This is a genomic window from Streptomyces sp. NPDC127108 (assembly GCF_042677545.1).
In the GTDB taxonomy this organism is placed as follows: domain Bacteria; phylum Actinomycetota; class Actinomycetes; order Streptomycetales; family Streptomycetaceae; genus Streptomyces.
On sequence record NZ_JBHXTE010000029.1, the window covers coordinates 1 to 57,671 of the forward strand.

41 protein-coding genes and 1 riboswitch (1 of these 42 running past the window's edge) are annotated in these 57,671 nt (G+C 73.6%); of the genes, 18 read left to right on the plus strand and 23 right to left on the minus strand.

Translation table 11 applies throughout. The features are described 5' to 3' along the window. Positions 1–52 precede the first annotated feature (52 nt). Positions 53–3,271: an amidohydrolase family protein gene (locus ACFVHO_RS24305; protein WP_385718274.1), complete on the minus strand. Its 3,219-nt coding sequence runs from the start codon at positions 3,269–3,271 to the stop codon at positions 53–55. A gap of 264 nt (positions 3,272–3,535) precedes the next feature. Between ACFVHO_RS24305 and ACFVHO_RS24310 the strand changes: the two genes are divergently transcribed. The 4 genes from ACFVHO_RS24310 (at position 3,536) to ACFVHO_RS24325 (ending at position 9,045) form a co-directional block, all read left to right on the plus strand. Further along, complete coding sequence (locus ACFVHO_RS24310; protein ID WP_385718277.1) at positions 3,536–4,423, plus strand: aminoglycoside phosphotransferase family protein; 888 nt, start codon at positions 3,536–3,538, stop codon at positions 4,421–4,423. Positions 4,424–4,792: 369 nt separating this feature from the next. After that, the gene (locus ACFVHO_RS24315; protein WP_385718280.1) at positions 4,793–5,026 is read left to right on the plus strand and encodes a hypothetical protein; all 234 of its coding nucleotides are present in this window, start codon (positions 4,793–4,795) and stop codon (positions 5,024–5,026) included. Between the two features lie 240 nt (positions 5,027–5,266). Then, on the plus strand, positions 5,267–8,110 hold the full coding sequence (locus ACFVHO_RS24320) for an AAA family ATPase (RefSeq protein WP_385718283.1): 2,844 nt from the start codon (positions 5,267–5,269) through the stop codon (positions 8,108–8,110). 110 nt (positions 8,111–8,220) lie between these two features. Next, positions 8,221–9,045 carry a BTAD domain-containing putative transcriptional regulator gene (locus ACFVHO_RS24325; RefSeq protein ID WP_385718286.1) on the plus strand — a complete coding sequence of 275 codons (825 nt, stop codon included), beginning with the start codon at positions 8,221–8,223 and terminating at the stop codon, positions 9,043–9,045. 587 nt (positions 9,046–9,632) lie between these two features. Here the strand turns inward: ACFVHO_RS24325 and ACFVHO_RS24330 are convergent. The 8 genes from ACFVHO_RS24330 to ACFVHO_RS24365 all read right to left on the minus strand — a co-directional run bounded on the left by ACFVHO_RS24330 (position 9,633) and on the right by ACFVHO_RS24365 (position 19,382). Further along, on the minus strand, positions 9,633–10,994 hold the full coding sequence (locus ACFVHO_RS24330) for a hypothetical protein (protein WP_385718289.1): 1,362 nt from the start codon (positions 10,992–10,994) through the stop codon (positions 9,633–9,635). Next, positions 10,981–12,039: a caspase domain-containing protein gene (locus ACFVHO_RS24335; protein ID WP_385718291.1), complete on the minus strand. Its 1,059-nt coding sequence runs from the start codon at positions 12,037–12,039 to the stop codon at positions 10,981–10,983. Before ACFVHO_RS24335 ends, ACFVHO_RS24330 begins: the two co-directional genes overlap by 14 nt. A 42-nt stretch (positions 12,040–12,081) precedes the next feature. Then, a complete protein-coding gene (locus ACFVHO_RS24340) occupies positions 12,082–13,593 on the minus strand; it encodes a hypothetical protein (RefSeq protein ID WP_385718294.1) in 1,512 nt (503 codons plus the stop codon). A 130-nt stretch (positions 13,594–13,723) separates the two neighbouring features. Beyond that, positions 13,724–14,887, minus strand: a complete 1,164-nt coding sequence (locus ACFVHO_RS24345) for a serine hydrolase domain-containing protein (protein WP_385718296.1) — start codon at positions 14,885–14,887, stop codon at positions 13,724–13,726. A 145-nt stretch (positions 14,888–15,032) separates the two neighbouring features. Next, on the minus strand, positions 15,033–15,593 hold the full coding sequence (locus tag ACFVHO_RS24350) for a hypothetical protein (RefSeq protein WP_385718299.1): 561 nt from the start codon (positions 15,591–15,593) through the stop codon (positions 15,033–15,035). 58 nt (positions 15,594–15,651) lie between these two features. After that, positions 15,652–16,470, minus strand: coding sequence for a transporter substrate-binding domain-containing protein (locus tag ACFVHO_RS24355; protein ID WP_385718302.1), 819 nt, complete (start codon positions 16,468–16,470; stop codon positions 15,652–15,654). Between the two features lie 21 nt (positions 16,471–16,491). Beyond that, positions 16,492–18,114, minus strand: coding sequence for a M81 family metallopeptidase (locus ACFVHO_RS24360; RefSeq protein ID WP_385718305.1), 1,623 nt, complete (start codon positions 18,112–18,114; stop codon positions 16,492–16,494). Beyond that, positions 18,111–19,382, minus strand: coding sequence for an ROK family protein (locus ACFVHO_RS24365; protein WP_385718307.1), 1,272 nt, complete (start codon positions 19,380–19,382; stop codon positions 18,111–18,113). The genes ACFVHO_RS24360 and ACFVHO_RS24365 overlap by 4 nt, the downstream gene beginning before the upstream one ends. A 225-nt stretch (positions 19,383–19,607) precedes the next feature. On the opposite strand from ACFVHO_RS24365, the gene ACFVHO_RS24370 reads away from it, so the two are divergent. The 9 genes from ACFVHO_RS24370 (at position 19,608) to ACFVHO_RS24410 (ending at position 30,615) form a co-directional block, all read left to right on the plus strand. After that, positions 19,608–21,443 (plus strand): peptide ABC transporter substrate-binding protein, encoded by a 1,836-nt coding sequence (locus tag ACFVHO_RS24370; RefSeq protein ID WP_385718310.1) that lies wholly within the window; start codon positions 19,608–19,610, stop codon positions 21,441–21,443. After that, positions 21,440–22,390, plus strand: coding sequence for an ABC transporter permease (locus ACFVHO_RS24375; protein WP_385718313.1), 951 nt, complete (start codon positions 21,440–21,442; stop codon positions 22,388–22,390). Before ACFVHO_RS24370 ends, ACFVHO_RS24375 begins: the two co-directional genes overlap by 4 nt. Beyond that, positions 22,387–23,292 (plus strand): ABC transporter permease, encoded by a 906-nt coding sequence (locus ACFVHO_RS24380; protein WP_385718316.1) that lies wholly within the window; start codon positions 22,387–22,389, stop codon positions 23,290–23,292. Before ACFVHO_RS24375 ends, ACFVHO_RS24380 begins: the two co-directional genes overlap by 4 nt. A 14-nt stretch (positions 23,293–23,306) precedes the next feature. After that, entirely contained in the window at positions 23,307–25,418 is a 2,112-nt protein-coding gene (locus ACFVHO_RS24385; RefSeq protein WP_385718319.1) for a dipeptide ABC transporter ATP-binding protein, read from the plus strand. Continuing rightward, a complete protein-coding gene (mmuM, locus tag ACFVHO_RS24390; protein WP_385718322.1) occupies positions 25,415–26,356 on the plus strand; it encodes a homocysteine S-methyltransferase in 942 nt (313 codons plus the stop codon). Before ACFVHO_RS24385 ends, mmuM begins: the two co-directional genes overlap by 4 nt. A 161-nt stretch (positions 26,357–26,517) precedes the next feature. Continuing rightward, the gene (locus ACFVHO_RS24395; RefSeq protein WP_385718325.1) at positions 26,518–27,603 is read left to right on the plus strand and encodes a WD40/YVTN/BNR-like repeat-containing protein; all 1,086 of its coding nucleotides are present in this window, start codon (positions 26,518–26,520) and stop codon (positions 27,601–27,603) included. Positions 27,604–27,731: 128 nt separating this feature from the next. Continuing rightward, positions 27,732–28,409: a uracil-DNA glycosylase gene (locus tag ACFVHO_RS24400; protein WP_385718328.1), complete on the plus strand. Its 678-nt coding sequence runs from the start codon at positions 27,732–27,734 to the stop codon at positions 28,407–28,409. After that, positions 28,406–29,380: an N-acetylglucosamine kinase gene (locus tag ACFVHO_RS24405; protein WP_385718330.1), complete on the plus strand. Its 975-nt coding sequence runs from the start codon at positions 28,406–28,408 to the stop codon at positions 29,378–29,380. Before ACFVHO_RS24400 ends, ACFVHO_RS24405 begins: the two co-directional genes overlap by 4 nt. 290 nt (positions 29,381–29,670) lie before the next feature. Further along, the gene (locus tag ACFVHO_RS24410; protein ID WP_078618778.1) at positions 29,671–30,615 is read left to right on the plus strand and encodes a sirohydrochlorin chelatase; all 945 of its coding nucleotides are present in this window, start codon (positions 29,671–29,673) and stop codon (positions 30,613–30,615) included. A 117-nt stretch (positions 30,616–30,732) separates the two neighbouring features. On the opposite strand, the gene ACFVHO_RS24415 is transcribed toward ACFVHO_RS24410, so the two are convergent. The 3 genes from ACFVHO_RS24415 to ACFVHO_RS24425 all read right to left on the minus strand — a co-directional run bounded on the left by ACFVHO_RS24415 (position 30,733) and on the right by ACFVHO_RS24425 (position 34,461). Next, on the minus strand, positions 30,733–31,773 hold the full coding sequence (locus tag ACFVHO_RS24415; protein WP_385718335.1) for a lactonase family protein: 1,041 nt from the start codon (positions 31,771–31,773) through the stop codon (positions 30,733–30,735). Positions 31,774–31,964: 191 nt separating this feature from the next. Continuing rightward, on the minus strand, positions 31,965–33,473 hold the full coding sequence (locus ACFVHO_RS24420) for an FUSC family protein (RefSeq protein WP_385718535.1): 1,509 nt from the start codon (positions 33,471–33,473) through the stop codon (positions 31,965–31,967). A gap of 292 nt (positions 33,474–33,765) precedes the next feature. Then, complete coding sequence (locus ACFVHO_RS24425) at positions 33,766–34,461, minus strand: L,D-transpeptidase family protein (RefSeq protein ID WP_385718338.1); 696 nt, start codon at positions 34,459–34,461, stop codon at positions 33,766–33,768. Between the two features lie 251 nt (positions 34,462–34,712). Between ACFVHO_RS24425 and ACFVHO_RS24430 the strand changes: the two genes are divergently transcribed. The 3 genes from ACFVHO_RS24430 (at position 34,713) to ACFVHO_RS24440 (ending at position 36,255) form a co-directional block, all read left to right on the plus strand. Then, entirely contained in the window at positions 34,713–35,192 is a 480-nt protein-coding gene (locus tag ACFVHO_RS24430) for an Lrp/AsnC family transcriptional regulator (protein ID WP_385718341.1), read from the plus strand. Positions 35,193–35,231: 39 nt separating this feature from the next. After that, positions 35,232–35,927, plus strand: coding sequence for an HAD family hydrolase (locus ACFVHO_RS24435; RefSeq protein ID WP_385718344.1), 696 nt, complete (start codon positions 35,232–35,234; stop codon positions 35,925–35,927). 79 nt (positions 35,928–36,006) lie between these two features. After that, positions 36,007–36,255, plus strand: a complete 249-nt coding sequence (locus tag ACFVHO_RS24440) for a hypothetical protein (RefSeq protein ID WP_385718347.1) — start codon at positions 36,007–36,009, stop codon at positions 36,253–36,255. A gap of 36 nt (positions 36,256–36,291) precedes the next feature. On the opposite strand, the gene ACFVHO_RS24445 is transcribed toward ACFVHO_RS24440, so the two are convergent. Together ACFVHO_RS24445 and ACFVHO_RS24450 are read right to left on the minus strand one after the other, a co-directional pair. Beyond that, positions 36,292–36,513 (minus strand): hypothetical protein, encoded by a 222-nt coding sequence (locus ACFVHO_RS24445; RefSeq protein ID WP_385718350.1) that lies wholly within the window; start codon positions 36,511–36,513, stop codon positions 36,292–36,294. Between the two features lie 186 nt (positions 36,514–36,699). Continuing rightward, positions 36,700–39,465 carry a discoidin domain-containing protein gene (locus ACFVHO_RS24450; RefSeq protein WP_385718353.1) on the minus strand — a complete coding sequence of 922 codons (2,766 nt, stop codon included), beginning with the start codon at positions 39,463–39,465 and terminating at the stop codon, positions 36,700–36,702. A 260-nt stretch (positions 39,466–39,725) separates the two neighbouring features. Between ACFVHO_RS24450 and ACFVHO_RS24455 the strand changes: the two genes are divergently transcribed. Then, positions 39,726–42,662, plus strand: coding sequence for an ABC transporter substrate-binding protein (locus tag ACFVHO_RS24455; RefSeq protein WP_385718355.1), 2,937 nt, complete (start codon positions 39,726–39,728; stop codon positions 42,660–42,662). A gap of 17 nt (positions 42,663–42,679) precedes the next feature. Here ACFVHO_RS24455 and ACFVHO_RS24460 read toward each other — a convergent pair whose 3' ends face one another. From ACFVHO_RS24460 to ACFVHO_RS24480, 5 genes are read right to left on the minus strand one after another with little or no spacing between them, the layout of a single operon-like run. Further along, on the minus strand, positions 42,680–43,513 hold the full coding sequence (locus ACFVHO_RS24460; RefSeq protein WP_385718358.1) for an enoyl-CoA hydratase: 834 nt from the start codon (positions 43,511–43,513) through the stop codon (positions 42,680–42,682). Beyond that, a complete protein-coding gene (mmsB, locus tag ACFVHO_RS24465) occupies positions 43,510–44,439 on the minus strand; it encodes a 3-hydroxyisobutyrate dehydrogenase (RefSeq protein ID WP_385718362.1) in 930 nt (309 codons plus the stop codon). The genes ACFVHO_RS24460 and mmsB overlap by 4 nt, the downstream gene beginning before the upstream one ends. Beyond that, positions 44,436–45,536, minus strand: coding sequence for an enoyl-CoA hydratase/isomerase family protein (locus ACFVHO_RS24470; protein ID WP_385718365.1), 1,101 nt, complete (start codon positions 45,534–45,536; stop codon positions 44,436–44,438). Before ACFVHO_RS24470 ends, mmsB begins: the two co-directional genes overlap by 4 nt. Next, the gene (locus ACFVHO_RS24475; RefSeq protein WP_385718367.1) at positions 45,533–46,681 is read right to left on the minus strand and encodes an acyl-CoA dehydrogenase family protein; all 1,149 of its coding nucleotides are present in this window, start codon (positions 46,679–46,681) and stop codon (positions 45,533–45,535) included. Before ACFVHO_RS24475 ends, ACFVHO_RS24470 begins: the two co-directional genes overlap by 4 nt. A gap of 5 nt (positions 46,682–46,686) precedes the next feature. Continuing rightward, a complete protein-coding gene (locus tag ACFVHO_RS24480) occupies positions 46,687–48,186 on the minus strand; it encodes a CoA-acylating methylmalonate-semialdehyde dehydrogenase (RefSeq protein ID WP_385718538.1) in 1,500 nt (499 codons plus the stop codon). A gap of 211 nt (positions 48,187–48,397) precedes the next feature. Further along, positions 48,398–48,577: riboswitch (cobalamin riboswitch) on the minus strand. A gap of 171 nt (positions 48,578–48,748) precedes the next feature. Here ACFVHO_RS24480 and ACFVHO_RS24485 point away from each other — a divergent pair. Beyond that, the gene (locus ACFVHO_RS24485; protein WP_385718369.1) at positions 48,749–50,347 is read left to right on the plus strand and encodes a protein kinase; all 1,599 of its coding nucleotides are present in this window, start codon (positions 48,749–48,751) and stop codon (positions 50,345–50,347) included. Between the two features lie 57 nt (positions 50,348–50,404). Here the strand turns inward: ACFVHO_RS24485 and ACFVHO_RS24490 are convergent, their stop codons facing one another. The 4 genes from ACFVHO_RS24490 to ACFVHO_RS24505 form a co-directional block, all read right to left on the minus strand. Further along, positions 50,405–53,719, minus strand: coding sequence for a CHAT domain-containing protein (locus tag ACFVHO_RS24490; RefSeq protein ID WP_385718371.1), 3,315 nt, complete (start codon positions 53,717–53,719; stop codon positions 50,405–50,407). Positions 53,720–53,780: 61 nt separating this feature from the next. After that, a complete protein-coding gene (locus tag ACFVHO_RS24495) occupies positions 53,781–54,269 on the minus strand; it encodes a hypothetical protein (RefSeq protein ID WP_385718374.1) in 489 nt (162 codons plus the stop codon). 186 nt (positions 54,270–54,455) lie between these two features. After that, positions 54,456–57,116 carry an alanine--tRNA ligase gene (gene alaS, locus ACFVHO_RS24500; protein ID WP_385718377.1) on the minus strand — a complete coding sequence of 887 codons (2,661 nt, stop codon included), beginning with the start codon at positions 57,114–57,116 and terminating at the stop codon, positions 54,456–54,458. 102 nt (positions 57,117–57,218) lie between these two features. Then, positions 57,219–57,671 carry the 3' portion of a GNAT family N-acetyltransferase gene (locus ACFVHO_RS24505; RefSeq protein WP_385718379.1) on the minus strand. It continues 123 nt past the right edge of the window, so the window shows 453 of its 576 coding nt (coding positions 124–576); its start codon lies off the right edge, out of view — the gene reads right to left on this strand; the stop codon is at positions 57,219–57,221.

Here is a 57,671-nt window from a genome sequence, read left to right on the forward strand (position 1 = left end):
GGTCCCACCCCGCACCGGGCGCCGTCGGCGTCCCCGGTTCACGGCCCCGGACTCACATCCCGGGATCGCAGCAGCCGTCCCGCCGCATGAGGCGTCCCACCTGCAGCCAGTCGGGGCCTTCGTGGGCGTGCCGGGTCGCCTTCGGGAAGGCGGACACGAGGTCGTCGGTCTCGTACGGAGTGCCGCCGCGCAGCACCGCCACGGTCCGCACCAGCGACGCGAAGTCCGTGAACGGGTCGCCGTCCACGACCGTCAGGTCGGCGACCTTCCCCGCCTCGACGGTGCCGAGGTCGTCCGCGACGCCGAACAGCCGCGCGGGAAGGACCGTCACGGTGCGCAGCGCCTCGACCGGGGAGAGGCCGCCACGGTGCAGGGCGCGCAGGCCCAGGTGCAGCGACAGGCCGATCGGGACGAGGGGCTGGTCGGTGCCGAGGGCGACGAGGCCACCTGCGGCGAGGATGCGCCGGTAGATGTCCGTCTCCCTGCGCAGGGTGGCCAGTTGGGCGGCCGTCGGCGGGGTGCCCGCACCCTTCACGACCGCCGCCGCGTCCCACGGCGCCATCACCGCGGTGACCCGGGGGTCGTCGGCGAGACCGGGGTCCGCGCCGAGGAGCGGCGCCGAGGTGAACGGCGTCGCGATCATCGCGAACCGCGCTCCCCGCGCGCTGTAGATCTCCGTGACGTCGTCATAGGAGTACCCGGAAGCCGTGGTGGCGTGCCCGAACTCGGCGCGCTGGGTCGCCTGCAGATGGGTCGTCAGGTCCTGCCCGGACTGGATGCCGGGTGACAGGAAGTGGCTGCCCGAACGCACGCCCAGGCGCTCGTGCGCGAAGTGGGCGGCCTCCTCCATCACCCAACTGGGCGCGCGTACATAGGTCTTGACGAAGTCCCAGTCGAGCTGCGCGGCCCGCTCCAGGGAGCGGCGCAGGCCCGCGCGGGTGCGGTGGGCGCGGCCCATGCTGTACGCGACGCGCCCGCCGTCGAGGAGTTCACCGGTGGTCAGCAGGCGGGGCCCGGCGAGCTGTCCGGTGGCGACCGCCTCGCGGATGCGCGCCTGTTCGTAGGCGAAGCCGCCGAGCGAGACGGCCGTGGTGATCCCGTACGTGAGCTGGCCGGCGGTCTGGCGGCCGCCGTAGGTGCTCTGCCACGGATGGGTGTGGGTGTCCCACAGGCCCGGCAGGACGGTGCGGTCCGAGGCGTCGACGCGGCGGAGGGCGCCCGTGCGGGAGGCGCGGTGCGGTTCGACGGCGGTGACGCGCCCGCCGCGTACGACGATGTCGACGTCCTCGCGGACCGTGTCGCCGGTGCCGTCCCACAGCCGTCCGGCGTGCACGACGGTGTCGGCGGGTGCGGGCCTGCGCTGGTCGAGCGGGACGCGCACGGTGCGGGTGTGGCCGCCGTCGACACCGATGAGGCGCAGCTTGGCGCCCGACAGGTAGAGGAGCGTCTTGGAGTCGCCCGACCAGGTGGGGTGGTCGGCGGGTTCGGTGGTGAGGGTGCGCAGCTCGCCGCGCGGGCTGCCGTCGGGGGCGACGGGCAGCAGGCACAGCGCGGACTCGACGATCACCGCCATCCAGCGGCCGTCGGGCGACCAGACGGGCCCGGAGTCGTACCGGTCGGCGACGGAGGTGTGGGGCGCGACGGGGTGCAGGCGGGCGGTTCCCGTGGTGGCGTCGACGACCCGGATGAGGTTGTAGCCCTCGCGGAAGCGGAGGTTGAGTCGGTTGCGGTCGCACAGGGCGAGCAGGCGGCCGTCCGGCGACCAGCTCGGCCGCCCGGGGATTCCGCCGCCCCCGAGGGGGTCGGCGACGACGCGTTCGGTGCCCGTGTCCAGGTCCCGTACGACGAGCCTGCCCGTCGTGTCGAGGCAGGCGAGCCGCTTGCCGTCGGGCGAGAGCGCGGGGTGCACGCGGCCGCCCGTCGCCAGTGCGGTCTCCTTGCCGGTGGCCAGGTCCCGCCGGTAGACGCCGAGGAGCCCGTCGCGGTCGTCGGCGTACACCAGGGAGCGTCCGTCCCGCGCCCACGTCGGGCCGAGGAGATAGCGCGTGGGCTCCGCCCTCCGCAGCCGCTTCGGCGCCCGGCCGCCCTTCGCGTCCGCGAGCCACAGCGAATTGAGGGCCGCGAAGGCGACCTTGCGGCCGTCCGGCGAGAGCGCGGGCAGATGGACGCCCCGCACGGGCCGCACCCGCTCGTCCGCGAGCCCGAGGTCGTACTCCTTGACCCGGTAGCGCGGCCGGTCCACACGCAGCACGCCGTCGAACGGAATCGCCTCCGCCGTGCCCGGTGCTTCCGGGCGTACGAGGGTGAAGCGCCCTTCGACGGTCAGGAGCAGCCGGCCGTCCTTCGTCCAGCGCGGCGGTACGGGCGCGATGTCGCCGGTGACGTCCACGCGCTTGCCGTCGACGACGAGCGCGCAGGACGCGGCGGGCGACGCGGTGGTGCGCAGATAGGCGAGGCGACGGCCGTCCGTGCTCAGGGCGGGCGTCATGACCTGGGCGTTCTCGGTCTCGGTGTGCTCCACGACGACGGGGCCCTCCCCGTCGGCAGGGACGGTGGCGACGGTCCGTGCCTCCAGGGTCAGGCCGGTGGCCGAAGTGACCCCCTTCGCCCGGACGAACAGGATCCGCTTCCCGTCCGGCGACCAGGCCGGGTCGAAGTCCTCCCAGGGACCGTCCTGCAGCGGGCCGCCCTGCCCCGGCACCCCGGTGACGCGGGACAGCTCGCCGCTGCGCAGATCGAGGACGTGGATGCGGTACGGGCTGCCCGCGACCGGGTCGCCGCCGCGTTCGGACGCGAAGGCGAGCCGCGTACCGTCGGGCGACCAGGCGGGGCCGCGGTCGTCCCAGGGGCCCTCGGTGCGCTGCCGGACCTCCGAGCCGTCGGGACGCATGGTCCAGATGTGGAAGCCGCCGCCCTGGAAGGCGCAGAACGCGATGAGTTCGCCGTCCGGCGCGTACACCGGCCGGTTGGGTTCCAGGCCGGGCGGGGTGAGCTGTTCCGCCTTGCCGCCGCCGCGCGGCTGGGACCACAGGACGTGCTGCACCTCGGCGACCAGCCGGTCCCCGGTGGGCGAGAGCGTCGCCGAGCCGTTGGTGGCCCGTCTGAACGACAGGGGCACACCGGCGGATTCGCGCGCCGCGGCGGGCCCGGCGCCCGCCACCCCGACGGCACCGGCGGCCCCGGCCACGCCTGCGGCGACCAGCAGTTGACGGCGTGACAGTTGAGAGGAACGAGGAGGAGGGAGGGGGGTGTGGTTCCTGTCGCGATCCATGCGAGGAACACTCGCGCACCGCGCTGCGCTGAGCAACACCGCCTGCGCGGGGGGTCACGGGTGTCACTGGGGTGGCGGGCATGGGGCGTCCCGGCGGTGCCCCCGCACGGGCGCCCCGGTATCCCCGACTCCCCGGTGTCCCGGTGTCCCGGTGTCCCCGGCTCTCCGGCTCTCCGGCTCTCCGGCTCTCCGGCTCTCCGGCTCTCCGGCTCTCCGGCGAATATGCGCTGGAGGCCCTGTCCGGCGGGTGCCACGATCGACGCCATGTGCACCTCCCCCGACCCACTGTCGCCCACGGCCTCACCCTCGCCGTCCGTGGTGCGCGCCCTCATCGGCCAGTTGCTGCCAAAGGAACCCGACCTGCGGGTGGAACCCGTCGACGAGGGCGGCGAGCACTCCACCTGGTGGGTCGGCGAGCGGTACGTCCTGCGGCTCACGCTGGACGAGGACGCGGCCGTGCGGCAGCGGCGGGAGGTCGCGCTCCGGGCGGCGATCCAGGCGTACGTGCCGGTCGCCGTGCCGGTGAGCGTCGCGGCCGGCGACTGGGCGCCGGGGCTCGCCTGCACCGTCGACTCCCGGCTGCCGGGGGACTCGGCGGAGCGGCGGCCCGTGGGGCGGGAAGGCGAGCACGACCTGGCCGGGATGCTGCGGGGCCTGCGCGCCCTGCCCCCGGGCAGGGCGTCGGCACTGGGACTCCCCCGGCAGGAGCCGCGAGCGCTGGACGCGCTGCGGCGCTCCGCCGAGGAGGCGCTGGCCCGCCTTGCCGCGTACGGCGAGGCGCCCGCCGCACACGTGCCGCCGCACGGGCCCGCCGCCACGGCGCGCCCCGCGCCCGCCGTCGTACTCCACAACGACCTCAAGGGCGAGCATCTGCTGGTGAGTTCCACGGGCCGGGTCAGCGGCGTGCTCGACTGGGCGGACGCCGTCGTGGGCGATCCGGCCGAGGACGTGGCCGGGCTCGCCCTGTCCATCGGCACCCCGGCGACCGAGCGGGTGGCCGTCGCGGCCGGTCTGGCGCCGGAGGTGTTCCGGCGCGGGGTGCTCCTGGCGCGCTGCGACACCGCGATCCGGCTCGCCCACCGCCTCGACGGCCGTGACGACAGCCCGCTGCCTCTGCTGCGCGCGCAGGTGGAGCGGGCCTGGGCGGGCTGAGGGCGGGGATTCGTGGCCCGGGTCGGGCGGGGCTTTCGTGCTTTGGGCCCGGGTCGGGCGGGGCGTTCGCGCTTTGGGTCCGGGTCGGGCGGGGCTTCCGCGTCTCGGGTCCCGGGCGGACGGGGCCGGCGCGCTCGCCGCCGCCGGAGCGACCCATGTCGTCGTCAGCTCCCGCCCCACCCGCACCCTGCGCAGCACCCGCACCGGAAGCCTTCTGCAACCCCCTGCACCCAGGGGCACAACTCCCATTCCACCCTAGGGATTTCCCTAGGTGCCGCACCGACGCGGCGCCCATCGCGCCGCTTCTACTCTGGACGGCGTCGCCATGCGTCACGGCTCACGCCCTGGGCCGGTCCCTGGGGAGGCGTTGTGCGCTATGTCATCGAGGTGTACCGCGAGCACGACGGTGTGTGCGGAAGCGTCGCCGTCGAGAGCTGCGGCAGTCCGCGGCCCTTCCACGGCTGGCTCGAACTCCTCTCGCTGCTCGAACCGCCGCTGCCGGAGGGTGCGGGGCTGGACGCCCCGCCGTATCAGGAGGCGCCGGATGCCGGGCGGACCGCTCCGCGCCAGGAGCCGCCGGGTGGCGGCCTGACCGCTCTGTAGCGGACAGGCAGCCCGGACAGACGTCTCTGTAGCGGACAAGCCCGGACGGACGTCCCGGACGGACGTCCCGAACAGGCGGCCCGCACGGCCGAGCCTGGCCGGTCCTCGACCACGTAAGTCGGAATTCGCCTTGTGCGGAGCGCCGGTCGCCCACCATCGTGGTGTTCTGGCCATGCGCCCGGCACGGGTCACCGTTTCTCTCTGGTCACCCGCGGCCGGTGCCGATGCGCGGGGGCGGTGATGACGACCGAGGGCACAGCGCACGACCTCTTCCACGCCCCGCCGCCCGGCGACGCGTTCTGTGGTCGCACCCGTGAACTGGCCGCGCTCCAGCAGGACTTCGCCGACGTCTGCGCGGGCTCGCCGCGGCTGGTGCTGCTCGAAGGGCCCGGCGGCATCGGCAAGACGGCCCTGGTGCGCCGGTTCCTCGACTCGGTGCACGGCACCTGCGTGCTGCACGCGAGCGGCGAGGAGAACGAGAGCGCGCTGCCGTGCGGGGTGCTCGCCCAGCTCGTCGGGCAGAGCCCGCTGCCGGTGCCGGAGACCCTGGCCGGACTCGTCCGCGTACCGCAGTCGCTGCACGCCAACCTGCCGCCGCTCGCGGCCGGGTTCGGGCTCCTTGACCTGCTGAGCGAGGTGCAGGGCAAGGGCCCTGTCATCCTGGTCGTGGACGACGCGCACTGGGCGGACCCGGAGTCCCTGAACGCGCTGACGTTCGCGCTGCGGCGGCTGCGCCACGACCGGGTCCTCGCGATCGTCGCGCTGCGCGACCCGCAGGTTCCCGAACTGCCCGACGGACTGCGCCGCCTCCTCACCGACGCCCCCACGCGCCGCCTCGTCCTCGACGGCCTCAGCCCCGGCGAGCTGGCGGCGCTCAGCGTGCGCCTGGGCTCCGCGCGCCTTCCGCACTCGGCGTCCCAGCGGCTGCACTCCCACACCCACGGCAATCCGCTGCACGCCCGCGCGCTGCTCGGCCAGGTGCCGCCCGACGTCCTGCTCGACGTGGCGACGCCGCTGCCCGCGCCCCGGTCGTACGCCATGCTGGTGCTCGCCAACCTCGCCGACTGCGGGGCGGCCACCCAGCGCCTGGTGCAGGCGGTGAGCGTGCTCGGGCTCTCCTGCCGACTGCGCACCGCCGCCCGGCTCGCGCGGGTCGCCCAGCCGCTGCCCGCGCTCGAACGAGCCGTGAAGTCAGGGCTTTTGCGCGAGACGCCCGCCGGAGTGGCCCCTGAGGTCGCCTTCCCGCACCCGCTGGTGCACGCGGCGGTCTACCAGGACATCGGGCCCGCCCAGCGCGCCGCCCTGCACACGCGGGCCGCGGAGCTGGTCGACGACGAGTACACCAAGCTGCGTCACCGGGTCCTCGCCGCCACCGGACCCGACGAGCAGCTCGCCGACGCCCTCGCGACCTGCGCGCGCCGCGAGGCCGCAACCGGCCAGTGGTCCGTCGCGGGCACGCACTTGCGGCACGCCTCGCGCGTCGCGACGAGCCCCCGGGAGCGGGACCGGCTCGCCGTCGAGGCCGTCGAGGCACTCCTGCTCGACGGCCGGGTGCAGGAGGCAGCCGAGCTGGCCAACGGCGTGCCCGACGGGGCCGATCCGGCGCTGCGCGGCTACGTACGCGGCTATGTGGCGCGCGTACAGGGGCGCACGGAGGCGGCCAGGACGCTGCTCGCGGACGCCTGGGAGCAGTGCGACCGCGATCGGGACCCCTGCCTCGCGGCCCGCGCGGCCGAGCAGTTGAGCTACGCGGCCGTGATGTGCGGCCGCGCCGCGGTGGCCGCGCAGTGGGCCGAGCGCGCGCAGCGCCTCTCCACCGCGCAGGGGCCGAGCCGCATGCTGCGCTTCAACCACCTCATCGCCCTCGGCCTCAGCGGTCGCGCCAAGGAAGGCATCGCGCTCGCCGCGGATCTGCCCGACCCCATGATCGTGCCGCTGAAGAGCATCGACCTGCTGCTCGCACGGGGGCAGTTGCGGCTCTGGTCGGACGATCTGCCGGGAGCGCGCCAGGACCTGCTCGGGGCCGTCGCCAACTGCCGTACGACAACGGTGCCGTTGCGGCTGCTCTCGGCGTCCGCGCTCGCCCAGACCCTGCACCGGCTCGGCGCGTGGGACGAGGCGCTGATCCACGCCGAGTCGTCCGCGTCGATCGCCGACGACACCGACCAGTCGTGGCTGAAGCCCGTCACGCACGGCGTCTCCGCGCAGATCCTGGCCGCGCGCGGCGCCTGGGAGCGCGCGTCGGACCATCTGCGGACCGCCCTCGACGTGCCGGGCGGCGCCGAGACACCCGTCGCGTGGGCGTACGCGGTGTGCGCGCGAGGGCACTTCGCGGACGCGCGCGGCGAGCCGCGGGAGGTCGTGGACGCGCTGCGTCCGCTGCTGCGGTTCGCCGAACAGGACGGCGTCAACGAGCCGGGCGTCGTCGACTGGCAGCCGCTGCTCGGCGACGCGCTGGTGCAGGTCGGTGAGCTGGCCGAGGCGGAGGCGGTGCTCGGGCCGTTCGAGGAGCGGGCGCGGGCCCGCGGCCGGCACGCGTCGCTCGCCGCGGCCGCGCGGGCCCGGGGCAATCTGGCCGCCGCGCGCCGCGACCCCAAGCGCGCGCAGGCGGCGTTCGCGCGGGCGCAGGACCACGCCGCGCAGGTCCCGGCGCCGTTCGGACGGGCACGGGTGGAGCTGGACCACGGCTCGTTCCTGCGCAGGATCGGCCGCCGGTCCCTGGCCATCGCGCAGTTGCAGGCCGCGTACACGACGATGACGGCGCTGGGCGCGGCTCCCTACCGGGCGCTGTGCCTGCGGGAGTTGAACGCCTGCGGACGGGCGGTGCCCGACCTCCCGGCGGACGGCCGGGAGCGGGACGCCGCCGCCGACGCCCTGGACGGGACGCTCACCCCGCAGGAGCTGGCCGTGGCCCGCCTCGCCGCCCAGGGCCTCACGAACCGTCAGATCGCCACGGCGCTCGCCCTGAGCGTCAAGACCATCGAATACCACCTGGGCCACACCTACGCGAAGCTCGGGATCACCTCGCGGATCGGCCTGGTCCAGCGGCTCGGGCCGCAGTCCTCGTCGCCGTCGGCGGGCTGAGGTGAACCGGGGTAATCCCCGGCACGGTCCCGGAGGCGCGCGCGGCGCCCCGCTCGTACGGTCGAGCCGGTAGGGCTAGGGCGAACGCGGGAGCCACTGGAGGTGGCCCGATGGTTTCCATCAGGTACGGGGCGGCCGGTGAGGAGCGGCCGACACTGCGGCTGCGGCTGCTCGGGGGATTCCTCCTCACCCGGGAGGCACCGGAACCCGCTTGCGGGAACCCGGACTGCACCGACGTGTGTCCGGACGACCCGGGCTGTCTCGACGCGCGTGCCGGTGAGCCGCTCGACGTGCCCGCGAGCGGCCGTCAGGTGCTCGCGCGGCTCGCGCTGTGCGGGGCGGCGACGCGCTCGGCGCTCGCGGGCACGCTGTGGCCCGACGTCACCGAGGCGCGGGCCCGCGCCAGCCTGCGCACCGCCGTATGGCGGCTCAACGGCGCGAGTTCGGCACTCACCGACGCCCACGACGGCGCCCTCTCGCTCAGCCGCCGGGTGCGCGTCGACATCCAGGACCTCACCGAGGTAGCGCACCAGGTCCTGTCCGGGGACGCCCTGTCGGCGGCGCGGGAACGCATGCGGACGGCCTACCAAGTACTGCTCCTGGGCCGCGAGTTGCTGCCCGGCTGGCAGCAGGACTGGGTGGCCTTCGAACGCGAGCGGCTGCACCAGCTGCGGCTGCACGCCCTGGAGGCGCTGTCGGCGCGGCTCGTGGCCCGGCGCCTGTACGCTCCCGCGCTGGAGGCCGCCCTGGAGAGCACCCGCGTCGACCCGCTGCGCGAGAGCGCCCACCGCGCGGTCGTGTCCGTGCACCTCGCCGAGCACAACCTCACGGAGGCGGTGCGGCAGTACGAGACGTTCCGCGAACTCCTCCTGAGGGAACTCGGCGTGGAGCCTTCCGGCCAGTTCTCGTCGATGCTGCGGCACGCGCTGGTCTGAGGCTGGGACACGCTCCGCTGTGGCGTTACGGTGGTACGCCCTCCTGGGGGCGGCCCCGCGGCACGCTCCGGAAACGCGAGGGCGCGACGGCGGTGCGGGGCGCCGGACAGGGCACCCACGGATGACGTGACGCCGCGGTGACGCCCCTACCGGCACGATGGGGCGTGCCCCGTCCAGGATGCGGGGAGAAGGGGGATCTCCCCTGGTTGAGCGACGCGCCGGCCGTCACGGCCACCACCTGGGTGGTCGCTCATGCCCTGGACGGGGTGCCCAAGTCCCGCGGTAGGCCACGACACGGCCGACCGTGGGCACCAGCCTCTCCCCGCGCGCACTCGCGGCCCACCGGCCGTCGCGCTCACCCCCACAGCTGCCTGCGGGTACCTGCCTTCGGGCGACCACGCACCTGCCTTCGCCCACACAGACGACCACCGACGAAGCCCCCACCCTTGCCAGAGGGGGAATCCCTCACCCACGCCAGAGGGGCCGGGCTCCCCCGAGCCGCCCGGCCCCTCCACTCCCCCCGGCCCCGGAGCCGGACCCCGCTGCCCGACCCGGCCCGGCCCCGCCCCCGGACCCCGCCCCCCGGCTCAGCCCTCCCCCGCCTCCCGCAACCGCTCGATCGCCCGCTCCACCGGCCGGTGCGGCAGGCCCGTCCTGCGGCACAGCTCGCCCTGCGGGACGTCCCGCAGGACCTCCTCGACGGGCTTGTCGGCGAGGGCCGCGATCTCGCGTACGTAGGCCTCGACGCGGCTCACCGGGTCGTCCGCCGGGGGCCCGGCCGCGGGCGCCGTGAGGCCGCCGCGTGCCCCCGACGCGGGCCGCCGGTCCTCCTCCAGCCACGTCGTCCAGACTCCGCGCCCGACGAGGTGCTCGGCGACGCTCTCCGCTACCGAACCGTCCTTGATGACGCCGGGGTCGGCGCCGTCGGCCCGGATGAGCAGTTGGCAGGAGGCGGCCAGCATCGGCGGCGACGACACCTGCGGGGCCGCCCCGTCGAACAGGGTGCTGAGCGCGGCGAGGTCGGGGTGCCCGGGGACGTGCGGGGCGAGGCGCCGGACGACCTCGTCCAGGCGGCGCAGGTCGGGCGCACGGTCGAGGAGCATGGCGTGCGCGCCGACGATGCCGAGGAACGGGTCGAGGCGCCCCGAATCGAGCATCGGGAACAGCTGCCGGTCCGACGTCAGGTCGATGCCCTGGCGCAGCCCGGAGAGGGCGGCCTCGCGGGCGAGGTTCAGGGCCTCGTCGGCCGGGCGCCAGCCGGTGCCGAGCGGGGCCATCTCGACCGTGGCGTGCTGCGGCTGCGGCCCGTACGGACCGTTGCCGACGAAGACGAGCGTGGTCCAGCCCTCCGACACCCACAGGGCCTGGGCCAGCGGCAGCCCCTCGCCGGAGGGTTCGCGCAGCCGCAGCCGGTAGCCCCCGGGCGTGAGGCGGCCGCTCCAGGCGGCCCAGCCCTGCTGCGGGTCGGCCCGCCAGCCCGTCTCGCCGCCGTCCACGGCCGCGCCGGTCCCGTCGGTGATCTGGAGGGCGCAGGGGTCGAAGCGCCAGCCGGGGCGCAGGTTGCGCAGCAGCACCATCAGGCTGGGCCGGCCGCGCCGGTGCGTGGATTCCGTGCTCCAGCGCAGGGTGGCCTCGCGGTGGGCGGCCTGCGTGGTGACGGTGCGTTCGACGGGGGCCGGTGCGGGGATGCGGGGCAGTGGCAGGCGGGCGGTGAAGGCGGTCGTGCCGACCTCGACGAGCTGGCTGGCCACGGCGCCCGCGAAGCGCTGTTCGATGCGGTAGATGCCGGGGGCGACGGTCGTCTCGATGGTGCCCATGCCGTGGGTGACCTCGGTCATCGCCTCGTCGGTCACGGTGACGAGGACCGACGGGGTGTCGGGGATGACGACGAACGGGACCTCCGGGCCCCGCTCGGCCCCTGCCGTACCCGGCTTGTCAGAACTGGACAACGCTGCCACCCCCGGTCACTACCTCGAAGAACCCGCCGTCCGTGAACTCCGGCGCGGTCAGGCTGTCCGCGACGACTTTGTAGAGCCCCGGCACCAGCGACGCGACGTGGTCCGCCCCGTCGATGTCCAGCCTGCGCGGCTCGTCGAAGCCCCGGCCGCGCAGCTCGACCCCGCCCTTGAAGCCCGGCGGGAAGCGCAGGGTCACGGGGTACGAGCCGACGCCGCCGAGCCCCCTGGCGAAGACGATCGGCGTGCTGGTCTCCCGCAGGAACCGGGCCTCCTGCGGGACGAGTTCCCCGGCCGTCCGGTCGAGGACGTGCCGGCGTACGTAGCGCGCGAGACTGTCCGACGTCACCTCGCCCTCGGCGGTGACGGTACCGCCGCCCGCCCCGCGCAGCCCTTCGAGGAGGGCGGTGGTGAAGTGCCCGCGCGACTGGTCGGGGTGGGGCGAGAGCTGTTCGTAGGCGGGGTCGCCGAGGGCCGAGCCGTAGCCGACGAAGCACTCGACCTTGTCGGGGGCCTCGGTGGTGTCGGTGAAGGGCGGCCCGAACGCGGTGACGCCGCCGAAGCGGGTGCGGCAGCAGTCGGCGAAGAAGACGATCTCGTGGAACGGCGACGCCGATTCGTACCACGACAGGTACGGGCGTACGGCGATGTGGTTGCCGAGGAGGTCGATCGCGGCGTTGGCCATGAGCAGCGCGGCGTCGCCGCCGAACGGCGCGATGCCGTGCCCGGCGAGGAACACGTACAGCCGGGTGTCGGCCCAGTCCCCGCCGCCCTCGACGGCGGCGCGCACCGCGCAGTGGGTCCGGTACAGGGCGCGGTTGACGTTCTCGCGGGTCGGGACGGCGCTCATCACGTCGGCCTCGCGCTCGTCGCGTTCGGTGGCCGTGACGAGCGTGACGTTCCGCTCGGGTACGTCGCCTCCGGCCGAGTCCACGAGCCAGTCGTGGAACCGTGCCGCGTCGCCGCGCGCGCCGCTGAGGTCGCTGATCGCCGGATAGCGGTTGATGCCGACGACCACGGCGTAGTGCAGGTCGTTCATCGGGCTTCCCCCTTTGTGAACCCGTGCGGACGCGTCCGCCCGTCAGTCGGCGAGCATCCGCGCGAGGCTCGCAAGGACCTCGGGGTCGTTGTCGAACGCGCCGTGCGTACGGGCTCCGGATTGCAGCCCGGGCTCTCCCGCCCCCGCCGCCACCGGCGACCACACGGTGCGCCGCGGGTCCGCCGCGAGGAACGCCCGCAGGTCCTCGGAGTCCTGCCCGCCGAAGGCGCCGTCGGCGGTGAACCAGCGCTGCATGCCGGCAATCGGCGCGACGGCCGACTGCCGGGCGGGGCCACGCTCCAGGACGCCGGAGATGAAGTAGAGCAACGACCTCGGATAGAGCAGCGGCACCAGGTGGTCGGCGCGCTCGGCCGGGTCGGTCATGGTGAACATCCGCAGCCGGTCGAAGAGTTCGCGGCGCAGCCGTACGACCGGCGCGAGCTGGGTGACGGTGCAGGCGGGGGCGAGGAGCACGACGTCGCGGACGCGGAAGTCGGCGGGCAGCGGGTCGTCGGCCGCGGCGCGCCTGCGGGCGAGGTCGGTGAGCAGGTTGCCGATGAACACGGCGCCCGCGCTGTGCCCGACGACGGTGACCTTGGGGCGGCTGCCGGAGGCGAGGAGCTGGCTGAAGCGGTCCAGGAAGTAGCGGCCCGCGCGGGTCTCGTCGGACTGCGCGAACGTGTCGGCCGTCTGCCGCTTCATGGCGTCCCAGACGGCGGCGCCCACGTTGGCGACGTAGAACTCCCGCAGGATCTCCTCGACGACGGTCGGGTACATGCCGTGGTCGGTGCGCAGCCGGAACCGGCCCACGACGGCGGCGATGACGCGCACCGTCTTGCGCACGAGGAGCGCGGAGGTCACCAGGGCGCGCCGGTTGCCGCCCTCGGCGGTGTCCGCGGCGAGTTCGGCGACCGTGTCCGGTGACATGAGTGTGGCGACCGCCGCGCGCCCCCCGTTGATGTCGCGCGCGGCGGTCGTCGTGGGTGCCGACCGCAGGACCGAGCCCACGATTTCCCGGTTGCGGTCGGCTAGTTCGGTGTCCGCCGACAGTTCGGCGGTGATGAGGACGCGTTCGGCCTCGCCGAGCGGTGGTACGGCGGCGGGCGGGGTCAGGCGCGCGTACGGTTCCTGGCCGGTGCGCAGCAGGGCGAGTTCGGCGGCCACGGCCCGGGCGGGCGGCGCGCCCAGCACACCCGCGGCGCGTCGGCCGGGACGCTGGAAGACGACTCCGGCGGCGTAGCGGGTCACCCGGTTCAGGAGCGTCTGAAAGACGCCCTCGCCGAGGATCTGCGGCAGGTTGCCCTGCAGGGTCTCCAGGAGGCCGCTGCTCCACACGAAGAACACGGGCTCGGCGCCCGCCGCCTCGTACACCGGCGAGAGCCGCTCGGCGGTGGCGAACCCCAGCGTGTCGTCGACGAGCCCGCCGTGGAAGTGCAGGACCACGCGCGGCCGGTCCTTGAGGCTCGCCACCAGCGCGTCGATGTCGTCGGTGGTCGTGGTGGCGAGCCGTCCGCTCGTCCCGCTGTGTACGCAGCGCCTGCGGGAAGGGTGCATGTCCGGACCTCCGGCCGATTGCCGCACGCCAGGAGCCCCCCGTCGCGGAAGTCCCCCGACTCCTGCCGCTCCTGGCACGGCCACCGTAGAACCGCCGTGCGCGCCGCGTCCTCGGGGGCGGGCCCAGGGATTACCCCAAGGCGGTCGCGGGGCGCTCCCCCAGGCACTCCCGTACGGCCGCGACGAGGCGGTTGGCGCGCGCGTCGCCGTGCCCGATCATCTTGTTGGCCACGTACGCGAAACCCACCCCGAACTCGTCGTCGCCGAAGGCGAACTGGCCGCCGGAGCCGTCGTTGGCGAAGCTGCGCGGCCCCAGGGTGGGGCGGAAGGCCGGGGCGTCGAGGAGGAAGCCCGAGCCCCAGCGGACCCCCATGTCGAAGCCGAGCCAGGAGGTGCCGCCGGACTGCTCGCGCACCGCGTCGGTGACGGTCTCGCGGCTCAGCAGCCGCTCGGATCCGTCGACGCCGGTCGCGGCGGCGGCGTACAGCGCGGCCAGGCCGTGCGCCGAGGAGACCGCGCCCGCGCCGGGGATCTCAGCGCCGAGGAGCGCCGGGTCGTTCCAGCCGTGCGGGACGTCGACGCCGGGGAAGACGAAGGCTCCGTTCATCGTGACCATGCGGGTGAGGATCGATTCGGGGCCGGGCATCGGCGGCCGGCCCGGCGCCTCGACGAGCCGCGCCAGGGCGCCGAGTTCCCGCTTCGGCAGGCCGATCCAGGTGCGCAGGCCCAGCTCGTCGGCGACGGCCTCGCGGAAGTAGGTGCCCGGGGTGAGTCCGGTGACGCGGCGGATGACCTCGCCGAGGAGGAAGCCGAAGACGTGGGCGTGGTACTCGTACGTCTCACCGGGCGCCCACAGCGGTTCCTGTTCCTCGATGGCGCGCACCACCGGCGTCCACTCGGTGATCTCCGCGAAGGCCGGGGACGCGTCGAGGACGGGGAGCCCGGCCCGGTGGCCGAGGACCATGCGCGGGGTGATGGACTCCTTGCCGCCGCGGGCGAACTCCGGCCAGTACGTGGCCACGGGGGCGTCCAGGTCGAGGCGTCCCTGCTGCGCGAGCAGATGGGCGCAGAGGCTGACGATGCCCTTGGCGCAGGAGAAGACGGGCACGACGGTGTCCTGCCGCCAGGCCCGGCCGGTCTCCTGGTCGGCGACGCCGCCCCACAGGTTCACGACCTCGCGTCCGTCGACGAACACGGTGACGGCCGCGCCGAGTTCGTCGAACTCGGTGAAGTTCTCCGCGAAGACGTCGGCGACCGCCCCGAACCGTTCGTCGGCCCACCCATTGTGTTCCACTGTCCCGCTGCTTTCTGGTGACGCTGGGCTCGCGCGACGGCACAGACCTTCGGCGAGCGATGACCGGCACACGGTACGTGCCCCCACCATCCATCTCCAGCGAATTACGGGCCCGTCGAAAAGGCCGGGCCCCTGGGGGAACGGTCTACGGACCCGGCGGCGTGGGCGCGGCGGGCACTTGGAGGGGCGGCGGCACGGCCTCGGCAAGGACCAGGGCGCTGGAGGGGATGGCCGCCCGCATCTCCAGGAGAGCCACCAGCGCGGTATGCAGCTGCTCCACGCCCTCGTACGCCTCGTGCGCGAGGATCAGTCGGGCCCGGGTCTCCAGGTTCTGCCAGGCGTACCTGCGGCGCAGGTTCGCCATCTGTCGCGCGTCGGCGCGCAGAAACGTCGACCCGGCCGAGAAACCCGCCGACAGGAGCGCGAGGATCGCCGCGGGCACCCGCGCCCCGGGCGAGGCGAGGCCGGCGGCGCCGGAGATACCGGCGAGCACCGCGGCCGGAAAGCCCAGGCAGATGTAGGTGGCGTTCCACAGCTTGCTGCGCCGCTGTGCCCGCCGTGCGCCGATCCGCGACTCGGCGGCGATCTGCCTGACCTCTTCGGCGAGGTGCCGCATCCGGCCGTCGGACGGCCCGTTGCCATCGGCAGAGCCGTCGTCGCGCCGCCCGGCGGTCCCGTCGTCGGGCTGCCCGTCTCCTGTCAACATCCGTTCCCCCCGGAGTCAGAGCCGGGATCGTATCAACTGGGCGCTCTCACCTCGCCCTTCACTTCATCCACTCCGCCTCGTACGCCGCGTACGTCCCGTCGTGCGTCGCGAGGTGCACGAACTGGTCGACGTACTCCCGGAATTGCGCGTCCGCGCGCGGCACGGCGTACGCCTTCTCCGCGAAGGTGAAGGGCTTGTCGGGGTGGAGCGAGCACAGCTCGGGGTGGATCTTCGCCTGGTAGCGGTTCTCGCTGGCGTCGGTCATCATCACGTCCGCGCGGCCGTCGATGATCTCCTTGAAGATCGTGGAGTTGTCCGGGTGCACGATCAGGGAGGCCTGCTTGATGTGCGCGCGGGCGAACTGCTCGTTGGTGCCGCCGGGGTTGACGACGACCTTGGTACCCGGCTTGTCGATGTCGGCCAGCGCCCCGTCCCCGAACCGCGCCTTGTCTGCGCAGCGCACGATCGGCGTCTTGCCGTCCTCGCGGGTCGGCTCGCTGAAGGCCACCTGGCGGGCGCGCGGCAGCGTGATGGAGACGCCGCCGACGGCGATGTCGCAGCGCCCGTCCGCGACGTCGTCGGCGATCTCCTTCCAGGTGGTGGCGACGAACCGGGGCCTGGCGTCGAGGGACTTGGCGAGGTCGTGGGCCATCTTGATGTCGATGCCGCTGTACGTCCCGTCGGCCTCGCGGTGCGTGAAGGGCCGGTAGTCGCCGGTCGTGCACACCCGTAGGACGCCCTTCTTCGGCACGGAGTCGAGGAGGGTGCCCTTGCCGGGCGAGGGGTGGTGGCCGCGGCTCGCGCCCGGCGCCGCGGGCGCGGCGGCGGTGACGGCGAGCAGGCAGACGAGGGCGGACAGGGTGGCGGCACGCTTCATGCGGGCGGTTCCTCTCTGGCGTCAGACTCGGTGCGGGGTGAGCGGCGGCAGCAGGGCCGCCGTCAGGTCGGGGCCCGTGCCATCTTCGTACGCGCCGTCCGCCAGGTCGTCGAAGGGGTACAGGGGCCGCTCCACGCGGTGGTGTCCGAGCCGTAGAAGGTCCTGGTCGACGCCGCCCGGGGTGAGCGCGAGCAGCCAGTCGGCCGCCATGTCGTACAGCTCCGGCTCCAGGTAGCCGATCTTCACGACGACCAGGTCGTATGTGCGCGGGTCGATGCCGAGGCCACCCTCGGCCGGGCCCGTGAAGTCGGCGAGCGTGTGGAAGGGCTTGCGGCGCTCGACCAGGATCAGGGTGAGTCCGCCGACCCGGACCGCCGCCATGTCCACGCCCCGGTCGTACGCGCCGCCCTCGGCCCTGTCCTTCTGGTCGGTGGCGCGCTGCAGGGCGACGACGGTGGCGGTGAGGTCGTAGGGACCGCCGTGGTCGGCGTCGACCTTGCCGCCGACGGACAGCTCGACCTCGGCGCCCACACCCGCCTCGAAGCAACGGGCGACCGCGACCGGGTCGGTGATGCCCGGGTGCACGGCGGTGACCTCGCCGGAGCGGATCGCGTCGTGCTCCAGGAGCTTGCCGAGCATGTACGCGAGGTCGCCCGCGCCGCCCGCCGTCGGGTTGTCGCCGGAGTCGCTGATGAGGAACGGCCGCTTCGTCGAGGCCACGGCCCGCTCGACGCACTCCTCGGCGCTGCCCGTCGGGCCGACGAAGACGAAGTCGCGGCGGGCGTCCCAGTAGCGCCGGGCCAGTTGTCCGGCCTCGGCGGCGGCGCGTTCGGCGTCGTCGCCGGTGACGACGATCGCGGCCTGGCAGCGCGGCTCGTCCGCCCAGGCGTAGCCGACCCACATCGCGGCGTCGAGGATGCCGGGCAGCCGCTCGATGTCGGCGAGCGAGGCGTACAGGGACTTGGCGGGCTCGAGGCGGGTGCTGGTCTTCTCGCCCGGAAGGAGGACGGGCACCTGCACCCAGGCGCGGTGCGGGCGCCGCCCCTCGCGCAGACAGCGCACCAGGTTGCGGGCCGCGCGCTCGCGGGTCTCCCAGGCGTCCTCGTGCGGGGCGAGGCGGTGTGCGGTGAGCAGGTCGACGGGCGCGGCGAAGCGGTGCGAGACGTTGCCGTGCAGGTCCATGGCGGTGGAGATCATGGGGCGCCCGGTGCCGTCGGGGGTGCCGACGGAGTCGAGGGCCGCGCGGACGGCTTCGGTCAGGTCGGCCTCGGCGTCGGTGAGGCCGACGACGCTCATGGCGCCGTGGATGTCGTACACGAGCCCGTCGAGGGGGCCCGCCTGCCGGATGCGCGTGACCAGTTCGTCCTTGAGGGCCAGATACGACTGGGCCTCCACCGGGCCACCGGGGAGCGCGGTCGCGTGCAGCAGGGGCACCCACTCGACGAGGTCCGCGAGGTCGGAGTCCGGCTGCGTCCAGGTGTAGCGGTCGAGGAGTTCCTTGCCGCGGGTCTGGCGGAAGTCGTCGGCGGTGGAGCGGTGTGGGCAGAACGTGGAGGACTCGATGCCGATGCCGCCGATGCCGACGCGCAGGCGGCGGTGGGTAACGGCCGGGGCGGTCGCGGGGGCGGCCGGGGCGGTGGTCATGCGGGTGCGCTCTCTTCCTGGTCGGCGGGGGCGGAGGGCTCCTTGGCGGTGGAGTCCTCGGTGGTGGTGCCGGACGGTTCCTGGTCCCGGTCGGGGCTCCCGGCCGCGAGGTCCGCGGGGCCCGTCCGCAGGTGGCGGCGCAGCGCGGTGAGACCGGCGCCGAGCAGGCCCGCGTCCGGTCCCGTCACCGTGGTGGTGATCTCCAGGTCGGCGGTGCACACGGGCAGGCAGCGTTCGTAGAGCACGCCCCGGACGGCGGCGACCAGCGGCTCGGCGGTGGCGAGTACGCCGCCGAGCGCCACGGCCTGCGGGTTGAAGAAGTTCACGACGACGGAGAGGACCGCGCCGATGTGGCGGCCCGCGGTGCGCACCAGGGTGGTCGCCAGCGGGTCGCCGTCGGCGACGAGCCGGAGCAGCTCGCCCGTGGTCGCCACCTCCACGCCCTGGCGGGCGAGTTCACGGATCAGCGCGGCGCCGCTCGCGACGGTCTCCAGGCAGCCGATGTTCCCGCAGCTGCACGGCCGGTCGCCCGCCTCCTCGACGCGAACGTGGCTGATGTCCCCGGCCGCGCCGTTAGCGCCGTCGTGCGGGCGGCCCGACGCGATGACACCGCTGCCGATGCCCCGGCCGGCCTTGACGACGACCATGTGGTCGAGGTCGGGGCGGGCCACTCCGTGCTCGCCGACGGCCATCATCGTGGCGTCGTTCTCGACGGACACGGGCAGGCCGAGGCGGTCGGCGAGGACCTCGCGCAGCGGGTAGCGATGCCAGCCGGGCATGCGGGAGGGGCTCAGGACGCGGCCCTCGCCGGGGCGGACGGGGCCGGGGAAGGCTACGCCGAGGGCGCGCACGGTGCGGCCCGCCGCGCGTTCCCGTGCGGCGAGTTCGGTGACGCGCTCGCACAGCCAGTCCACGGCCGACTCGGGTCCTGCGGTGATGTCGTGCGGCAGGTCGGCGGTGTCGCGGACGGTGCCGTCGAGGTCGACCGCGCCGAGCCTGGCGTGGTGGCTGCCGAGGTCGGCGGCGAGCGCGATGCCGCCCTGGGCGCGCACCCGCAGGAGCCGGGGGCGGCGTCCGCCGCGCGAGGCGCCCTCGCCGGACTCGGTGAGCACACCGGCGGTGACGAGTTCCTGGACGCGCAGCGACACGGTGGACGGCGCGAGTCCCAGCTCCCGCACCAGGTCGGCCCTGGAGGCGGCCGCGCCCGACGAGACCAGCCGCACGATGTGCTGTGCCGATCCGGGTTCGCCGTGTGCGTTGCTGGCCATACCGACCCCGTTCGTTCGACGAGTTGCTTCGAGTACCAGCCGAACACTAGGTCCCGACGAACGAAGTTGACCAGACCCTCCAAGAAAGGTGCCCGAACTTCCGACCTTTCACATTCTTTGCCGAACGAAGCTCTTGACTTGCTTTTCCTCGCAGGCCTAGCGTTCGGGCCTCCCCGCCGCTCACGTGTGCGGATCGGTCCCGGCAGTCCCTGGAGGCCCACCACCATGCGCTCAGTCAAGGCAGCCGCAGTCGCGGGCCTCGTGCTCGCGGTCCTCACCGGCTGCACCCGCGAGGGCGGCCGCGTCGACATGGGCCCGACCGGCGGCGTCCCGGTCGAGGGCGGCACGGCGACCATGGCCCTGCCGCCCAACGCGACGCCCAACTGGATCTTCCCGATCGGGCCACCGGGCTATGGCGCCTCGTACAACGCGGGCATCCAGTTCCTGCTGTTCATGCCGGTGTACGACGCCGTCCTCGACAAGGAGAAGGGCGGCCTGACCACGCACGGCCCGAGCACGCTCGGCCTGGAGCCGAAGTACTCCGACGGCAACAGGACCGTGACCGTGCCGCTGCGCAAGGGCGTGAAGTGGTCCGACGGCAAGCCGGTCACGGCCCGCGACCTGGAGTTCTGGTTCAACCTCCTCAAGGCCAACAAGGCGAACTGGGGCAACTACTCGGTCGGCACGATGCCCGACAACGTCAAGCGGTTCGAGACGCTCGACGACCACACGGTGCGGCTGCGCCTGACCCGCGCGTACAACCCGGACTGGTTCACCGCCAACCAGCTCACGCTGATGCGGGCGCTGCCCCAGCACGCCTGGGGCGCCCGGACCGACGGCGGCCCCGTCGGCGACTTCGACCGTACGAAGAAGGGCGCCAAGGCCGTCTTCGCCCGGCTCACCCGGCATGCGAAGAGCCTCGGGTCGTACGGCTCCGACCCGCTGTGGAAGACGGTCAACGGACCCTGGAAGCTGGCGGGCTGGCGCGACAGCGGCCAGGTCACCATCGTCCCCAACGAGAAGTTCACCGGCCCGAAGTCCCAGCGCCCGCACCTGGACAAGGTCGTCTTCAAACCCTTCACCACCGCCGACTCCGAGTACAACGTGCTGCGTTCGGGCGGTGTCGACTACGGCTACATCCCGCCGTCGGTGATGGCGCAGAAGGGGAAGTTCGAGGACAAGGGCTACCGCGTCGATCCGTGGGAGGGCTGGGCGGCGACGTACATCGTCTACAACTTCAACTCCACCCACGCCGGTCCGCTGATGCGCCAGCTCTACATCCGCCGCGCGATGCAGCACCTCGTCGACCAGAAGGCGATGAGCGACGTCATCTGGCAGGGCAGCGCGACGCCGACGCTCGGCCCGGTGCCGGTCACGCCGAAGAGCCAGTACCTGTCGAAGGCGATGGAGCGCGACCGCTACCCGTTCTCCGTGGCGAAGGCCAAGTCCCTGCTCACGTCGCACGGCTGGGAGACGAAGGGCGGCACCGCGCGCTGCGTGCGCCCCGGCACGGGCGCGGACGAGTGCGGCGAGGGCATCGCGAAGAACGACCCCCTGGAGCTGACGCTGCTCTCGCAGTCGGGCTCCACGGAGACGACGAACACGATGCAGGAGCTGAAGTCGTCGCTCTCCAAGGCGGGCATCGACCTCACGGTCCGTCAGCAGCCGCTCAACTCGGTGCTCGGCAACTCCGTCCCGTGCACCGCCAAGGACCCCGGCTGCGACTGGGACATGTCGTTCTTCGGCACCGCGGGCAGCTGGTACTACCCGCTCAACCCGAGCGGCGAGCAGCTGTTCTCCACCGGCGCGTCGGCGAACTTCGGCAACTACAGCGACAAGAAGGCCGACCGCATCATCCGCGCCGTGCAGTACTCCCCCGACATGAAGGCCGTGCACGAGTACGGCGAGTACCTGGCCGACCAGCTGCCGGTGATGTGGATGCCCAACCCCGCCTACCAGGTCTCGGTGATCCGCAACGACCTGCGGGGCATCGAGCAGAACCCGACGGTCACGTTCGCGCCGCAGGACTGGTACTACGTCAAGAAGGGAGCCGACAAGTGACCGGCTTTCTGGTCAAGCGCTTCCTGCAGGCGCTCGTCGTCCTCTTCCTGGTGTCGATCATCGTCTTCGTGCTCCTGCACATGCTGCCGGGCGGCCCGGCGCGCGCGATCCTCGGCCCGAAGGGCACCCCGCAGCAGATCGACCAGTTCAACCACCAGCAGGGGTACGACCGTTCACTGCCGACGCAGTACTTCATGTACGTGAAGCGGCTGTTCACGGGCGACCTCGGGGACTCGTACAAACTCAACTCGCCCGTCTTCGAGCTGCTCAAGCAGCGGCTGCCGAAGACGCTGCTCCTGACGGTCCTCTCGACCGCGCTGGCCGTCGTCATCGCGGTGCCGCTCGGTCTGCTGCAAGCGGTCCGGCGCGGCAAGGCCTCGGACTACGCGCTCACCGGGCTCGCGTTCCTGCTGTACGCGACGCCGGTGTTCTTCCTCGGCCTCATCGTGATCATCCTGTTCGCGCAGGTCTTCCCGGTCTTCCCGGCGGAGGCACCGCAGGGCGAGTCGGTCGGTGAACTCCTCGGTGACTTCACGGGACTTGTGCTTCCGGTGGTGACGATGGCGTTCGGCATCGTGGCGATGTTCAGCCGCTACATGCGCTCGGCGGTCCTGGACAACCTCACCGAGGAGTACGTCCGCACCGCCATGGCCAAGGGCCAGTCGAGCCGTCGCATCCTGGTCCGGCACGTCCTGCGCAACGCGCTCATCCCGCTCGCGACACTGCTCGGCCTGTATCTGCCGACGCTGTTCAGCGGCGCGCTCGTCGTCGAGTCGATGTTCAACTACCCGGGCATGGGGCTGCTCTTCTGGAACGCGGCCCAGGGCTCGGACTTCCCCGTGCTGCTCGGCGTGACCCTCGTCGTCGGCATCGCCACCGTCGTCGGCTCCCTCCTCACGGACATCCTCTACGCCGTCCTCGACCCCCGGATACGGAGCGTGGCATGACCACCACGACGGCCCCACGCACCGCGCCCGGGCACGAGGAGGCCGCGCAGGCCACCCCCTCGCTGGCCCGCCGCACCCTCCAGGTCTTCACCGGCAACAAACTCGCCCTGACCGGCGTCGTCCTGCTCGTGCTGCTCCTCGCCTTCAGCTACCTCGGCCCGCTCCTGTACGACACCGAGCAGATCCACACCGACCTGTCCCGGGCGAACCTCTCCCCCGGCACCGACGGCCATCTGCTCGGCACCACCGACCTCGGCTACGACATGGTCGGCCGCCTCATGGTCGCGGGCCGGACGTCCCTCGAGATCGGCCTCGCGGCGGGGCTGCTCGCCACCCTGTTCGGCACCGTGTACGGCGCCGTCTCCGGCTACTTCGGCGGATGGGTGGACGCCACGATGATGCGGATCACGGACGCGGCGCTCGCGATCCCCGCGATGTTCCTGCTCGTCGTGGTCGCCGCGATCATCACGCCCAGCAAGGGCGTCCTCATCCTCATCATCGCGGCCGTCGCCTGGCTGTCCCCGGCACGGCTCGTGCGGGGCGAGGCGCTCTCGCTGCGCAACCGCGAGTACGTCCAGGCGATGCGGATGATGGGCGGCGGGGGCGCGCGGGCCGTCTTCAAGCACATCGTGCCGAACGCGATCGGCACCGTCATCGTCAACTGCACCTTCCAGATCGCCGACGCCATCCTCTACGTCAGCTATCTGGCGTTCCTCGGCCTCTCCATTCCGCCGCCGTCGGCCGACTGGGGCTCGATGCTGTCGGCCGGGATCACCTATACGCAGAACGGCTACTGGTGGCTGATCTTCCCGCCGGGCATCGCGATCGTGCTGGTCGTCGCCGCGTTCAACTTCATCGGCGACGGGCTGCGGGACGCGTTCGAAGTACGGCTGCGCAAGTAAAGGAACTCGCCAACATGGATGACATGGAAGAGCCGGGCCGCGCGCCCGCGCCCCTGCTCCGCATCGACGGCCTGCGCGTCGACATCGCCTCGCGCGACCGCACCGTGCACGCCCTCGACGGTGTCGGTCTCGACCTCGCGCCGGGCGAGGCCCTCGGCATCGTGGGCGAGTCGGGCTGCGGCAAGACCATGACCGCCCTGAGCGTCCTCGGACTCCTGCCGCCCGGTGGCGCCGTCACCGGCGGCCGGATCCTCTTCGACGGCCAGGACCTGGCGGCCGCGTCCGCGCCGACGCTGCAGAACATCCGCGGGAACACCGTGGGCATGGTCTTCCAGGACCCGCTGACCTCGCTCAATCCCACGATGACGATCGGCGCGCAGGTGGCCGAACCGCTGCTCCTGCACCGGTCGGGCATCGGCAGGAAGGAGGCGTGGGCGCGGGCCGAGGAGATGCTGCGGCTCGTCGGCATGCCGCAGCCCGCCGAGCGCATGAAGTCCTATCCGCACCAGCTGTCGGGCGGCATGCGCCAGCGCGTGGCCATCGCCATGGCCCTGGTGTGCGAGCCGAAGCTCCTCATCGCCGACGAGCCCACGACCGCGCTCGACGTCACGACGCAGCACCAGATCCTGGAGCTGATCGACAACCTGCGCCAGACCCTCGGCATGGCGATGATTCTCGTCACGCACGACCTGGGCGTCATCGCCAACCGTGTCGACCGCGTCGCGGTGATGTACGCGGGCCGGGTCGCCGAACAGGCCGACGTGAAGGACCTGTTCGCCCGCCCCCGCCACCGCTACACCGAAGCCCTGTTCGCGGCGCTCCCGGAGAGGGCGGCGGACCGGGGCACCGAGCTGCACACCATCCCCGGTCTGCCGCCGAGCCTCACGGCGCGGCCGACGGGGTGCCGCTTCGCACCGCGCTGCGCGTTCGCCACGGACGAGTGCCGGGAGCGGGAGCCGGACCTGGAGCCGGACGGGGCGAGGGACGGGGCATCGGCTACGGCGCCCGAGCAGGCGGAGGAGGCCGCGGCGGGCCACCGCTTCGCCTGCTTCCACCCCGTGCCCTACGGCGACGCGCCCGCCGAGCAGGTCGTGACGCCACCGCCCGCCGCGGCCACCGAACCCGGCGACGTACTGCTCGAACTCGACACGCTGGTCAAGGAGTTCCCGCTCACGGGCGGGCCCTTCGCGCGGCGCCGGGGCACCGTGAGCGCGGTCGGCGGCGTCTCGCTGACCGTCCGCAGGGGCGAGACGTACGGCATGGTCGGCGAGTCCGGCTGCGGCAAGACGACGCTGGGCCGGATCGTGGCGGGCCTGGAGGAGCCGACGGCGGGCACGGTCCGCTTCGACGGCCGTGATCTGTCCGGGCTCTCGCGCGCGGAGCGTCGCGCGCACCGGCGCCGCATCCAGCTGATGTTCCAGGACTCGACGGCGGCGATGGACCCGCGCATGCGGGTCGGTGAGATCCTGCGCGAGCCGCTGGTCATCCAGGGCGTCGGCACCCGCGCGGACCAGGAGCGGCTGACGGCCGAGCTCCTCGACGCCGTGGGTCTTCCGCGCGGCGCCGTGCACCGCTACCCGCACGAGTTCTCCGGCGGCCAGCGCCAACGCCTCGGCCTGGCACGGGCGTTGACGCTCGCACCGGACCTGGTGGTGGCGGACGAGCCGGTGTCGGCGCTCGACGTGTCGGTCCAGGCCCAGATCCTCAACCTCATGCGGGAGCTCCAGCGCGAGCGCGGACTGACCTATCTGTTCATCTCCCACGACCTGGCGGTGATCCGCCATCTCGCCGACACCGTGGGCGTCATGTACCTCGGCAAACTCGTGGAGTCGGGCCCGGCCGAGCAGGTGTACGCCCACCCGCTGCACCCCTACACGCGCGGCCTGCTCGACACGGTGAACGTGCCCGACCCGGCCGCGGCGTCCGGCGGGGACCGCGAACCGCTGCGCGGCGAGACCCCGTCCGCGGCGAAGCCCCCGTCCGGCTGCCGCTTCCGCACCCGCTGTCCGTTCGCCGAGGAGGTCTGCGCGACGACGGAACCCCCGGTCAGCGCCCCTGACGGGGCGGGGCACCAGGTCGCGTGTCACTTCCCGCTGGCCGCGCCTCGGCTAGCGTCGGCGGTATGAACGAGGTGGCGAGTACGCAGGCGGGGCCCGGCAACGGCGGCTCAGCCCTGGCCGCGGCGCTGGCACGCGGGCCGCTGGTCGTCGACGGCGGCCTTTCCAACCAGCTTGAGGCCGCCGGCCACGACCTGTCCGACGACCTGTGGTCGGCGCGGCTGCTCGCCGAACGGCCCGAAGCGGTCCGCGCGGCCCACCGGGCGTACTACGAGGCGGGCGCCGACGTCGTGACCACGGCCAGCTACCAGGCCACGTTCGAGGGCTTCGCGCGGCACGGCATCGACGCGGTCAGCACCGCCGAGCTGCTGCGTCTGAGCGTCACCCTCGCGCGCGAGGCGGCGGCGCTCACCTCGGCGCGGCGCCCGCTGTGGGTGGCGGCGTCGGCGGGCCCGTACGGCGCGATGCTCGCCGACGGCTCGGAGTACCGCGGCCGCTACGGCCTGAGCCTTGCCGACCTGGAGCGCTTCCACCGCCCCCGCCTGGAGGTCCTCGCCGACGCGGCGCCCGACGTGCTCGCCCTGGAGACCGTCCCCGACCTCGACGAGGCCCGTGCCCTGCTGCGCGCGGTACGGGGCCTCGGCGTGCCCGCGTGGCTGTCGTTCACCGTCACCGGCGACCGCACCCGCGCCGGGCAGCCCCTCGCCGAGGCCTTCGCGCTCGCGGCGGACGCCGACGAGGTCATCGCGGTGGGCGTCAACTGCTGCGATCCGCGCGACGCGGACACCGCCGTCCCGCTGGCCGCCCGCGTCACGGGCAAGCCGGTCGTGGTCTACCCCAACTCGGGCGAGTCCTGGAACGCGGCGAGCCGCACCTGGCAGGGCCCGGCCCGCTTCGCGCCCCGCCGGGCGAGCGCCTGGCGCGACGCGGGGGCACGCCTCATCGGGGGCTGCTGCCGGGTGGGTCCGGAGGCGATCACGAAGGTGGCGGAGGAAGTCCGCGCCTGAGGGCGCAGCGTGCGAACGACCATCCGGGCGGCCGCCCCGCACCCGCTCCGTTGCCCCGACCCACACCCTGACCTGGGGAGAAACGCGCCAAGACGTCATTGTCAGTGGCTGGGTGCAGACTGAGCCGTACCTGAGACAACGCCGTCCGAAAGGTGTCAGTCATGGCTGACGTCCTGCTCACCGTTGGTACTCGCAAGGGCCTGTTCGTCGGGCGCCGCACGCACGGCGCATGGCGGTTCGACGACGAGCCGTACTTCAACGCCCAGGCGATCTACTCGATCGCGATCGACACCCGCACGCCGCATCCACGCCTGCTCGTCGGCGGCGACAGCGCCCACTGGGGGCCTTCGGTGTTCCACTCCGACGACCTCGGCCGGACGTGGACGGAGCCGAAGAAGGCCGCCGTCAAGTTCCCCAAGGACACCGGGGCCTCCCTCGAGCGGGTGTGGCAGCTCCACCCGGCGGCGGCGGAGCCGGACGTGGTGTACGCGGGCACGGAACCGGCCGCGCTCTACCGCTCCGAGGACAGGGGCGAGTCCTTCGAGCTCGTCAGGCCGCTGTGGGAGCATCCCTCCCGCTCCCAGTGGCAGCCCGGAGGCGGTGGCGAGGGTCTGCACACGATCCTCACCGACGCCCGTGACCCGGCCGCCGTGACCGTCGCGGTGTCCACGGCGGGCGTGTTCCGCACCGAGGACGGCGGCGCGAGCTGGCAGCCGTCCAACTCCGGCGTGTCGGCGGTGTTCCTGCCCGACCCGAACCCGGAGTTCGGCCAGTGCGTGCACAAGGTCACCAAGGACGCCGCCGACCCGGACCGCCTGTATCTGCAGAACCACTGGGGGGTGTACCGCAGCGACGACGGCGGCGCCCACTGGACGGACATCGGCGAGGGCCTGCCCTCCGACTTCGGCTTCGCGGCGGTGGCCCACCCGCACCGCGGCGACACGGCTTACGTCTTCCCGATCACTGCGGACGCGGACCGGGTCCCGGCCGACCGGCGTTGTCGGGTCTACCGCACGGCGGACGCGGGCAAGAGCTGGGAGCCGCTCACCGCGGGCCTGCCGCAGGGCGACCACTTCGGCGTGGTGCTGCGGGACGCGATGTGCACCGACGGCGCCGACCCGGCGGGCCTGTACTTCGGCAACCGCAACGGCGAGGTGTACGCCTCCGCGGACGACGGGGACTCCTGGCAGGAGCTGGCCTCGCACCTGCCGGACGTGCTGTGCGTCCGCGCGGCGGTCCTCGGGTGATGCGGGCCGGGGCTGCCGCCGCCGATCGGGCCCCTGGGGCCACCGTCGATCGGGCGGCGGCGGGCCCGCCCGCGAGCTTCGGCCATCGGTTGATCGCCGCCGCGTGTACGGCAGTAGAGTGACGCTCCGTGGCACCACGACCCTTGCATGAAATCGTCGAAGCCGGCTGGGCCAAGGCCCTGGAGCCGGTGGCCGAACAGATCGCCTCCATGGGGGACTTCCTGCGCGCGGAGATCGCCGCCGGGCGCACCTACCTCCCCTCCGGACCGAATGTGCTGCGCGCCTTCCAGCAGCCGTTCGACGAGGTGCGCGTCCTGATCGTCGGCCAGGATCCCTACCCCACGCCCGGGCACGCGGTGGGCCTGTCCTTCTCGGTGGCGCCCGACGTCAGACCGCTGCCCGGCAGCCTCATCAACATCTACCGCGAGATGAACAGCGACCTGGGCCTGCCCCAGCCGTCCAACGGCGACCTCACACCGTGGACGCGGCAGGGTGTGCTGCTCCTCAACAGGGCGCTCACGACGGCCCCGCGCAAGCCCGCCGCACATCGCGGCAAGGGCTGGGAGGAGGTCACCGAGCAGGCGATCCGGGCGCTCGCGGCGCGCGGCCGTCCGCTGGTGTCGATCCTGTGGGGCCGGGACGCCCGCAATCTGCGGCCGCTGCTCGGCCAGTTGCCGTCGGTGGAGTCCTCGCACCCCTCACCGATGTCGGCGGACCGCGGCTTCTTCGGTTCGCGTCCGTTCAGCCGCGCCAACGACCTCCTGGAGCGGCAGGGCGCGCAGCCGGTGGACTGGCGGCTGCCGTGACCGAGCCCGCGGTCGTGCTCGGCGTCGACTCCGGCGGTTCGGGGCTGCGCGCCACGCTGGGCGTCCCTGACGGGCTGCGCGCGCCGGCTCCGGTGCGCTCCGCGGAGCCGGTGCGGACCGGCCCGCGCGGTATCGACGCCGCACACATGCGGGAGCAACTGGAGCCCATGGTGCGGCAGTTGCTGGCCGACGTGGGCGGCGGGCGACTCGTCGCCGTCGCTGTCGGCGCCGCCGGGATGGCGACACTCGGCGACGATCTGCGGGACCGCCTGCCGGCGGCGCTCGCGGAGTCGTTCGGGGTGCGGCGGGTGGCTCTCGCCGCGGACGCCGTCACCGCGTACGCGGGCGCGCTCGGCCAGCGGCCCGGGGCCGTCGTCGCCGCGGGCACCGGCCTGATCGGCCTGGGCACGGACCTGACGGCGTGGCGGCGGACCGACGGCTGGGGGCATCTGCTCGGCGACTGCGGCAGCGGCGCGTGGATCGGCCGGGCCGGGCTCGAGGCGGCGATGCGGGCCTTCGACGGGCGCCGGGGCGGCTCGGCCGCGCTGCGCGCCCGCGCGGAGGAGATGTTCGGCAGTCCGCTGTCGAGGCTGCCAGGGCAGTTGTATCCGCGCCCGGACCGCCCCGCCGTGCTCGCCGCGTTCGCGCCCGAGGTGGGGCGGTGCGCGGCGGACGGCGACCCGGTGGCCGTGCAGGTGCTGCGGGAGGCGGCCGGGCACATCGCGGACGCGGCGGCAGCGGCCTGCCCGCCGGACGGGTCCTGCGAAGTCGCCCTGACCGGCGGCCTGCTGAAGCTCGGCGGCGTGCTCCTCGACCCGCTGGAGGCACAACTGACGGAGCGTCTTCCGCACGCCCGCCGGGTCGCCGCCGCGGGCGACCCCCTCGACGGCGCCGTCCGCATAGCGGCCGACCTCGCGGCGGACACCCTCAAGCTCCCTCGCGACCCGCACCTGTTGTACGTCGCGGAGTGACCGCGCCGCAGCCGCGCACGTGTTCGTACGCGCCGTAACGCGGCGCGTACGTCGCGCAGTCACGCGTCTCGGACCAAGCGCGGCAGCCCGCGCCGCGTGTTCGACGGGCCGCACACCGTCCGGGAAGCATCGCCCGGTACACACCGCCCACAAAATCCCCACCATGCGCACCGTCCCCAAACCCTCCTACCGCCCCACGCTCCCCAACTCACCCGACAAAGCGGACTAATACCACTGACCCGTACCCTCCCCGAACAGGGAAACCCCTCAAGCCAGTAGCATGCGGCGCCATGAGCTCCCCCACTGGGCCCGCATCCGGCCTGCCCGTACGAATGCCGCGCCCCCGTCAGCCGGGCCGGCACCGCCGCCCGGAGCCCGTCGCGGCTCCCGAGGGCGCGCCCGCGCTCGTCCTCGCCGTGCCGGGCGTCCCCAGCGCCGCCACCCGCGGCATCGCCGAGGAAGTCGTCTCCATCGCGCGCTCCGAGCTGCCCGGTCTCGACGCCAGAATCGGTTACGTCGACGGGACGGACGCCGACGCCGGCCCGTCGGCCGAGTTCCCCACGCTGCAGGCCGTGCTCGCGCACACCGCCGCCGAGCGCACCGCCCGCTACGAGCAGGCGCTGGCCGCCGGCGTCGAGGACGCCCGCCGCCCCGAAGGTCCCGTCGCCGTCGTGGTGCCCCTGCTCGCGGGCCCCGACAACGCGCTGATGCGCCGCGTCCGCCAGGCCGTCATGGACAGTCGCGCCGCCGCCGAGCTGACCGACGTCCTCGGCCCGCACCCGCTGCTCGCCGAGGGCCTGCACGTGCGGCTCTCCGAGGCGGGCCTGGCCCGCGCCGACCGGGCCAGGCTGTTCACGGTCGCCACCGCGGCGGACGGCATCGTCCTCGCCACGGTCGGCGGCGAGGAGGCCGTGCAGGCCGCCGGGATCACCGGCATGCTGCTCGCGGCGCGCCTCGCGGTGCCGGTGATGGCCGCCGCCCTGGACGAGGAGGGCTCGGTCGCCGCGATCACGGAGCAGCTGCGCGGCTCCGGCTCGGCCCAGCTGGCGCTCGCTCCGTACCTGATCGGCCCGGAGGTGGACGCGAGCCTCCTGGACGCGGCCGCCAAGGAGGCGGGATGCGCCGTCGCCGAGCCGCTCGGCGCGTACCCGGCGATCGGCAAGCTGGCCCTGTCCAAGTACACGACGGCGCTGGGCATCACCCCGCAGCAGCCGTCGGGCGCGCCGGTGCACTGACACGCGGTTCGCGTCGGCACCACCCGCACGACACGACGTCGATGGGCCCGCCCCCGAGTTCGGGGGCGGGCCCATCCGCGTACAGCGAGTGCCGGGACCGCCGGTGGTGCGGGCGGCTCAGCCGAAGACCACGCAGCTCGCCGCGGGCACGTCGATCGCACCGGCGCGGCGCGGCAGACCCGTCCCGCTGTCCAGCGCGAACCAGGTGACGTCCCCGGAGTGCTCGTTGGCGGCGTACAGAAAGCGCCCTGAGGGGTCGATGGCCAGGTCACGGGGCCAGGCGCCACCGCAGGCCACGGAGGCCGTCAGACGGGCGCCGGTGCCCTCGGCGTCGAGCGCGAACACGGAGATGACGTCCGCGCCGCGGGTCGCGGTCCACAGGAAGCGGCCGTCGGGCGCGACGACGACCTCCGAGGGGTAGGCGTCGCCGTCGGGCTCGGCGGGGAGCACGGGTGTCTCGGTGAGCGGGGTGAGCGTGCCGTCGACAGGGTCCCAGGAGCACACGGTGAGGGTCGGAGTGAGTTCGTTGAGGACGTAGGCGACGTGGCCGCCGGGGTGGAAGGCGAGGTGCCGCGGCCCGGTGCCGGGGCGCAGCGCGACCTCGTGGCGCGGGGCGAGTCCGGTCGGGCCGGGCCCGCAGACCCGTACCGAGTCGGTGCCGAGGTCGACGCTCAGGACCCAGCGGCCGCTGGGGTCGGGCAGGACCTGGTGGGCGTGCGGGCCCTCCTGACGATCCGGGTCGGGCCCCGAGCCCTTGTGCTCCAGGACGCCCGCCGGGGCGGGGGCGAGGCTTCCGTCGGCGGCCACAGGCACGCTGGTAACGCTGCCGGAGCCGTAGTTGGCGGTGTGGACGTGTCCGTCGTGGACCGCGAGGTGGGTGGGGGACGCGCCCCGCACGGGCACGGGCGCGCCGACGGGCGCCACGGCGTCCCCCGCCGTGCGGAAGGCGGCGACGGCTCCGTCGGGGGTCTCGTTCACGGCGTACAGCGTGGCGCCGTCCGGCGACAGCGCCAGGTACGAGGGGTCGGGCACGGCGTCCGTCACGCCGAGGACGGCCAGCGCGCCGGTGTCGGCGTCGAACGCCGCGGTGACGATGCCAGGGCCTCCCCCCTGCGTGAAGGACCCGATGTATGCCCGCCGTGCCTGCCCGCCACCCACTGCATGCCCCTCTCGGCTCACCCCTGGGCACCGCGTCCGGGCGGCACCGATGGGGCGACGCTAGCAGTTGGTCTGGACCAGTTGGGGGGTATGAGGCCTCTGCGTCAGCGCGCAGGCGCGATCTCCACCACCGGCACGAGCGGAGTCCTCGACCACGAACACGTACGCGGAGCGATCCTCGCCTCAGCCCCTCAGGCCCCGATCAGCGGCGTACGAGGCGAGCTGCGCACCGGCGTCGCCAGTTCCAGCAGGGCCCGCTCCAGGCCGTGCAGATGCGCCAGGGCCGGTTCGAGGGCGCCGGTGTGCTTCACGGCGGCGGGGGCGTCCGGGGCCGTGAGCGCTTCCTCGGAGGCGATCAGTGCCTCGACGGCGGCCTCGACCCGCGCGCAGGCGGCGGCCAGCCGGTCGTCGTAGGAGGCCTCCGGGTCGGTGGCGATGGCCGTGAGGCTGCGGACCTGGTCGGCGCACTCGTCCAGGAGGGCGATGACCTGGCGGGCGCGGACACGGCGGGCGCGCAGCGGGCTGAGGGGGTGCACCAGCGGGGCGAGCGAGAGCCGCACCCGGCCGAGGATCACTTCGAGGTCGGCGATGTGCGGGGCCGGGTCGGCCGTGGTGGAGCCGGACAGGCGGGCCGCGGCCTCCCGGGTGCAGGCGTGCACGGTGCGCACGGCGCGCTCGATCCAGGCGTTGGTCGTGGCGTGGGTGGTGACGGGCAGGACGAGCAGCACGGCGAGCAGCGCGCCGAGCGCCCCGGCCGCGGTCTCCAGGAGCCGCAGGGCGAGCAGCCCGGGGTCGAGGACGCCGAGCAGGCCGTAGAGGCCGCCCGCCATCACGGTCACGGCCAGCATCATCCAGGTGTACGAGACGGCGGCCGTGTAGAAGATCCCGAAGACGCAGATGGCGACGATCACGGCGGTCGGCACGAGAGCGCCGTCGAGCGGCAGCACGGCGACGACGCCCACCGCGATGCCGATGAGCGTGCCGAGCACCCGGCGGAAGCCGCGGACCAGCGTCTCGCCGCGCGACACCGTGTTCACGAAGATCCACCAGGTGGCGCCGATGGCCCAGTACCAGCGGTCCCCGGACAGCGCGTGGCCGATGACGAGGGCGACGCCGCCGCCGAGGGTGGCCTGGACGGCCTGCCGGGTGGTGGCGCGCTCGAGACCCCGGCGCACGGCGAGGACCGGCACCGTGGCGGGCGGCAGCCGTCGTTCGTAGCACCACAGGCCGAAGCGGACGGTGGACGAGGCGAGCAGGGCCAGGCCGATGGCTTCGTACAGGGACGGCAGTTGCGGCAGCTCGGTGTGCAGGAACTGGGCCGCGAAGAAGGTCATGAACGCGAAGACGCCGAGGGAGTGGCCGCGCGGTCCCCACCGGCGCGCGTACACCCCGGCGCCCATCACGGCCAGGAACGCCAGGTCGCGAAGGACCGGGTAGTCGTGCAGGAAGGCGGCGAGGGCCAGCACGGGGAAGCCCACGGCGGGAAGCAGCGCGGTGGTGACGGCCTGGCCGCGCACCGTCGTGTCGGTGACGGTGAACAGCGCGAGCAGCGCGGCGAGACCGGCGATGATGGCCGCGACGAGGGTGTGCCCGACGAGGGCGCAGACGGTGACCGCCAGGGAGATGCCGAGGACGGCCCGGGTCGCGAAGCGCAGCCGCAGCCGCCCCGGATCCGGTGCCACGAACATCGACCTCAGCACAGCTTTGCCCACCCCTCGACGGTCCCGGCGGTCGCGGCGCCCGGCCGCTGCGGGCCCGGCGCGTCTTGCGACCCGGATGACCGGGGTCGCGCGCGACATCAATGACATGAATAAGGCGCCGCGGAATCCCGCAGCGCCATCGACGGATCCATCTCACCATTCGGAGGCCCGGTGGCTCAAGCGGGACACTCACGACTGGGCCATTGGCCCAGCCGGGGGCCCGCAGGGTGGTGCGTCGGCGGGCCAACGGGCCACACCGACGCCGCCTGCGGGCTTACGCGCCTCGGTGCTCTCAGGTGCCGGGCTTGCGGCCGTAGACGAAGACGTCGTCGCCCTTGCGCAGCGTGTTCCAGTACTTGGTGGCGTCCTTCTTGGTCATGTTCACGCACCCGTGGGAGCCGGGCGGGGACCAGACGCTGATGCCGACCGAGTGGAAGGCCTGGCCGCCGTCGAAGAACTGGCTGTAGGGCATCGGCACGTGGTAAATGCTCGAAATGTGGTCGATGTCCCGCCAGTAGATCTTCTTCAGGCCGGTGCGGGTCTCGTGCCCGTTGCGTCCGGTGCGCACCGGCACCGGCCCGTACTTGAGGGTCTTGCCGTCCTGGATCCAGCTGAGCTGCCGGGTCAGGTCGACGCAGGCGATCCGACCCTTGTTGACCGGGCACTTGCCCGCCTTGTTCGGGTTGTTGCCCGCGGCCTTCTGCTTGTTCATCAGGCTCATGACGCCCCAGGTCACGGAGCCCGCGTAGCCGGCGTTGGGGCTGATGCCGTGCTTGGTCTGGAAGGCCTTGATGGCCTTGCAGTCGGCGCTCGACTGCCTGCCGTCCACCGGGCGGCCGAGGAACTTCTCGACCTGCTTCTGGTACGGCCCGGCCTGCGTCGAGCACGACGCGGCCTGTGCGGTGGTGCTCCCCAGGGCCACCGTGAGCGGGGCCACCAGCGCGGTGATCCCCAGGGCGACGACGGCTCGTCTGTGTATGTCCCCCACTGCGGTCCACTCCTCGTTCGTCTTCGTACGCGCCATACGTGTGCGTTGCGCGTTTTTACGACAGCTAGACCGTGGAAGGGGCCGACTCGTTGCAGGGTGAAGTGAAACAGGTACGTAACAGCGCCCCGGCGCCGCGTCCGGGTCCGTGTGCGGTGCGGTCCGGCGGTCCAACGGTCGGCGCCTCGCGGGTCCCGCCGTGCCATTGGTACGGTCACGGTGATCGACTCGCGCACCCGGGAGGCCCACGCACCATGGCCGTCGACGAACTCGACACCCGCATCCTGCGGCTCCTCCTGGAGCAGCCGCGCACGAGCGTGCGGGAGTACGCGCGCATCCTCGGCATCGCGCGCGGCACCCTCCAGGCACGCCTCGACCGCCTGGAGCGCGAGGGCGTCATCACCGGCACCGGGCCGAAGCTCTCCCCCGCCGCGCTCGGCCACCCGGTGCTCGCCTTCGTGCACATCGAGGTCACCCAGGGACGGCTCGACGAGGTCGGCGACGCGCTCGCGGCCGTACCGGAGATCATCGAGGCGTTCTCGATGACCGGGGGCGGCGATCTGCTGACCCGAGTGGTGGCGCGCGACAACGGGCATCTGGAGGACGTCGTCCAGCGACTGATCCAGCTGCCGGGTGTGGTGCGTACGCGTACGGAGATGGCGCTGCGCGAGCGCGTGCCGCACCGGCTCCTGCCGCTGGTGGAGTCGGTGGGCCGGGCGGCCGCCGAGAAGTAGCCGGGCGGCCGCCGGGACGCCCTTGGCATGCTGGGACACATGAGCACCCCGAACCGCACCTCGGTCATCTTCGATCTCGACGGCACACTCGTGGACAGCGAGCCGAACTATTTCGAAGCAGGTCGTCAGCTCCTCGCCGTGCACGGTGTCACCGGCTTCACCTGGGCCGACCACGAGACGTACGTCGGCATCTCCACGCGCGAGACCCTCACCGACTGGCGGCAGCGGTACGGCCTGACCGCGCCGCTCGCCGACCTGCTCGCGGAGAAGAACCGCCGTTATCTGGAACTGGCCCGCGCCTCCACCCAGGTGTACCCGCAGATGCGCGAGTTCGTGGAGCGGCTCTCCGACGCCGGGGTGCCGATGGCGGTGGCGTCGGGGTCCTCGCGCGCCGCCATCGAGGCGATCCTCGTGGGCACCGGCCTGGACGCCCACCTCAAGACGCTCGTCTCCGCGGAGGAGGTCGCCCACGGAAAGCCCGCGCCCGATGTGTTCCTCGCCGCGGCCGCCCTGCTCGGCGCCGACCCCACCGACTGCGTGGTCCTGGAGGACGCCGCTCCGGGCGCGCTCGCCGCGAAGGCCGCGGGCATGCGGTGCGTCGCGATCCCCTACGTCGCCGCGCAGGCCGACGACCCGGCGTTCGCGTCGGCGGACCTGCTGCTGCGCGGCGGCCAGTCGGAGTTCACGGCGCGGGCGGCGCTCGATTGGCTCGGGGGCGACCGGGGTACCCGCTGAGCGACGCGGCCCCCGGCACGCACCCGTGCGGGAGGCCGCGGCCGCACCGCAGGACCCCCGAAGGAACGGAGGCAGGACCGTGAGCGAGCAGAAGCCCCCCTCGGCGGGCGAGGACGGCCCGCCCGTGCCGCGGGACCTTCCCGACCAGCAGGCCACGGACCGGCCGGATCCGTGGGAGCCGGACGCCGAAGCGGCACGGAGCGGCAACGCGCCGGACGCCGACGACGACGTGCCCGACACCGACGAGGCCGGGACCGGCAGGCGCGGCGCCCCGCACGCCCACGGGCCGGGGCCCGACCGGCCGGTGCCGGACGAGCCCTCGGGCTGAGGTGCCACGGGGGACCGGCTCCGGGCACGGGCGGTGTCACACGATGTGCGGCAGCCCCAAGTTGTTGATCAGCGGGCCCTCGATGGTGACGCCCTCGGTGACCAGGGACTCGGCGACGGGCAACGGCGGCAGCGGGCTCGCCGCCGAGTTCACCGCCGTGGGAGTCGTCGCGGGGGCTGCCGTGACGGCTGCGGCCGGTGTGGCGAGCGCGGTCATCGCGGCGAGCGCTCCGGCTACGAGGACGACGGAACGGCGCATGGAACCACCTTGTTTCTCTTGGGTGTTGGCCCGTGTTGGCCCGTTTCGGTCCTTCGGGACGCGTCCCGAAGATCCTTGGCGCCGACATGGCTGCCCTCGCCGACCTGCGGACATGCGGGGTGTCCCTCGTACGAGCGGCGGCGGCGCGAACGCCGGGCGCGCCGCACGTACGAGGGACGGGCCCGGCTAGTAACCCACGGTGAGTTCCGTGATGCCCGGGTGCTCCTTGACCTGAGCCGCACCGCGCACCGTCACCCGCACATAGCGCGCGAGCCGCGCCTTGTCCGACCCTTCGCCGGCCTCCGTGCCCGACGAGTCGCGCACGGCGTGCCAGTGGTGGCCGTCCAGGGAGACCTCGATGTCGTACGACGCGGGCTTGACGCCGGTCCACGTCGGCGTGACCTTCCCGACGCGCACCGGCTCGCCGAGGTCCGCGGTCAGGGTGCCGGTCTTCTCGGCCGGGACCCAGGCGGTGGCGGTGTTGCCGTCGACCGCGGCGTTCGCGTACATGCCGGGCTCCTCCGACGACGCCTTGGCGGGCGTGCAGCGGGCCGCGTTGTCCGTGGGCGTGAGGTCGGGGCGGCGGGTCTTCAGGACGACGGGAGCGCCCTCGCTGACGACCTGCTTGCCCTGCGGCGTGTCGAGCGTCATCGGCGCGCCGGACGTGAGCCGCACCGTGGTGTGGTGGGCGCCGAGTTCGACGTCGTACGTACGGCCCTGCCACGTCAGCCCGCGCAGGGTGACGCCCTCGGCGAGCTGCGGGGGCAGCATGGGGTCCAGACGCAGCCGGTCCTCCCGCATGCGCATGCCGGTCAGGCCGTTGGTGAAGATCTGCAGGAAGCCGCCCTTGCCGGTGAGGAAGTCGTGCGCGGGCGAGCCCGCCAGCGGGTCCTCCGCGCCCGCCTTGTCGCCGCGGGCCTCCGAGAACTGCGCGAACGGACCGCGTACGAACGGTTTGATGGAGCGCTCCAGATAGGTGTACGTGGAGCAGCCCGGCTCGCCGATCCCGGCCGCGTCGATGGCGTGCACCGAGTCCGTCATGGCCGGGCCGTCCGGGTCGGTGCGCTGCGCGTAGTAGTCGAGCGTGGCGGCCGCGGCGCCGTCGGGCATGGGCCACTCCAGGGGGTACATCAGGAGCACCGTGTCGGCCTGCTTGATCTTGCTGCCCTTGTAGCCGTCGTACTGCTCGAAGACCTTGCGCTCCTTGTCGTACGGGATCCGGATCCGGTCCGCGATCGACGTCCACTCGGCGGGAGCCTGCTTGCCGAGGAGCTTCGCGGCGCGGGCGGCGTGGCGCAGGGCGGTGACGGCGCCCGCGTTGGTGAACACCGCGTCGTCGACGCCGTTGCTGTACTCGTCGGGTCCCGCGGTGTCCTTGATGGAGTAGCTGCCGTCGGCGTTGCGGTGGACGCGGCCCGCCCAGAACTCGGCGATGCCCTTCATCACGGGCCAGCCGCGCGCACGCAGCCACTGGGTGTCCTTGGTGGCCAGGTAGTACTGCCAGGTGGCCAGGGAGATGTCGGACTGCAGGTGGATCTGGGTGCGGCAGTGCGGCGGGTCCACGCTGTGGCACTCCTTGGCCAGGTTGCCCGAACTGCCGCTGTTCCAGGGGTAGAAGAGCCCGTCGTAACCGAACTTGCGGGCGTTGTCGCGGGCTCCGGCGCGGGTGCGGTAGCGGTAGTCGACGACGGACTTGGCGAGGTCGGGGCGGGTGGCGAGGAGCCCCGGGTACATCCAGGTCTCGGCGTCCCAGAAGACGAGTCCCGCGTAGTTGTCGCTGGTCAGTCCGGCCGGGGCGATGCTGTTGGCCGCGCCCTCGCGCGTGCTGGAGAGCAGCCCGTACTGCGCGGAACGCACCCACGTCTGCAACTCCCGCTGCCGCCCCGCCACCTCGATGTCGCTGCGCCAAAGGCGTGCCCAGGCCGCGGTGTGGGAGCGCAGCAGCGCGTCCCAGCCGCGCTCGGCGGCGCGCCGCGAGGCGGCGGTGGCGTCCTGGCGCGGGGACCGCGAGGTCAGCCCGGTGTCGACGCCCACGAACTTGGTGAGTTCGTAGGACTGGCCGCTGCGGACGGGCAGGGTGAGGGACTGCCGGTTCGTCAGCTCGGCCGCGCCGCCCGCCCGGCGCTCCCGCGCGTCGTGCACGCCGTGTCCGGTGCGCAGCGTGGAGGCGACGGCGCCCTTGACCTTGGTGCCGTCGGTGCGGAAGGCGACGTCCATGGTCGGCCCGGACCCGCCGTGCCGCTCCCCGCCGGTGCGGTCGCCGCCACCGGTCTGCTGCACGCGCCGCGCGCCGCGCCCGTCGATGACGTCAGTGACGGTCGCGTCGCCGCTCCAGTGCGGACGCATCGTCAGCCGTACGGCGCCCACGTGCGGGTTGGCGCGGTCGGCGAGGACCTCGTAGGTCAGGTCGGTGCGGCGGCCGTCAGCGGCGGTCCAGGTGAGGGTGGTGGTGACGAGGCCGCAGTGCATGCTGAGGCTCTGCCGGTAGGCGGAGATACGGCCGGGCGCCGTCGAAGAGTTGAAGGTGTCGGATCCCTGGCCGCCGGTGGTGACGGTGAGCGGGGTCCAGGTGGGCAGCGCCGCGACGGCCTGCCGGTTCTCGGCGGTCCGCTTGTTGTGCGCGTACAGGCCGGACACGAAGGAGCCGTCGTAGCGCGGGGTGAACAGCGGCCATCCCGTCTTGGCCTCGCTGTCCGCGTAGCCGGCGCCGTTGGGCGGCACGCGCTGCCCCAGGTAGCCGTTGCCGACGAAGGCGTGGTGGTTGTCCTTGGGGTCGACGCGGGTGGAGTCGAGCGTCCAGCCGTCGCCCTGACGGCAGTCGGTGGCGGTGGCGGCGGGGGCGGCGTCGGCGCGGGAGGGTGCCGTCGGGGGGACCGCGGCCACGAGCACTCCGGCGAGCAGCGCCGCGGACAGTCTGGCGGCATGCGGCCGCGATACCAGGGAGTACGTCATTGTTCTCCGTCATGGTGAGGTGAGGGTCCACGGACCATAAATTTCATGAACAAGTCACGTCAATAACTTGCGCATCATCTATCAAGTCCTGAACACGGAGTGTGGAAAACACGCCACGCGCAGCCGATCTGCCGCGCCGACCACCGATGACATCGACGCCCGCGGCACAACACCTCTCCAACTTCTCCACAGCGCGGGTAAATTGACCTTGCCGCCCACAGCGGGCGTGTTTCTACGGGGTGGGTGGGGTGGAGCAGGGGATGCGCGGCGCAGTCCTGGACGGGCGGTACACGCTCACGGAGCGAATAGGCGCGGGCGGCATGGGGGCGGTGTGGCGGGCCCGGGACGCCCGGCTCGACCGGGAGGTGGCCGTCAAACTGCTCGGCCTGCCGGCGGACACGTCGGCTCCGGACCGCGAGCGGATGCTGGCGCTGTTCGTGCGGGAGGCGCGGGCCGCGGCGGCGCTCGACAGCACGTACATCGTGCCGGTCTTCGACCACGGTTCGGAGGGCGACATCCCGTACCTGGTGATGCCGCTCCTGAACGGCCGTACGGTGACCGACCTGCTCAGGGGCGGCAAGGGCCTGGCGCCGCAGCGGGTGGCGGACATCGCGGCGCAGGTGTGCCGGGCGCTCGCCGTGGCGCACCGCGCGGGCATCGTGCACCGGGACATCAAGCCCGCCAACGTGATGGTCACCGACGAGGGCACCGTGAAGGTCCTCGACTTCGGCATCGCCAAGTTCCTGGACGCGGCGACGGGCGCCGGCGGCTATCTCACCCGCACCTCCGACTCCCCCATCGGCACGCTGCACTACATGGCCCCGGAGCGGTTCGCGCACGGCGAGACCGACGGACGCACCGATGTGTACTCGCTGGGGTGCATGGTCCACGAAATGCTCACCGGCGCCCCGCCGTTCGACGCGCCGTCGGCGGCCGCGCTGATGCACTGCCATGTGTACGAGACCCCGGACCGGCCGTCGCTGCGGCGCCCGGAGCTCATGCCCGCGTGGGACGACCTCGTAGGCCGGATGCTGGCGAAGTCGCCCGCCGACCGGCCGGACGCCGAGCAGACGCGGGGCGAGCTGGAGGGCCTGGCGAAGGAGGCCTCCGTCGGCCTGGCGAAGCCCGCCCCGGCCGCACCGGCTCCGGCCGCGCCCGCTCCCGCCCTTCCCACCCCGGGTATTCCGACGCCCCCGGCGTCGACGCCCGCCCCGCACGCTTCCGCCAACGCGGCGCCCGCCACCCCGGCCCCCTTCGGGGCGGCGCCCGCAGCCTCGGCGCCCCCGGCGCAGAACGGGCACGCCGTCGACTCCGGCCCCCAGCCCGTCCCCACCTCCTATCCCCTGCCCCCGCCCAGACCGACCGCCCCGCCCCCGCTGTGGCCCGCCCCGGTCGCCCACCAGGGCGCGGTGCGCGCCGGGCGGCCGTGGTGGCGCAACTGGTGGGTCCCGGGCGGTGCGGCCGTGGCCGTCGCCGCGCTCGTCGCGACGCTCACCATCACCGATCCGTTCGGCGCCAGGGACGACTCCGGGAAGAGGACGGACGGCGGCACGTCCGACCGTCCCAAGCCCGGCCCCAAGGGCAGCACGGTGGCCGAGCGCGCCAAGACCGAGACGCTGGCCCTCGGCACGGCGGACGACTCCGAGGGCCCGGCGCCCGCCGTCGCCGGTGCCCGCAAGGGCGGCAGCGTCACCGTCCTGGAGCCCGCCGACCTCACCACCGTCGACCCCGGCAAGATGTGGTCGGGCACCGACCGGCTCGTCTCCCGCCTGGTCCACCGCAGCCTGACGGGCCTCAAGACGCTGCCCGACGGCAGGGTCAAGCTCGTCGGCGACCTCGCCACGGACGGCGGCCGCGTCTCGTCGGGCGGGCGGACCTGGACGTTCACGCTGAAGCCCGGACTGACGTACAACGACGGGACTCCGGTCGCCGCCAAGGACTTCGTGAACGCCGTCGAGCGCACGCTCGACCCGTCGTTCGCCATCGGCGACCGGACCCTGCGCAGCTGGCTGCTCGGCCCCAAGGAGGCGGACGGCATCGGCGGCGACCGCACCCTGCCGCCCGGCACCATAGAGACGCCCGACGACCGCACGATCGTCTTCCATCTGGAGAGCGCCCGGCCGGACTTCAACGTCGCGCTCGCGGGCCCGAGCGGGGCGCCCGTGCCCGACCGGGTGAAGGACACCTCGACGGGCTCACCGACGGTGCCGTCCACCGGCCCGTACGAGGTGAGCACCTTCGCCGGGGCGAAGAACGTCGTCCTGACCCGCAACGCCGAGTGGAAGGCGGACTCCGACCCGTTGCGGACCGCCTATCCGGACACGTACCGCATCGAGGGCGGGCTGTCCGTCGAGCAGGTCAAGTCCCGCACGGTGGGCGCGAGTTCGGGTGAGGCGATCATGTCGTTCACCGGATCCCTCGGCAAGGACGGGCTCGGCAAGACCCCCGGCGGGGCGGGCCGTCTGTCCGCGCCGTCGGCCTTCATCCACGCGTACCAGATCAACACCCGGCGGGTGAAGGACGTCAAGGTCCGCAAGGCCATCGCCACGGCGCTGCCCGCCGGGGACGTCCTCGCGGCGAGCGGAGAGGACGGCACGGTCCACCACAACCTGCTGCCGCCCGGCGTCCGTGGCGCCCGCCCCTTCGACCTGTACGGAGCCGGGGAGCGCGGCGACCCGGCCAAGGCCCGCGCGCTGCTCAAGGAGGCCGACGAGAGCGGCTTCAAGCTCACCCTCGGCCACGCGGACGCGACGGACGCCGAGCGGGCCCAGGTGATCAAGACGGCGCTCGACCGGGCCGGTTTCCGGGTCAAGCTGCAGAAGGACGACACGACGGACTACTACAAGAACGCGGGCACGGGGAAGTACGACCTGTTCCGGCTGCCCGTGGGCGCCGGTCTGCCCGTCGGCTCCGCGACCCTGCCGGAGTACTTCGACGGCAAGTACACCTACCCCACCTCGTCGAACTACTCACGCCTGAAGAACTCCGGCGTCGACGCGGCGATCGACGCGGCCGGTTCCGCGGGATCGCTGAGCGCCGCGGGCGAGCTGTGGTCGACGGTGGACCGCCGGGTGATGGAGCAGGCGGCGGCCGTGCCCGTGTACGTGCCGATGCGCACGTTCCTGTACTCCAAGGCGCTGCACGGCCTCCAGGTCGACCTCGACGGCGTGTCGCCGCTCAACGCCTACGTGCGCTGAGCGGCGGCACGGGTGGTCTAGCGGTGGGTGAACTGCGGCTTGCGCTTCTCCGTGAAGGCGGTCATGCCCTCCTTCTGGTCCGCCGTCGCGAACACCGCGTGGAACAGGCGCCGTTCGAAGCGGACGCCTTCGGTGAGGGTCGTCTCGAAGGAGCGGTTGACCGACTCCTTGGCCATCATGGCGACCGGCAGGGACATGCCCGCCACCGTCTCGGCGACGGCCAGCGCCTCGCCGAGCAGGTCGTCGGCCGGGACCACCCGCGAGACCAGTCCGGCGCGCTCGGCCTCCTCGGCGTCCATCGTGCGGCCGGTCAGGCACAGCTCCATGGCCTTCGCCTTGCCGACGGCGCGGGTCAGGCGCTGCGAGCCGCCGATGCCGGGGATGACGCCCAGCTTGATCTCCGGCTGGCCGAAGACGGCGGTGTCGGCGGCGAGCAGGATGTCGCAGAGCATGGCCAGCTCGCAGCCGCCGCCGAGGGCGTAGCCGGAGACGGCGGCGAGCGTCGGGGTGCGCACCTGGCCAAGCCGGTCCCAGGCCGTGAACCAGTCGCTGAGGTACATGTCCAGGTAGTTCTGCGGGCTCATCTCCTTGATGTCGGCGCCCGCCGCGAACGCCTTCGCGGAGCCGGTGAGGACGATGCAGCCGACCTCAGGGTCCCGGTCGAGGGCCTCGGCCGCGGCCACGACCTCCCGCATCACCTGGAGGTTCAGGGCGTTCAGGGCCTTGGGGCGGTTCAGGGTGAGGACGGCCACCCGGCCCTTGCGCTCCACAAGGATCGTCTCGTACGAAACGGTGGCGGGATCCGTCGTCGTACCGGTGGGATCCGTGGGGGTGCTGCTGGAGGTGGTCATGCCGGCTGGTCCTTCTGCTGGTCGGCGGGCTGCTGCCCGGAGCGTTCTCTGATGGCGCGGACGATCCCGGAGAAGTCCTCGGCCGCGCCGCCGCCCTCGGCGAAGGCTGCGTACAACGCGGCGGCGCGCAGGCCGAGTTCGGCGTCGACGCCGCCCGCGCGCACCGCGTTCGCGGCGAGGCCGAGGTCCTTGGCCATCAGGGGCGCGGCGAAGCCCGGGCGGTAGTCGCGGTTGGCGGGCGAGCCCGGGACCGGGCCCGGCACCGGGCAGTTGACGCTCAGCGCCCAGCACTGACCGGACGCGGTGGACGCCACGTCGTACAGCGCCTGGTGGGAGAGGCCGAGGCTCTCGCCGAGGACGAAGGCCTCGCTGACGGCGATCATCGAGACGCCGAGGATCATGTTGTTGCAGATCTTCGCGGCCTGTCCGGCGCCCGCCGCGCCGCAGTGCACGGCCTTCTTGCCCATCTCGGCGAGCAGCGGCTCGGCCCGCGCGAACGCGGCCTCGTCACCACCGACCATGAAGGTGAGCGTGCCCGCCTCGGCGCCCATGACGCCACCGGAGACGGGTGCGTCCACGGCGAGGTGCCCGGCCGCGGCGGCCGCCTCGTGGGCGGCCCGCGCGTCGGCGACGTCGATGGTGGAGCAGTCGACGAAGAGGGTGCCGGGCCGGGCGGCCGCGAGCAGTCCTTCGTCCTGGTAGAGGGCGAGGACGTGGCGGCCCGCGGGCAGCATGGTGAGCACGACGTCCGCGTCGGCGGCCGCCGCGACGGCCGAGGGCGCGGCCTCGACGCCCGCGGCGACAGCGGCGTCCACGGCGTCCGGGACCAGGTCGTGGCCCACGACCCGGTATCCGGCCTTGACCAGGTTGGCGGCCATCGGGCCGCCCATGTGGCCGAGGCCGACGAAGGCGATGACGGGGCTCACCAGGGCACCTCCTGCGGGGAGCGGTCGGCGGCGAGGGCGAGTTCGCGCGCGCCGAGCGGGGCGAAGTAGCGGGCCACGTCGTCGTCGGTGACGTCGGCGAGGGTGGCCGGGGACCAGCGGGGGTCGCGGTCCTTGTCGACGACCTGGGCGCGGATGCCCTCCACGAGGTCGGCGGAGGCGAGGGCCGCGCACGATACGCGGTACTCCTGTTCGAGGACCCGCTCCAGCGGGCCGAGCTGCCGGGCCCGGCGCAGCGAGGAGAGCGTGACCTTCAGGGCGGTCGGCGACTTGCCGTGCAGGGTCTCGGCGGCCTCCTTGGCGGCCTGCGCGCCGTGGTTCTGCAGCCGGTCGACGATCTCCTCGACGCCGTGTGCCGGGTAGCAGGCGTCGATCCACGCGCGCTGGTCGCCGAGGACGCCCGGCGGCGCTTCGGCGACGTACCGGGCGAGGACCTCGCGCACCGGATCGGACGCGAGGTCCGCGACGAGGCGCGGCAGCAGGTCGGAGGGGACGAAGTGGTCGGCGAGCCCGCACAGGAGCGCGTCGCGGGCGCCCAGTTGCTGGCCGGTCAGGGCCAGGTGGGTGCCGAGTTCACCGGGGGCGAGGCCGAGCAGGTAGGTGCCGCCGACGTCGGGGACGAAGCCGATGCCCGTCTCGGGCATGGCGATGCGGGAGCGCTCGGTGACGACGCGGACGCCGCCGTGCGCGGAGACGCCGACGCCGCCGCCCATGACGATGCCGTCCATCACGGCGACGTACGGCTTGGGGTAGCGCGCGATGCGGGCGTTGAGGTGGTACTCGTCGCGCCAGAAGTCCGCGGAGGCGCTGCCGCCGGTGCGGGCGTCGTCGTAGATGGCGCGGATGTCGCCGCCCGCGCAGAGGCCGCGCTCCCCCGCGCCGGTGAGCACGACGGTCTCGACGGCCGGGTCGTGCTCCCAGGCGGCGAGGGCCTGGTCGATGCGGCGGACCATGGCGTGGGTGAGGGCGTTCAGGGCCTTGGGCCGGTTGAGGACGATGTACGCGGCGCGGCCCTCGGTGCGCAGCAGCACGGAGTCGTCGGCGGGCGCCGGGGCCGGGGCGGCGTCGGCGGGCGTCATCGCAGCGCCCCCGTCAGGCCGCGGGCGACGATCAGGCGCATGATCTCGTTGGTTCCTTCCAGGATGCGGTGGACGCGCAGGTCGCGCACGAGCTTCTCGATGCCGTACTCGGTCAGGTAGCCGTAGCCGCCGTGCAGTTGCAGGGCACGGTCGGCGACCGAGTGGCCGGTGTCGGTGGCGAACTGCTTGGCCATGGCGCACAGTTGGGGCGCCTGCGGGTCGCCCGCGTCGAGGGCCTGGGCGGCCTGGCGGACCAGGGCGCGGGCCGCGGTCAGCTCGGTCGCCATGTCGGCGAGCTTGAACTGGAGCGCCTGGGCGTCCAGGAGCCGGGCTCCGAACGCCTCGCGGTCGGCGAGGTAGCCGAGGCTGCGGTCGAGGGCGCTGCGGGCGCCGCCGAGCGAGCAGGCGGCGATGCCGAGGCGGCCGCCGTTGAGGCCGTTCATGGCGATGCGGAAGCCGTTGCCCTCGCCGCCGAGCAGCCGGTCGGCGGACAGCCGCACCCCGTCGAGGATCACCTGCCGGGTGGGCTGGGCGTTCCAGCCCATCTTCTGTTCGTTCGGGCCGAAGGACAGGCCTTCGTCGTCGCGCTCGACGACGAAGGCGGAGACGCCGCCGGGACCGCTGTCGCCCGTGCGGGCCATCACGATGTACACGTGCGAGGCACCGGCGCCGGAGATGAACTGCTTGACGCCGTTCAGGACGTAGGTGTCGCCGTCGCGTTCGGCGCGGGTGCTGAGCGCGGCGGCGTCGGAGCCCGCGCCGGGCTCGGTGAGGCAGTAGCTGCCGAGCCAGTCCATAGACGTCAACGACCCGAGCCAGCGGGCGCGTTGGGACTCGTCGCCGTACCGGTCGATCATCCAGGCGACCATGTTGTGGATGGAGAGGTAGCCCGCGATGGACGGGCAGCCGGAGGCGAGGGCCTCGAAGACGAGGACGCCGTCGGCGCGGGTGAGCCCGGAGCCGCCCGCGTCCTCGGCGACGTACATCCCGCCGAGCCCGAGGTCCGCGGCCTTGCGCAGCACCTCCACCGGGAAGTGCTTCTCCTGGTCCCAGGAGAGGGCGTGCGGGGCGAGGTGCTCCTGGGCGAAGTCGAGGGTGGTCTCGACGATGGCGAGCTGGTCCTCGGTGAGCAGTGAGCTGGTCACGGCGGTCACCCCATCGTCGGGATGGTGAAGCTCGCGCCCTCCTTGGCCCCGGAGGGCCAGCGCGAGGTGACGGTCTTGGTGCGGGTGTAGAAGCGGATGGAGTCCGGTCCGTGCTGGTTGAGGTCGCCGAAGCCGGAGCGCTTCCAGCCGCCGAAGGTGTGGTACGCGACGGGTACCGGGATGGGGACGTTGACGCCGACCATGCCGGTGTCGACGCGGCGGGTGAAGTCGCGGGCGGTGTCGCCGTCGCGGGTGAAGAGCGCGACGCCGTTGCCGTAGGGGTGCTCGGTGGGCAGCCGCAGCGCTTCCTCGTAGTCGGCGGCGCGGACGACGGACAGGACCGGGCCGAAGATCTCCTCCTGGTAGATCCGCATGTCCGGGGTGACGCGGTCGAAGAGCGAGGCGCCCGCGAAGAAGCCGCCCTCGTGCCCGGGCAGCTTGAAGTCCCGGCCGTCGACGACGAGTTCGGCGCCCTCCTCGACGCCGAGGTCGACGTAGGAGCGGACGCGGTCGAGGGCGTCGCGGCTCACCAGGGGGCCGAAGTCGGCCTCGGGGTCGTCGGAGCGGCCGATCCGCAGCGCGCCGATGCGGTCCTTGAGGCGGGCCACCAGGGCGTCGGCGGTGGCCTCGCCGACCGGCACGGCCACGGAGATCGCCATGCAGCGCTCGCCCGCCGAGCCGTAACCGGCGCCGATCAGCGCGTCCACGGCCTGGTCGAGGTCCGCGTCCGGCATCACGATCATGTGGTTCTTGGCGCCGCCGAAGCACTGGGCGCGCTTGCCGTGGGCGGCGGCGGTGGCGTAGATGTGCGCGGCGATCGGCGTGGAGCCGACGAAGCCGAGCGCCTCGACGCGCGGGTCCTCCAGGAGGGTGTCGACGGATTCCTTGCCGCCGTTGACGACGTTCAGGACGCCCGGCGGCAGGCCCGCCTCGAGGAAGAGCTCGGCGAGGCGCAACGGCACGGACGGGTCGCGCTCGGACGGCTTGAGGATGAAGGAGTTGCCGCAGGCGATGGCGGGCGCGGCCTTCCACAGGGGGATCATCGCGGGGAAGTTGAACGGCGTGATGCCCGCGACGACGCCGATGGGGCGGCGCAGCGAGTGCACGTCGATGCCGGTCCCGGCGTTGTCGGTGAACTCGCCCTTGAGCAGGTGCGGGATGCCCGCGGCGAACTCCACGACCTCGAGGCCGCGCTGGAGGTCGCCGTGCGCGTCGGCGACGGTCTTGCCGTGCTCGGCCGACAACATCCGGGCCAGCGACTCGCGTTCGCCCTCGACGATCCGCAGGAACCGCAGCAGGACGCGGGCGCGGCGCTGCGGGTTCCACTCGCCCCACTCGCGCTGCGCCTCGGCCGCGTCGGTGATGGCCGCCTCGGTCTCCGCGCGGTTCGCGAGCGGGACGCGGGCCTGTATCTCGCCGGTGTTCGGGTCGTACACGTCGGCCAGCGCGCCCGATGTTCCCGGGATGTGCTTGCCGCCGATGAAGTGGGTCAGTTCACGGACCATGGGGGCCTGCTCTTTCGTCAGGTGGGATCCGGGGACGGGCGCGTCCGACCGGCCGTCGGCGGCGTGCGCGGGCATGCCGGATCGACGGACGGAAGAAGGGGACGCGAACGGCCGGGGGCCGTCAGACAGCGGGGGTTGTCGCTCGCATCGCCGGATCACCAGGGTCGTGGGTGCACACCGGGGCCATGCGTGTCTGCTCCATCCTCGTGGACAACACGGAACACCCCACGGCCGGTATCCTGACTCCCGGATCAGCGCCCGTTCTCCCGCCTTCCCAACGGACTTCTCCGTCAGTGGCGTTGTCTCACGCGAGAACGCACTCCCCGGTCACAGTGGCGGGACCGTGCCGGATTCACACCGGCTTCCCTGCACCGCGGGCTTGTCCACGAACATATACTTGGACGTCCTAGTAAGTCCACACCCGACTGCGCGACCGGCAGGGTTCCGTCATCATCTGACGGTCCGCCACCTCCGCGCGCGACCCGCCGACGCGCCCCCTTGTTTCGTGTACATGACACGCGCAGACTCGTTCCTGCCACGGGACTCGGATGCGGGGGACACAGTGGAACGACTGGGAACGACGGACCCGGAGGAAGTCGGGCAGTACCGGACCATCGCGGAGCTGGGCCGGGGCGGTATGGGACGCGTACTGCTCGGCAGCGCGCCGGACGGCACCCTCGTGGCGCTGAAGCAGGTGCACCAGGAACTCGTCGAGGACGACGGTTTCCGGGCCCGGTTCCGCCGCGAGGTGGACGCCTCCCGCAAGGTGTCCGGGGCGTACACCTCGGCGGTGATCGACGCCGACGCCGACGCGCCGGAACCGTGGCTGACGTCGGAGTTCGTGCCGGGCCCCTCCCTCCAGGAAGCGGTGACGGCCGTCGGCACCCTGCCGGAGGAGGCAGTGCTGCGCATGGCCGTGGGGCTGGCCTCCGCCCTGCGCGACATCCACCGGGCGGGCCTGGTGCACCGGGACCTCAAACCGTCCAACGTGCTCCTCGCCGACGACGGCCCGCGGGTCATCGACTTCGGCGTCGCGCGGGCGACCGACGGCGAGGGCACCACGGAACTCACCCGTTCGGGCTGGCTGGTCGGCTCCCCCGGCTTCATGTCCCCGGAGCAGGCCGAGGGGCTGCCGCCCGGCCCGGCCGGCGATGTGTTCTCCCTGGGCACGGTGCTGGTCATGGCCTGCACGGGCACCTGCCCGTTCGTCGGCCCCTCCGTCCCGCAGACCCTGTACAACGTGGTGCACACGGAGCCCGACCTCAGCGGGCTCCCGGCCAGGATCCGCCCCGTCGTCGCCCGCTGCCTGGCCAAGGACCCGAACGACCGGCCGACCCCGGCCCAGCTCCTCGACGGCCTCGGGCAGCTCACCCCGGCGGCGCGCCCCTGGCCCCTGGAAGTGCACGAGCTGATCGCCGCGCAACAGGCCGAGATCGCCCGGCTCCGGGAGGAGCTGGCCCGCAGGGAAGCCGAACAGGAGGCCGCGGCCCCCGCGACGGAGTCCCCGGCCGGTCCGGGGCACCCCGCCCCGCCGTCCGATTCCGCCCCGTCCCCCCGGAAGTGGCCGCTCGCCGTGGGAGCGCTCGTCGCGGCGACCGTGGGGGCCGTCCTCGTCACCCTCCTCTTCGACCCCGGGGGCGACAGCGACACGGACACCACTTCCCGGCCGCCGCGAGCCACCCCCACGGTCCAGGAGTCGGCCACCGTCCCGGCCTCGGAGCGGCCTCGGCAATCGGCCGGGGCATCGGCCACGCCGCCCGCCCCCGAACCCTCGGAGGCCGCCGAGCCCTCGCCCCGGGTGCCGACGACGGCCGAGGCCCGGCCCAGCACGCGCCCCGCGGCGATCGTCACCTGTGGGGGCAAGCCGCTGTCCAGACCCGCCATGTTCGTCCTGGCGTGCGGCGACGGCGGGATCGGGCTGAAGAAGCTGAAGTGGTCGGACTGGGGCGAGCCCACCGCTCGCGGCACCGGCCAGGGGTGGGAGCGCGTCTGCGAGCCCACGTGCGCGAACGGCCGGGAGGCCGCGTACCCGGCGACGGTGATCCTCACCGGCCTGACCGGAGGACGCTACACGCTCATGCAGGTCAGAGCCCCGCAGTCCCCCGGCGACCGGGTCGTCGACTACACCCTCGATCCGTACGGGCCGACGCGGCGCCTCTGACCGTCCGCGCGCTCCGGCTTCGCCAATCCCTCAGGACTCCCGTGGCCGGTCCGCCCCTCAGGACCCCCATGCCGTGAACGCGCCCCAGTGCACGGCGGACGCGAAGGGGCGCTCGCCGCCCTCCGCCCGCGCGGCGTAGGGCTCGATCAGGGCCGCCAGATGGGGGTGGGAGTCCGTGTACCGGGTGAGGTCGTCCCACGTCAGCCGACGCAGCCAGCGGCGCGCACGGCGAAGCGCCGGCACCGGGGCCTCGCTGCTTGCGAGGCGTTCGTAGAACCGGGTCATCAGCACGGCGGTCGCGAGGTCGTCCACGAGCCACAGGCTGGTCACCGCGCAGGCCGCCCCCGCCTGGAGGAACCCGGCCGGGAGGCCGAGGAACTCGTCGGGGGCGTCGAGGATCGCGTAGTGGCCGGACTGGCAGGCGCTGGCCACCGTAAGGCGGCAGCCGGGCAGTTGGTGCCGGACGAGCGCGTCCATGTCGAGCCTGCCGTCGGCGAGCGCGAGCGAGCCGCCCTCGAACCCGGCGCTCCCGTGACAGCTCAGGTGCAGGTACGAGGCCTCGGCGAGGTGCGAGAGCACCCAGTCGACGGTGGCCTCGTCCCCCACCGCGCAGCTCGCCTCGCCCCAGGACGCGAACAGGGCGCGGATCTCGGCGAGTTCGGTCCGGCTGCCCGGCAGTGAACCGTCGGGGTCGGTGACGGCCACCAGGTGCGGCGGCCCCTCCGGCGGGCGTCCGGAGCGGGCGCGGGTGGCCGCGTAGACGCTCGCGGACGGGGAGACGGTCAGGGTGCCGACGTCGTCGAGCACCTCGTCCGTGCCGGACCCGAGCGGCACGGCGTGCAGCGGTACGAGTCCCAGGAGGCCGGTCGGCACCACGACGGCCTCGCCCCGTGGGTCCTCGGCGAGGAGCCGCGCCAGAGGCCGCACGAGCGGCTCCAGGGCGAGGAGGCGGTCCAGGGCCTCCGGGAGCCTGCGGCGGTAGGTCAGCCGCGGGGCCTGCTGAACGAGCCACAGGCCCGGGGTGTCGTCGTCCGGGTTGTCCAGGTCCATCATCAGGAGCCGGGTCACGGTGATGCTGGTGACCTCGGGGACGGTCACCGCCCGCACGGCGGACCCGTCGGCGGGGACCGTCAGGACATAGCTGCCCCAGGGGGCATTGACCAGGTAGGCGAGCGGCAGTCCGCCCGCGGCGCGGACGATGTCCCGCAGTTCGGTGGTGCGCAGGAAGTCCTCGAAGCCGGGGATGCCCCGGATCTCGTCGACGACGGTGCGCACGGCGCGTTCGGCCTCGGCCTGTTCCCGCACGGCGGGGGCGAGCCCGCCCGGCGTCATGTCCGACGCGTGCGTGACGGCGGACGCGTAGCGTGTCCGCGCGACGCGGTAACGGTCCGCCATGACGGAGTCGACGCGTTCGAGTGCCGCCAGGTCCACCGCACCCCGGCCGGTCACCACCGACAGCTCGCAGGCCAGTCCGCGCTCCAGCGCTTCGACGGCCCGCTCGGGGGCACCGGCCCGCGCCAGCAGGAAGGCGGTCCAGCGGGCAAGCCGGTCGACCTGGACCAGTACGCCGCGGCGGCTCGCGGCCGTGACCTGGGCGTCGAAGAGCGCGTTCACTGCCGTCTGCATGTCCGAGGCCACGTCGGCGGCCTCCTGCCAGCGCTCCGCCTCGGCGTGGGAGTTGAGCAGCTCGCGGGCGATGCTGAGGTGCAGGGTCGGTGCGACCGCGGGCGGTGTCGCGGCGAGCGCGTCCTGGCGCAGCCGGATGCTCCCGGCGTTGTCCGGGCCGTCGATGTGGTCGCCCGCCTGGGCCAGCAGCCAGGCGATGCGACCGGTGTTGAGGAGGCCGGGTCGCGCCCTGCTCAGGTCGAGCGCCGCGGTGGCCGCCGCCCGGGCACCGTGCGCGTCGACGGGGTCGGCGGAGAGCAGCAGGTGGGCCAGGTTGCACTGCATCTGCGCCCACAGGAGGGGGTCGTCGTCCGGGTCGAGATGGTGGAGGGCGTCGCGGTAGCACCGCTCGGCCCGGCCCGCGTCGTCCGGTCCGTCGCGGCGGGAGAGCAGCAGGCCCAGATTGACCAGGGAGTAGGCCCAGTCGACCGGGGAGCGCTCCGGGGACCGTTCCTCCAGTCCGGCCGTGATGCGGTCAATGCCGAGGGTGAGGTCGGTGGCGTCGCCCCCGGGCCGTTCGGCGAGGAGCAGTCCGTAGTTGGTCTGGACGAGGGCCCAGTGCTCGGGGTGCTCGCTCCGGTCCAGGGCGCTCGCGCGGGCCAGCAGGTCGCGGGCCGCCTCCCACACCTCGAGCTGGTCGCCGTCGTCGCGGAAGTAGTGGGCGTTGGCGAGGTTGTTGGCGACCTCCGCCCAGGGCAGGGTGCCCTCGGTCAGTCGGCTCAGGGCGTGTTCGAGGACGTGCACGGCCTCGGTGACGTCGGCTTCGAGTCCGGCGCGGACGGCGTCCACGAGGCGTTCGCCGAGCCGGGCGGCCAGGACGGTCTCCATGTCCTCCTCGCCGAGGTCGGCGGCGAGCTGAAGGGCCTCGCGGGCCACCGGAACGGTCTCCGGGCCTTCGGTTTCCAGGGCCCGGGTGTACAGGTCCTGCAGTCGAGCCCGCAGTTCGGCGCCGAATCGGCCCAGGGACGTGAAGTAGTGGTCCACCGCCGTCTCGTGCGGCGTCCGGCCGTCGCTCAGCTCGTCCAGGAGCAGCTGCCGTCGTTCCAGGATCGAGGCGAGCGGCGTCCCGGCGGCGGCGTGCAGTTCGGCACGGCCCGCGTCGCGCACCGCCGTGTCAGCGGTCAACTCCGGGTACGTACGGAGGAGTTCGGCGAACCCCTCGGGCGGGGTGGCCAGCACGGCGCCCAGCAGTTCGACGATCCGGGTCTCGGCGCGCTCCTCGGCGAGATAACCGAGGAAGCTCCGGTAGTTGTCGGCGGTGGACGTCCCGTCGTTCGGCAGCGCGCGGCAGGCCGCCTCGGGGTCCGTCAGGTCCCGGTCGAGGTCGCGGGCCAGGACCACCGAAAGCAGTCTGCGCGGCAGGGGGATCGCCCGCCCGGCGAAACCGTCGCCCTCAAAGGCACCGGCCTCCTGCGCCTCTTCGAGGAGGGCGACCCCGGAGTCACCGGGGCCGCCCCGGAGCTCCGCCATCGGGAGGGCGATCAGCAGCGGCGCCGTGACGCCGGGCCGCAGGACGAGGAGCGGCGCGTCGTCGACGTACGCCCTCGCCCCGCACTCCGGACAGTCCACCCACGACACGCCCGGACCGGGGGCGTCGAGGATGTCGGCGCGCTCCCGGGCGTCCATGACACGCCACGCCGGAGCGGTCCGCTCCCGGGCGCACTCCTCGCAGCGCCAGCTGTAGGGCATCCGAACCGAGACCGTCACGCTCGCCCCCGTGGTGTTGTACGTCGGCCGCCGTCGAGCCGCCCCCGGCTTCCGGCGAGGACTACTTCCCGCCGCTGAGCCGGGAGAGCAGGGCCGTGAAGACACGGCCCAGCGCCGCGTCCCGCATCGCCCGCTTGTGGATGGTCAGGGCCCACCGTCCCCGCGTGTCCCGCTTCACGACGACCTCCGTCTGCAGCAGCACGACGACCAGGACGGTGACCGAGAGCGCGACGGGGTCGAAGCGCACGTTCGGCTCCTGCGCGAAGTCGACCGCCTCGCTGACCGTCCGCGCCTCACCGTCCCCCAGATCCGCGGCGTACTCCAGCGCGGCGCGGGCCAACTCACCCTCCGTGGCGTCGGCTTGCTCCACTGACGCGTAGGCCGCCACGTCCGCCGCGTCCAGCGCATCCCGCAACTCGGCGTCGTTCCACGGGCACTTCTTCGCGTCCGGCAGCAGACCGCGCTCCTCCACCAGTGCGGTGAGCGCCCGGACGGCAGCTTCGTCGGAGAGCGCCCGGATTCGCCGCTCCAACTGATCTCGACTCGACATGCTCCAATTCTGGCCTCTCCGCGGTCCGCACGGGCGTGATCCCGAGATGCGGGCCGCGGATCGGGAGAAGGAGGGCCGCCCCGGCCCTCCAAGGGCGGCACGCCCCTCCAGGAGCAGCACCTACCCTCCAGGAGCAGCACGACCCTCCAGAAAGCAGTACCGCCCTCCAGGAGCAGCACGGCACCGCTAGCCGTCCAGTTCCTCCCGCAGGACGTCCGCGAGCCCCGCAAGCGCGGCGTCGAGCTGTGGAGCCGCCGCTCCGCCGCCCTGCGCCACCTCGTCCGAGCCACCGCCCCGCCCGCCGAGCAGCCGCTTGACCAGCGCGGACGCGGACAGTCCCGCCGCGCGCCCGGCCTTGTTCACCGCGACGACGAGAACGGGCTTGGCGGCGGTCAGGGCTACGACGGCCACGCCGGGACGCTCCCCGGGCAGCCGTCCGCGCACGTCCAGGGCGAGGGCCCTGGCGGTGCCCGCGTCGCCCTCCGTGGTGGCGGTGACCACGCTCGCGCCCGCCACGTCGACGGCGCGGTCGGCCAGTTCACCCGAGCGGACGGCGAGGGCCGCCTGCCGCAGCCGCTGGTTCTCGCGGTCGGCGGCCTTGAGCCGGTCGAGGAGTCCGGCGATGCGCTCGGGCAGTTCGGCGCGCGGTGCCTGCACCTGCTCGGCGATCCGGGCGACGAGGTCGCGCTCGCGCGCCAGATGGCCGAAGCCCTCGATGCCGACGGCGGCCTCCAGGCGCCGCATGCCCGCACCGACGGACGACTCGGCGGTCAGCGCGACGACGCCGACCTGCGCGGCGTGCTCGACGTGCGTGCCGCCGCACAGTTCGCGCGACCAGGCGCCGCCGATCTCGACGACCCGCACCTGCTCGCCGTACGTCTCGTCGAACAGGGCGAGCGCGCCGAGCTCCTTGGCCTCGGGCAGCGTCATCCAGCGCACCTGGACCGGCGCGTCGCGGCGCAGGGCGCGGTTGGCGGCCTCCTCGACCTCGCTGCGGACGGTGGCGGAGAGGCCGCCGCGCCAGGGGAAGTCGAGGCGCAGATAGCCGGGGCGGTTGTAGGAGCCGGACTGCAGGGCGGTGGGGCCGAGGATCTCGCGGAGGGCGGCGTGCAGGACGTGGGTGCCGGAGTGGGCCTGGCGGGCGCCGAGGCGCCATTCGGGGTCGACGGCGGCGTGCACGGCGTCGCCGACGGCCAGTTCGCCCGCGGTGACGCGGACCTGGTGCACGACGAGGCCGGGCAGCGGGCGCTGCACGTCGAGCACGTCGGCCTCCACGGAGGGGCCGGAGAGGTGTCCCGCGTCGCTGTCCTGACCGCCGGACTCGGCGTAGAACGGGGTGCGGTCGAGGACGGCGGTGACGATCTCGCCGTCGCTCGCCACGGGCACGGGTCCTGCGGGGCCGAGGAGGGCGAGGACGCGGGACTCGGTGGTCAGAGTGTCCCAGGCGCGCCAGTCCGTCGGCCCGTGCTCGGTGAGGACACCGCGCAGCGCCGACGTGTCGACCGCCCCGCCGGACTTGCGGGCGCGGGCGTCCGCGCGGGCCCGTTCGCGCTGCTCGCGCATGAGTGCCGTGAAGCCCTCGCGGTCGACCTCCACGCCCTGTTCGGCGGCCATCTCCAGGGTGAGGTCGATGGGGAAGCCGTAGGTGTCGTGCAGCAGGAAGGCCTGGGCGCCGGGCAGTTGGCGCGCGCCCTCGGCCTTGACCTTGGTGACGGCCGTGTCCAGGACGGTCGTGCCCTGCTTGAGGGTGGCGCGGAAGGCGTCCTCCTCGCCGGCGGCCTGGTCGGCGACGCGGTCGTACGCCGTGCTCACGTCGGGGTAGCTCGGCGCCATGCAGTCGCGGGCGACGGCGAGGAGCTGGGTCAACGCCGGGTCTTCGTGGCCGAGTTGACGCATCGAGCGGACCGCGCGGCGCAGGATGCGACGCAGGACGTAGCCGCGGCCCTCGTTGCCGGGGGCGGTGCCGCCGGTGAGGAGCATCAGGGCCGTGCGGACGTGGTCGGCGACGACACGCAGACGTACGTCGGCCACCGGGTCGGCGCCGTAGCGGACACCCGCGAGGTCGGCGGCCCGGTCGAGGACGGGCCGGGTCTCGTCGATCTCGTACAGGTTGTCGACACCTTGGAGCAGGGTGGCCATGCGCTCCAGGCCCATGCCGGTGTCGATGTTGCGGCGCGGGAGTTCACCGAGGATCGGGTAGCCGGACTTGCCGATGCCCGCGCCGCGCTCGTACTGCATGAAGACGAGGTTCCAGAACTCCATGTACCGGTCCTCGTCGACGGCCGGGCCGCCCGCGCGGCCGAGCGCGGGGCCGCGGTCGTAGTACAGCTCCGAGCAGGGACCGCACGGCCCGGGGACGCCCATGGACCAGAAGTTGTCCTCGTCGCCGCGCGCCACGATCCGCTCGTCGGGCAGGTCCGCGACGCGCCGCCACAGTCCGCGCGACTCGTCGTCGGAGTGGTGCACGGTCACCCAGATCTTCGCCGGGTCGAGTCCGTAGCCGCCGTCCGCGACGGGGCGGGTGCTCAGGTCCCAGGCGAAGGTGATGGCCTCTTCCTTGAAGTAGTCCCCGAAGGAGAAGTTGCCGTTCATCTGGAAGAAGGAGCCGTGCCGCGTGGTCTTGCCGACCTCCTCGATGTCGAGGGTGCGCACGCACTTCTGCACGCTGGTCGCCCGCGGCCAGGGCGGCTCGGCCTCGCCCGTCAGATAGGGCTTGAACGGCACCATGCCCGCGTTGACGAAGAGCAGCGTCGGGTCGGGCGTCGGCAGCGGGGCGCTGGGGACGACGGTGTGACCGCGCTCGGCGAAGAAGTCCAGGAAGCGGGTGCGGATGTCGGCGGTGCGCAAGGGGTGCTCCGGGCGGGGCTCAAGGGGCTACAGGGACGGTGGGAAGTGGGGGGTTGGGGGCCGCGGGATCTGCTGGGACCGCGGGCTGTTGGGGCTCTGGGGCTACGCGGGCGGGAAGGTGTCGGGGCCCGCGGGGTGGCGCGGGCCGAGGAAGACGGCCGTGCCGTATCCGTTCGGCGCGGGATGCGTGGCCTGTCGCCAGCCGAGCCGCTCGTAGAAACGGACGGTCGCGTCGGCCTTGACGGACGTGAGCAGCCAGCAGCGCCCGCCGGGCGCGTCGCGCGTGACCTCTTCGAGGAGCGTACGGCCGAGGCCGCGGCCGTGCGCGCCGGGCGTGACGGCGAGTTCGTCGACCTCCAGGCCGCCGCACAGCCACGCGGCGGTGCGCTCGGCGCCGAGGGCGGCGCTGACGCGCGGGTAGGAACGCGTGGCCGGCAGCGGGGTCTCGGACGTCCAGGCGGTGGCGAAGCCGAGCACGCGGTCGCCGTCGAGGGCCACCGCGGCGGTGAAGCCCGGGCGGTCCGTGTCGCCCGCGAGTCGTTCCAGGTAGACGTC

Excerpts from the sequence above, each read along its gene's own strand:
- ACFVHO_RS24305 (WP_385718274.1), bottom strand. The coding sequence starts at position 3,271 with ATGGATCGCGACAGGAACCACACCCCCCTCCCTCCTCCTCGTTCCTCT.
- ACFVHO_RS24310 (WP_385718277.1), top strand. The coding sequence starts at position 3,536 with ATGTGCACCTCCCCCGACCCACTGTCGCCCACGGCCTCACCCTCGCCG.
- ACFVHO_RS24320 (WP_385718283.1), top strand. The coding sequence starts at position 5,267 with ATGACGACCGAGGGCACAGCGCACGACCTCTTCCACGCCCCGCCGCCC.
- ACFVHO_RS24325 (WP_385718286.1), top strand. The coding sequence starts at position 8,221 with ATGGTTTCCATCAGGTACGGGGCGGCCGGTGAGGAGCGGCCGACACTG.
- ACFVHO_RS24335 (WP_385718291.1), bottom strand. The coding sequence starts at position 12,039 with ATGAACGACCTGCACTACGCCGTGGTCGTCGGCATCAACCGCTATCCG.
- ACFVHO_RS24340 (WP_385718294.1), bottom strand. The coding sequence starts at position 13,593 with ATGCACCCTTCCCGCAGGCGCTGCGTACACAGCGGGACGAGCGGACGG.
- ACFVHO_RS24350 (WP_385718299.1), bottom strand. The coding sequence starts at position 15,593 with ATGTTGACAGGAGACGGGCAGCCCGACGACGGGACCGCCGGGCGGCGC.
- ACFVHO_RS24355 (WP_385718302.1), bottom strand. The coding sequence starts at position 16,470 with ATGAAGCGTGCCGCCACCCTGTCCGCCCTCGTCTGCCTGCTCGCCGTC.
- ACFVHO_RS24360 (WP_385718305.1), bottom strand. The coding sequence starts at position 18,114 with ATGACCACCGCCCCGGCCGCCCCCGCGACCGCCCCGGCCGTTACCCAC.
- ACFVHO_RS24365 (WP_385718307.1), bottom strand. The coding sequence starts at position 19,382 with ATGGCCAGCAACGCACACGGCGAACCCGGATCGGCACAGCACATCGTG.
- ACFVHO_RS24370 (WP_385718310.1), top strand. The coding sequence starts at position 19,608 with ATGCGCTCAGTCAAGGCAGCCGCAGTCGCGGGCCTCGTGCTCGCGGTC.
- ACFVHO_RS24380 (WP_385718316.1), top strand. The coding sequence starts at position 22,387 with ATGACCACCACGACGGCCCCACGCACCGCGCCCGGGCACGAGGAGGCC.
- ACFVHO_RS24385 (WP_385718319.1), top strand. The coding sequence starts at position 23,307 with ATGGATGACATGGAAGAGCCGGGCCGCGCGCCCGCGCCCCTGCTCCGC.
- mmuM (WP_385718322.1), top strand. The coding sequence starts at position 25,415 with ATGAACGAGGTGGCGAGTACGCAGGCGGGGCCCGGCAACGGCGGCTCA.
- ACFVHO_RS24395 (WP_385718325.1), top strand. The coding sequence starts at position 26,518 with ATGGCTGACGTCCTGCTCACCGTTGGTACTCGCAAGGGCCTGTTCGTC.
- ACFVHO_RS24410 (WP_078618778.1), top strand. The coding sequence starts at position 29,671 with ATGAGCTCCCCCACTGGGCCCGCATCCGGCCTGCCCGTACGAATGCCG.
- ACFVHO_RS24430 (WP_385718341.1), top strand. The coding sequence starts at position 34,713 with ATGGCCGTCGACGAACTCGACACCCGCATCCTGCGGCTCCTCCTGGAG.
- ACFVHO_RS24435 (WP_385718344.1), top strand. The coding sequence starts at position 35,232 with ATGAGCACCCCGAACCGCACCTCGGTCATCTTCGATCTCGACGGCACA.
- ACFVHO_RS24445 (WP_385718350.1), bottom strand. The coding sequence starts at position 36,513 with ATGCGCCGTTCCGTCGTCCTCGTAGCCGGAGCGCTCGCCGCGATGACC.
- ACFVHO_RS24450 (WP_385718353.1), bottom strand. The coding sequence starts at position 39,465 with ATGACGTACTCCCTGGTATCGCGGCCGCATGCCGCCAGACTGTCCGCG.
- ACFVHO_RS24455 (WP_385718355.1), top strand. The coding sequence starts at position 39,726 with ATGCGCGGCGCAGTCCTGGACGGGCGGTACACGCTCACGGAGCGAATA.
- ACFVHO_RS24460 (WP_385718358.1), bottom strand. The coding sequence starts at position 43,513 with ATGACCACCTCCAGCAGCACCCCCACGGATCCCACCGGTACGACGACG.
- ACFVHO_RS24470 (WP_385718365.1), bottom strand. The coding sequence starts at position 45,536 with ATGACGCCCGCCGACGCCGCCCCGGCCCCGGCGCCCGCCGACGACTCC.
- ACFVHO_RS24480 (WP_385718538.1), bottom strand. The coding sequence starts at position 48,186 with ATGGTCCGTGAACTGACCCACTTCATCGGCGGCAAGCACATCCCGGGA.
- ACFVHO_RS24495 (WP_385718374.1), bottom strand. The coding sequence starts at position 54,269 with ATGTCGAGTCGAGATCAGTTGGAGCGGCGAATCCGGGCGCTCTCCGAC.